Here is a 57,671-nt window from a genome sequence, read left to right as displayed (position 1 = left end):
GCAGTTCCCGCGGCACGCCGGGGGTGAAGAAGAAGCGCGCCTTGCCGATGTCCATCGCGAAGCCGCAGGCGGTGCCGATCGGGTTGTCGATCATCTCGGCGGTCGCGGGCAGCATCGCCTGCTTCACGTTGTTCGGCGGCATGGTGCGCATGCGGCGGGTAAAGAAGTCCTCCATCCGGCGCAGCCAGTCCTCATGCAGTACCAGCTCCACGCCGGCGGCCTGGGCGGCGATCTCCTGCGACAAATCGTCCACGGTAGGCCCGAGGCCGCCATTGACGATCACCGCGTCGGCGCGGGATGCGGCGAGCTGGAAGGCTGACAGCAGCGTCTCCCGGTCATCGCCGACAGTGGTGCCCCAGATCACCGACAGGCCGACATCCTCCAGCTTCTGCGCCATGTAGGAGAAATTGGTGTTGACGATCTTGCCGGTCAGCACCTCGTCGCCGGTGCAGATGATCTCGATGCGCATCGCGGAATCCTGACGTTTTCCTGGGGAGTGTTCGTGGCGGTTGCCGTCAGTCTAGGCCACGCCATGCCGAAGCGAAAAGGCCCGCCGCCGGGCGCACCGGCGATGTCAATGCAGGATTGCATTGGTTAAGCGCGCGGCAATGGTCTAGCCTGGGCCGGATCAGTCATTGTTCCCGCCGGGTTTCCGCCGGCAGAGGTGACCGCGGTGCGACGTGAATGCCGCTGGCGGAGGACATCGTGCAGAGCGTGAGAATTCCGAATCCGCCCATGGCGCCGACAGCACAGGTCGACATGGCATCCATGCCGCTATGCGTCGATCTGGACGGCACGCTGATCCGCACCGACCTGCTGTTGGAATCCTTCGTCGCCGTCATGGCGGCTCGGCCCTGGCTGCTGCTGCTGGTGCCGCTCTGGCTGCTACGGGGCAAGGCGTTTCTGAAATCCCGGCTGGCGGACCGGTTCGAGCTGCATCCGGCGCTGCTGCCTTACGACCAGCGCGTGCTGGACTACGTCGCCGCGCAGAAGGCGCAGGGTCGCACCGTGGCCCTGGTCACCGCCGCGAACCAGCGTCTGGCACGGCAGGTCGCCGACCATCTGGGCCTGTTCGACATCGTCATGGCCAGTGATGCGCGCCACAACCTCGGGGGCCGCAACAAGGCCGCGGCCCTGGTGGAACGGTTCGGAGCGTTCGAATATATCGGCAACGGCCGCACCGATCTGGCGGTCTGGCGGAACGCGGCGCGGGTCACGGTGGCGAACCCGTCCAGGGGACTGCGTCCCGGAACCCTGCGGCGGCATCTGTCCCGGGCGCCGGACCTGCTGTTCCCCCGGCCCGATCGGGCGTGGAAGGGTCTGGCCAAGGCGCTGCGGCCGCACCAATGGTCGAAGAACCTGCTGGTCTTCGTTCCCATCATCACCGCCAACCAGCTGGGCAACCTGCCGGCGTGGGGGCATGCGGCGCTGGCCTTCGCATCGTTCTGCGCCACCGCCTCGGCGATCTACATCATCAACGACCTGACCGATCTGGCGGCCGACCGGGCGCATCCGCGCAAGCGGCGGCGGCCGTTCGCCAGCGGCGCCATCCCGCTGTCGTTGCCGGTCCTGGCGCTGGGTCCGGTGCTGCTGATCCTGGGCCTGGCCGGTGCCGCAATCAGTGGCGTGGCCCTGGCGCTGGGCCTCTACGCCGCGGCATCACTGACCTACAGCCTCTGGCTTAAGAAACTGCCGCTGGTCGACGTGTTCACCCTGGCCTTCCTGTATGTGTCCCGCATGATCGTTGGCGGCCTGGCGACCGGGTTCGTGCTGTCGCTGTGGCTGCTGGGCTTCTCCGCCTTCCTGTTCCTGGCGCTGGCCATGGTGAAGCGTGTCGCCGAGCTGCAGGCGACCGAGGCCAAGGGCAGCGTGAAGCGCCGCGGCTACCACACCCAGGATGCCCCGATGCTGACGACCATGGGCGTCGCATCCAGCTTCGCCGCATCGGTGCTGCTGACGCTGTACGTGCAAAGCGATGAGGTCGCAGCGCGCTACAGCGCCCCATACGTGCTGTGGCTGCTGGTGCCGCTGATCCTGTTCTGGCAGTTGCGGCTTTGGCTTTCGACCAGCCGCGGCTACATGCATGACGACCCGATCGTCTATTCCGGGCGGGACTGGGTGTCCTGGCTGGTATCGGCCTGCGCTGTCGTGCTGATGGCGGTGGCGGGGCATGTCAGCCCGTTCCATCTCGGCCCCTTGTGGGGCGGCTAGGCCGTGGGAACCTGGCTTCTGGCGTTGGCCAGCATCGGGCTGTCGGCGGTGGCGCAACTGCTGATGAAGATCGGCATGACGGCGGTCCGCTCCGGCGCCGTCTCGGGCGGCGGCAGTCTCCTGGTGGCCGCTTTCCTCAGCCCCCATGTGCTCGCCGGCCTGGCCGCCTATGGCATCAGCGCCATCCTGTGGCTCCTGGTGCTGTCCCGCCTGCCGCTGTCCCTGGCCTATCCGCTGGTCTCCCTGGGCTTCATCGCCGTCGTCATCCTGTCCGCGCTGATCCTGCATGAACCGGTCTCGGCGATTCGGATGGCGGCGGTGGCTCTGATCGTCTGTGGCGTGCTGATCCTCGGGTTGAGCGCCTGATCGATCACGGCTTCCAAGGCGCGATCGCCTGAAGCCGGCGGTGAGAGGGCGTGAGTCACGCCTCTTGAATCAAAGCACTGATAAAGCATGACCGGGTCAACCTGACCCGCTTCAGGGCAACCCTTGGCGTTCATCCTTTATCCACCAACCGCTTCCGCGTTATTCTTCAAACCAGCAGGAAAGAATCCGAGACCCAAGAGGACTCATGGCCCTACGCGCGCCCGTCGCCGATTCCCGCCGCCTCGCCTCCCCGGCGCTGCGTGCCCTCATGAGCCGCCGGTCCGCCGAACTCGGCGGCCTGCTGCTGGGCCTGCTGGGCCTGGCGATCCTGGTCGCCCTGGTGTTCTACGACCCGCGCGATCCGTCACTGAACACCGCCACCACCCGGCGCGTATCCAACCTCGCCGGGCCGGGTGGCGCGGTGATCGCTGATATCCTGTTGCAGGGCTTCGGCCTGGCGGGTGCGCTGCCGGGCATGACCCTGCTGGCCTGGGCCTGGCGCATCGTCTCCGACGGGCGACTGAGCAACTTCGCCCTGCGCCTGGCGATGCTGCTGGCGGCGATGCCGATACTGGCGGCGGTGCTGGGCGCGTTCCCAGCCCCGAAGGCTCACTGGCCCGTGGTGTCCGGCTTGGGCGGCTCGGTCGGCGAGTTGATCGCCCATCACGGCCTGGCGTTGGGCGCGTCGCTGTTCGGCATGATCGGCAGCGTGATGATCTGGCTGATCGGCACGGCACTCGCGCTCGTCCTGGCCCTGCTGGCGCTCGGCCTGTCCGCGTCGGAATGGCGCACCGCCGGCCGTGCCGCGGCGGTCGCCGGCCGCTATTCGGTCTATGGCGGCCGCAGCGCCGCCGGCGTGGTCGCCCGTCGCGCCAGCACCGTCGGCGCGGCCTCCGGCTGGCTGGTCAACCTGGTGAACCGCAATCCCGGCCTGGCGGACGGCGAGGCCGGGGACCAGCCGCCGGCCGGCAGGCCGGAGTCCCGGCTGATCCGTGCCCGGGATCGCCGGCCGGACCAGGACGCGGCGGACAACGACTCCCAGGGTGCCCCCCAGCTCGCCGCGCCGCGGCCGCCGCCGGTGGCCGAGGTGCCGCCGCCGGTTACCCGCGCCGTCCGCCAGCCGCCCATCCCCGCCCGCAAGCCGCAGCAGCAGGCGCTGCCGCTGGAGACCACGGGCTGGCGGTTCCCGCCGATGTCGCTGCTGAAGGAATCACCGGCCAAGGCTGCCGACGGTCCCAGCGAGGAAGCACTGCAGGCAAACGCACGGCTGCTGGAAACCGTGCTGTCGGATTACGGCGTGCAGGGCGAGATCGTGGAGATCCGCCCCGGCCCCGTCGTTACGCTGTATGAGCTGGTGCCAGCCCCCGGCATCCGCAGCGCTCGCGTCATCGGCCTGGCGGACGACGTCGCACGCAGCCTGTCGGTGACGGCGGTGCGCATCGCCACGGTGCCCGGCCGCAACGTCATCGGCATCGAGGTGCCGAACGCCCGGCGGGAAACCGTCTACCTGTCCGAGATCCTGGGCAGCGAGGAGGTCCAGCACCATGGCGGACGCCTGTCGCTGGCCTTGGGCAAGGATATCGGCGGCAAGTCGATCGTTGCCGACCTGTCGCGCATGCCGCACCTGATGATCGCCGGCACCACCGGGTCGGGCAAATCGGTTGGCGTCAACGCGATGATCCTGTCGCTGCTGTATCGGTTGTCACCCGATCAGTGCCGGTTGATCCTGATCGACCCGAAAATGCTGGAGCTGTCCACGTATGAAGGCATCCCGCATCTGATGGCGCCGGTCGTCACCGAACCTGCCAAGGCGGTCACCGCGCTGAAATGGACCGTGCGCGAAATGGAGCGTCGCTACCGCGCGATGTCCCAGCTGGGCGTCCGCAATGTCGGCGGCTACAATGACCGGGTCGAGGAAGCCCGCCGCAAGGGCGAGGTCGTCACGCGCAAGGTTCAGACCGGCTTTGATCCCGACACCGGCCGCCCGACCTTCGAGGAGCAGCCGCTGGCGCTGGAGCCGCTGCCCTTCATCGTCGTCGTGGTCGATGAGATGGCCGACCTGATGATGGTCGCCGGCAAGGAGATCGAGGCCGCCGTGCAGCGCCTGGCGCAGATGGCGCGTGCCGCCGGCATCCATGTGATCATGGCGACCCAGCGCCCGTCGGTCGACGTGATCACCGGCACGATCAAGGCCAACTTCCCCACCCGCATCAGTTTCCAGGTCATTTCGAAGTTCGACAGCCGCACCATCCTGGGCGAACAGGGCGCGGAGCAGCTGCTGGGGATGGGCGACATGCTGTTCATGCAGGGTGGCGGCCGCATCACCCGCGTCCATGGTCCGTTCGTGTCGGACGACGAAGTGGAGAAGGTCGTCGCGTTCCTGCGCGAGCAGGGCGAGCCGTCCTATGTGGAGGATGTGACCGAGCCGCTGGACAAGGACGGCGGCGACACGGAGTCGCTGCTGTCCGGCATCGGTGGCGGCGGCAGCGACGACAAGACGCTGTTCGACCAGGCGGTCGCGGTGATCGCGCGGGAAGGCAAGGCCTCCACGTCCTTCATCCAGAGGCACCTCAACATCGGCTACAACAAGGCCGCCAAGCTGATCGAACAGATGGAGAAGGAAGGCATCATCGGCCCCGCCAACCATGTCGGCAAACGCGAAATCCTGGTGCGCCGCACCAACGACGACATGGATTGCTAGAGCGCGATCGCCTGGAGCCGGCCGTGAGAGGGCATGAATCGCGCTTTTGAATCAAAGAATTGCCAAAGCACGACAGGGTCAACCTGATCCTGTCATGCTTTGGCTTCGCTTGACGGAGCTCGGCCCATGGCCGGCCACGGCGGCTTCGCCTGTCAATGGAGGCCGGGGTTGCCGCGTGACCGGCATCAGCCGGTGCGTGCCGGACGACACGCACCGGTCGCGCCGCATCAGTGACGGTTGGGCGGGTAATAGGCCAGCGGATGACGCGGCATCGGCGGGCACGGCTTCGGTTCATCCGGGGTGCCACAGTTCTCCCGGCTGTTGTCCATGGCCTGCGGCGGCGGGGACGTCATCTCCGCGTTCGGCGGCGGCGTCATTGCCGGGTTGGATGGCATCGCGGGATGGCTCATCGTGGCGTCCGGCACGCTGGTATCGGCCGGCATGGCGGCCTGTGCGGATCCGATCGCGGCAACCCCCATCGGCATCAGCATCGCGACCGCGGAAGCCATCAGCAGACGGCGCATGGTCGTTCTCCTCGACTGTTGGAACCGCGGTCAGACGTGGCGGGGATCATGCCGGGCTTCCACCGATCTCACGGGTATATGTGCGCGCCAGCCCGCGGCGGTCGCGCGATCGTGACGACGCGCCTGACGCGGGCGATCATTTTTGGCCGCAGCCGAGCCGCCGGGCCCGTTGACCCCCATATTGCCCGAAGTGCATCCTGACCGGACGGCAAGCGGCGTATCCGGAACTATGCGGTCGGCTGGCGGTACCTCCTCCGGTGCCCGGCTGTATCGCATGCACGGCGGATACAGCCGCCGCTGTTGTTGCCGGAGCGCCGATTGGACACATTGCCCGCCGACCTGCACGCTCTGCTGATCGACAGCGTCGTCGACTACGCCATCTTCATGCTGGATCGCGAAGGGCGGGTGGCGAGCTGGAATCCGGGCGCTGAACGGATCAAGGGCTATAAGGCACAGGAGATCATCGGCCAGCACTTCTCCCGGTTCTACACCCAGGAGGACTTGCTGGCCGAGATACCGAAGCGCGCGCTGCACCAGGCCGCGACCGAGGGCCGTTTCACCGCCGAGGGATGGCGGCTGCGCAAGGACGGCAGCCGGCTCTGGGCCAGCGTTGTTATCGACCCGATCCTGCGGAACGGCACGGTGATCGGTTTCGCCAAGGTCACCCGCGACCTGACGGAGCGGCGGGAGGCGCAGGAACAGCTGGAACGGTCCCGCCAGCAATTCTTCGAGGCACAGAAGATGGAGGCGGTCGGCCAGTTGACCGGCGGCCTGGCGCATGACTTCAACAATCTGCTGACCGCCATCCTGGGTAGCCTGGAGCTGGCACGGCTCCGCGTTACCCAGGGCCGCGGCGCCGACGCGGAACGCCATTTGGACACCGCCAGGGGCGCCGCCTCACGCGCCGCCGCCCTCACCCAGCGGCTGCTGGCCTTCGCCCGCCGGCAGACATTGGATCCCCGGCCGATCAGCGCCAGCAATCTGGTTGCCGGCATCACCGATCTGATCCGCCGCACCATGGGGCCGAACATCCGGGTGGAAACACAGAGCGCGGAGCAGCTCTGGCCGGCGCTGTGCGACCCGAACCAGCTGGAAAACGCCATCCTGAACCTGTGCATCAATGCGCGCGACGCGATGCCTGGCGGCGGCCGCCTGACGATCGAACTGGCCAACGAAACCTTGAACGGCAACGCCCCGGACCAGGGCCTGGTGCCCGGGGAATACGTGTCCGTCAGCGTCCTCGACACCGGCCTCGGCATGCCGCCCGAGGTACAGGCTCGGGCGTTCGAGCCGTTCTATACCACGAAGCCCACCGGTCAGGGCACCGGTCTGGGACTGTCGATGGTCTACGGTTTCGCCCGGCAATCCGGCGGCACGGTGCGCATCCTGTCGGAAGCCGGCCAGGGAACCTGCGTGCGGATCTATCTGCCGCGCGCCGTCGGCGCGGTGGTGGAGGACGAGAGGCCGGTGGAAGCCCAGGTGCCGATCCCGGCCGCCAGCGGCCAGACCGTGCTGGTGGTGGACGACGAGCCGGCGGTGCGCCTGCTGATCACCGAAGTGCTGAACGATCTGGGCTATACCGCGATCGAGGCCGCCGACGGGGCGGGCGGCCTCAAGGTCCTGCAATCCAATGTGCGGATCGACCTGCTGATCACCGATCTGGGCCTGCCGGGCGACCTGAACGGCCGGCAGATGGCGCAGGCCGGGCGTACCAGCCGCCCGAACCTGAAAGTGCTGCTGATCACCGGCTTCGCCGTCGATCAGACGACCAGCGGCCTGCCCAGGCAGGGCACGCTCGTATTGACGAAGCCGTTCTCCGTCGACGACCTGAGCGGCAGCATCCGCCTACTCATGCAGGACTGACGGCATCGTCCGAGGCCATTGCGTCGCGCACCGCGGAGCTTTGACCGGCTGCCGCGTGGCGTGCAGTCTGGCGCGGCATTGTCCGCATTGGGGGAACGGCCATGAAATTCGGTCTGCGCTACTGCAACACGGGGCGCTTCGTCGACGCGGCCCGGGCCGTCGACCTGGTACAGGCTGCCGAGGAAGCCGGCTTCGAGTCCGCCTGGACGGTGGAGCACACGGTCATTCCGGCGGGCTATCAGTCGCAATATCCCTATTCGCCCAGCGGCAAGCTGCCCGGCGGGGATGGCAATTTCGACCTGCCCGACCCGCTGATCTGGATGGCCTATGTCGCGGCCCGCACCACGCGCATCAAGCTAGCCACCGGAGTCATCATCCTTCCGCAACATAATCCGGTGATCACCGCCAAGCAGGTGGCGACGCTGGACGCGATGTCCGGCGGCCGGGTGCTGCTGGGCGTCGGCGTGGGCTGGCTGAAGGAGGAATTCGACGCCGTCGGCTCCCCGTTCGAGGAGCGCGGCGCCCGCACCGACGAATATATCCGCGTCATGCGGGAATTGTGGACGGCGGACCGGCCGAGCTTCAACGGAAAATTCTTCCGCTTCAAGGACGCGTTCATGCGGCCCAAGCCGGCAAACGGCAGCGTGCCGATCATCATTGGCGGCCATTCCACCTTCGCGGCGAAACGCGCCGGGCGGCTGGGCGACGGGTTCTTCCCCGCGCGCGGCGCCTCGGCGGAGCTGATCCAGCTGGTGCGCGACACCGCCAAGGCGCATGGCCGCGACCCGGCCGCGGTGGAAATCACCACCAGCCTGCCGAAGGACCTGGATGAATTGCCGAGGCTGGAGGCCGCCGGAGTGGATCGCGTGCTGGTGCCGGTCAGCTTCACGCCGGAATTCGATACGGTGGTGCGCGGCCCGGAGGATTGCGCCCGCTGGCGCGACGTGATCGCGCGCCACGCCTGACCCGGGTTCGGTTTCATGATCTCCGGACGCGGCAAGGTCATTGCGCATCTGGGCTATACGACGGAGTCGTTCAAGGCGCCGATGATCTACAATCCCTGGTTCGAAACGAACGGGATCGATGCCGCCGTCGTGCCGCTGGGTGTCACCGCCGCGGATTTTGCCGCGTTGTTTCCGGCGCTGTTCCGGATCACCACCTTGCACGGCGCGCTGATCACCATGCCGCATAAGGTGGCCGTCACGGCACTGGTCGACGAACTGACGACCAACGCGCGTATCGCCGGGTCCTGCAATGCGGTGCTGAAACGACCGGACGGATCGCTGCTTGGCGACATGTTCGACGGCGACGGGTTTGTGCGCGGCGCCATCCGCAAGGGCTGCGTCGTGCGCGGTGCCGCCGCCCTGGTGGTGGGATCGGGCGGGGTGGGGTCCGCGATCGCCGCCTCCCTGGCCGCCGCCGGCCTGCGCGCAATCGGCCTGTTCGACGTGAACGCCGCATCGGCCGAGGCGTTGGCGGCGCGATTGCGCGGGCACTATCCCTCGCTGCGGGTCGGCACCGGATCCGCCGATCCAGCCGGCTGGGACATCGTGGTGAACGCGACGCCGCTGGGAATGCGGGCGGACGATCCCTTGCCGCTGAACCCGGATCGGATCGGACCAGGAACCTTTGTCGGGGAAGTGGTGATGAAGGAGGAGTTCACCCCCCTGCTCCGCGCCGCTCGGGCCAAAGGCTGCCGGGTCCAGGTCGGGACCGACATGCTGTTCGAAATGATTCCGGCCTATCTGGAATTCTTCGGCTTCGGGTCGGCGACGCCCGACCAGTTGCGGGCGGTCGCGCGTATCACCTACTGATCGTCAGGCAGCACGCGCCAGGCGCCGCCACCAAGCCTGTCGACTCTACGATCTGTACAGTGATCCGTCAGGACAGCGCCTTGTCGATCGCCGGGGCAATGGCCTCGGGTGTCCTTGTCGGCGGGAACCGTGCCAGCACGGACCCGTCGCGTCCGATCAGGAACTTGGTGAAATTCCACTTGATGGCCCTGGTCAGCAGGCCGCGCTTTCGTGCCTTCAGGAAACGGTACAACGGGTGCGCGCCAGGACCGTTGACCTCGATCCTGGCGAACAATGGAAAGTCGATCCCGAACGAGTTGTCACAAAATGCCCTGATATCCGCGTCACTGCCCGGCTCCTGATGGCCGAACTGATCGCAGGGAAAGCCGAGCACGCTGAAACCTCGGCCGCCGAACCGGTCTTGTAACGCCTGCAACCCCTTGTATTGCGGCGTGAACCCGCAGCGTGAGGCGGTGTTGACGATCAGCAGCACCTGGCCGCGGTAATCGGCCAGCGATTGCTGGGTGCCGTCGTTGCGCCGGGCGGTAAAATCGTAAACGGACATGGCCCTTTCTGTCCCGCCGCGGTCTCCGGCGCAACGTGCGGCCGCAGCATGACCGGATCGGATCGGGCCGTTTCCCCATGACCGGGCATGCCGACCGGGCATGCCGACCGGCTTCTTGCCGGTGTGACCATGCCGGGTGGTCACACCGGTCGGGACCACCTTACCAGGTCAGCACGGTGGCGAGCGTGAAGCCCTGCCCCCGAGCGTCACGGGTCAGGCCGGCGGTATTCGCGCCGGTACCGGCGCCCAGGCTGTTGGTCGCGAAGTTGAACCCGCCCTGATGCCGAGTGATGTACTGGTACTCGGCGACCAGCGACAGGCCTGGCGCCACGCGATACGAACCGCCGACGGACAGGCCGAATTCGTGGCGCTGGGTCAGGCCGGTCAACTGGGCGGCGCCTTGGGTATCCGCCATGGCGACCTGGACGCCTGCGGCCACCGGACCGTTCGCATAGGTCAGGCCGGTGATGACCGCGTTGGTCGAGACGCCGCCGGTCGGACGCATCTGCAATGAACCGTTGACCGCGCCGCCGATGTAGTCGGCCGCCAGGGTGAGGTTCATCGCGGTGATCGCCGCCCCGGCCTTGTAGAAGCTCAGGTTGTCATACGCCATGTATTGCGCGCTGCCGCTGGTGGCGCGTACCGCGGCGGGTGACAGATATGCCGTGGTCGTCAGCGACTCCTTCCCCGCGGTCTCATAGAAGCCATAGGCCTTGACATCCACCGCACCGAAAGTCTGCTGGTACCGGATGCCGACGCCGACCTGGTTGTACCAGCGCGTCGCATCGTTGCCGGACGTCACGCCGATGCAGGTCGGGCCGGCCTGGGTGCAGCCGACGCCCGCACCGGTCATCTGGAACGTATTGCCCATGTTCGGCGCATATTGGACGCCGACATCAAAGCCATAGAACTGCGGCGACAGATAGACGATCTTGGTGTTGTCGTATTCCGCGGCGGTGCCGGTGAGCCAGACATAGGTCATCTGGGCGCCCGTCGGCGTCGCCCCTTCATAGCCCGAGCTGCCGGACAAGCCACTCAGGCCGCTGTCCCAGCAGTTGGAGGAGAAGATACAGTTGTCGAACAGGCCCAGCACGCCATCCGCCTGGCCAAGCCGCAACAGGCCGGCCTGATCCGTCGCCAGATAGGTGAAGGCACGGCGCACGTACAGGGTCTGCTGGCTGTCGTTGCCACCCGGACTGTTGGCGGCACCGCCGGTCGCGGAGGATGGCCAGGCGCGGTCGGCGGACCCGTAGTTCTGCCGGATCTCGGCGGAGGCGCCATACCGCAGGCCATTCGACGACACACCGTCGAAGCCCGGATACAGACGCAGATAAGAGGAGATGCCCAGCGGATTCACCTTGTAGCCGGTATAGGCGCCGGCGCTGTTCACGCTCGTATCCATATTTGTCCACATACCGGTCAGGTCGACCTCGACACGGCCGTTCAGGCGGATGACGACGGTACCCGGCGTGGGCGTGGCCACGGTGTTCGGCGCGATGATCGTGCTGTTCTGGCCAGCGGCCTTGCTGCCGGACGGGGTGTTGGCGATACCCCAGGCGTTGTTGTTGTTGTTGAGGGCCGGCCCGGCTCCGAACCTGCCGATGAACTGACCCTGCATCGGGTTCGGCGACGGGATCACACCCGGATCGTTTTGGGCCCAGGCGGAGCCGGCGCTGAGAACAGCAACGCCGGCCAGAAGCAGATATCGCACGATCTTCGTCCTCTTGTGCATGTCCGGCCGTCGCCGCCGCCGGTGATTTCCACCAGGCGGCGACGGCGGCCGATTGAGTCCTATAAGCCCTACGCGTGACACCACGACGCGGCAATACAATCTATCCGCTATGATCGATTATACACAACGCTGTGCTTCGCAGGACACGCCGGAGTCTATACGAAGCAGTGCCAGGCGCCAGAACCACGCAGTGACCGATCCATGACGATTGTCATTCGGAATGAATGGCTCTCCGGTGCCTGGCGCCGACTCGAATAGAGCCCGCTGCCAACAAGCCTTATCGTCGCGACCGAAGGCAGACACGGCCTGTCGACTGCGACGGCTCCTGCCCGCGCGACTTCGGCGGTTTTCGCACGGATCCCGCACCGTTCATGACCGTCGTCAACTCGTTATGATCGACATCAAAAGACAACGCGCCGCACCGGTCCGGCACCCCTGCGCGCTCGCGTCACACAACCGTCGCTTCCCGCAGCCACAATCGCGTACCATCCTGCATGCGCTCGGAACGGCGGAGAAGCTGAGGGAGAGATGGTACAGGACCAGGAGCGGATCGCTGCGCTGCATGCCGAACTTCTCGCCTTGCGCGACACCGCGTTGACCGGGGGCGCGGAGATTCGTGCCGCATGGCCGAAACCCGCGGATACCCAACGGTTTGCCGCGAGTGCCATCAACCTGTCCCAGTATCTCGCGCTGCGCCAGCGCGACCTGCGGCCGTTGCAGCGGCGGCTGATGACGCTCGGCCTGTCCTCCCTCGGGAGGCTGGAAAGCCGGGTGATGCCGGTGTTGGACGCGGTGCTGGCCAGCCTGGCGACGATGGCCGGCGGACCAGCCTTGCCGTATCCGGCCGAAGCCGATTTCTTTGCCGGAGAAGCCGAGCTGGCGGCCCGTTCGGCCGCGGTGGTGGGACCGCTGTCGCCGCCGCGCGCCACCGCCCTGCTGGTCACCTGCCCGTCGGAGGCCGCGGACGACCCGGGCATGATCCACGGCCTGGCATCAGCAGGGGTGGAAGCACTGCGGATCAACTGCGCCCATGACGACGCCGAGGCCTGGGGCCGCATGATCGCGCATGCCCGCTCGGCCGAGGCGGCGACCGGCCGCAAGCTGGCCATCCTGATGGATCTGGCCGGACCCAAGGTCCGCACCGGGGAAACCCGGTGCCCGGAAGGCACCAGCCGTCTGCTGCCGGGATACCGGTTTGCGCTGGTGCGGCCGGGCGGCCTGGCCGACCTGCCGCCCGATGCCCCCGCCTTCGCCGCCGAATGCCTGCTGCCGGAAGCGATCGACGCGTTGCAGCCCGGCCATCGCGTCTTCATCGATGACGCCAAGGCCGGCGGCACCGTCGTGCGGTGCGCGCCCTGGGGGGTGGTGGCGGAAATCGATCGCGGCCGCGAACGCGGCGTGAAACTGAAACGGAAAAAGGGATTGAGCTTCCCCGACACCGACCTGCTGGTCTTCCCGTTGACCGACAAGGACCTGCGGGACCTCGATTTCGTAGCCGCCCATGCCGACGGCATCAGCTACTCCTTTGTCCAATCTGCCGAGGACGTCGCGCTGCTGCAGGAAGAGCTCGCCCGGCGGCGGCCGGATACCTGGCAGGCGCTGTCGCTGGTGCTGAAGATCGAGACCTCGCGTGGGCTGCGCAACCTGCCGCCCATGGTCGTGCAGGCGGCATCGCGCCAGCCGACCGCGATCATGATCGCCCGCGGCGACCTCGCTGCCGAGATCGGCTTCGCCCGCACCGCCGAGATCCAGGAGGAAATCCTGTGGATCGCCGAGGCCGCGCGGGTGCCAGTGATCTGGGCGACCCAGGTGCTGGAAAGCCTGATCCGCAAGAACATCAAGGCCCGCGGTGAGATGACGGACGCCGCCATGGCCGCCCGCACCGAATGCGTGATGCTGAACAAGGGTCCGCATGTGCTGGAGGCGGTACGCCAGCTCGACCGCCTGCTGTCGCGCATGGCGGAGCACCAATACAAGAAGACGCCCCGGCTGCGCCGGTTGGCGACGTGGTAGGGGCGACGTGGCAGGGGCGCGACGTGGCTGGGCGTCCGGCGCGACGTGAATGACGCCCAGGGGACGGACGCGGGGAACCGACACCGGAGAACGGGCGCCGGGAATGGCGCACGGGAGCTTGGGCGGCGGGCTCGCCCGGCAGGGATCCAGCCGACCCCGTCCGGACTTCGAGCGACCCGACCAGCCCCGGGTGACACGGTCAGCCCCGGCGATCCGACCAGTCCTGGCGAGCCGATCAGCCCTCGAACGGGTCGCGTACCATGATGGTATCGTCGCGCTCCGGGCTGGTGGACAGCAGGGTGATCGGCGCCTCCACCAATTCCTCGATGCGGCGGACATATTTCACCGCCTGCGCCGGCAGGTCGGCCCAGGAGCGAGCGCCGTGGGAGGAGCCGGACCAACCCTCCATCACCTCGTATTCGGGAACCGCCGCGGCCTGGGCGGCGGGGGCCGCCGGCAAGTGACGATGCAGCAGGCCATTGATCCGGTAGCCGGTGCAGATCTTCAGCTCCGGCAGCCCGTCCAGGATGTCCAGCTTGGTCAGCGCGATACCCTGGATGCCGGCGACCTTCACCGCCTGGCGCACCAGCGCCGCGTCGAACCAGCCGCAGCGGCGGCGGCGGCCGGTCACCACGCCAAACTCATGCCCGCGGTCACCCAGCAATTGCCCTGTCGCGTCATGCAGTTCCGTCGGGAACGGGCCGGAGCCGACGCGGGTGGTGTACGCCTTGGCGATCCCCAATACGAAGCCGACGGTTCCCGGCCCGACGCCGGCGCCCGAGGCCGCCGTCGCCGCCACCGTGTTGGAGGAGGTGACGAACGGGTAGGTGCCGTGATCGACGTCCAGCATCACCGCCTGCGCGCCCTCGAACAGGATTCGCTTACCATGGCGGCGCAGCTCGTCCAGCCGCTCCCACACCGGTTCGGCGAAGGGCAGAATCCGCGGCGCCAGCGTCAGCAGCCCGTCCAGCAGCGCCTGCTTCTCGAACGGCGGCTTGCCGTAGCCCTTCAGCAGCGTGTTGTGGTGAAGCAGCAGCTCATCCAGCTTGTGCGACAGGGTTTCCGGCTCCGCCAGATCGGCGACACGGATGGCACGGCGGGCCACCTTGTCCTCATAGGCGGGGCCGATGCCGCGGCCGGTGGTGCCGATCTTGCCGTCGCCGCGGGCTTCCTCCCGCGCCTTGTCGATGGCCGGGTGCAGCGGCAGGATCAGCACCGCGTTCTCGGCGATGCGCAACCTCTCCGGCGTGACCGTCAGACCCTGGGCCTGAACGCGGGCGATCTCGGCCAGCAGCGCCTCGGGGTCCACCACCACACCATTGCCGATGACACCCAGCTTGCCGCGCACCAGGCCGGACGGCAGCAGCGACAGCTTGTAGGTCTCATTGCCGACGACCAGCGTATGCCCCGCATTGTGGCCACCCTGGAACCGTACGACCACGTCGGCGCGGCTCGCCAGCCAGTCAACGACCTTACCCTTGCCCTCGTCGCCCCATTGGGCGCCGATCACGGCGACATTCGCCATCTGTCCTGTATCCCTATCGGGGCCATGACCGCCATGGGGCGGATCCCTGGCACCTTGCTGCCGGTTGCTGGTTCAACACGCAAACGCGCCCGCCCTGACCGTTCGAGGGGGCGCACCCACCGGCCGGCAGACGCGATTGCCGCAGGGCTGTAGCACGATTGACACCGGCTGGCCCACCCATCCGATCGCATTTCTGCGGTTTATACCCGGTAACCCGGGCCAGGCCCTATGCCCCCACGGCCTGGATCGTCGCGCCGCGCAGGAGGTGCGAGCAGTGCAGCCGCCGCGCCTCGGCCGGGTCATCCGCGACCGACGCCAGGCCGGCAACCGTTGCATAGCCCTCGGCCCGCAGTTTCGCCGCGGCGAGCGGGTCGCTGCCGAACGGCACAAAGACGCGCGGGCGCGGCTGGCGCGGTTCGGCGACGCGCAGAATGGCATCGGGATACAGGGTCAGACCGGTCGCGGGTTCGGCGTCGCCGCAGATATAGCGGCCGCCGCGCCCCAGCTCCTCATGCCGGCCGGGCGCATAGACGGTGACGGAGACACCGGTCTCATACCGGAAGCCACGGAATTCCACCGGGTCCACAGTCAACCGCAAATCGGGCGCCCTGGCGCGGATCGCGGCGACGGTCAGCGCCACGCGCTCCGCCAGGATCCCTGCCGTGTTCGGGAGCGTCACCGCCGCGAGCGCCGCCAGCGCGCGATCGGCCGGGCCGGCAGCCATCAGCAGGTCGGTCAGCGCCGGGGCCAGCACACCGCCATGCCGAGCGACGGCGGCAGCGTCCTTGCGGTCCAGCGCGCGGGCCAGCAGGATGCGGTCATGGCCGTCCATCCCGGCATCGTCCAACAGTGAGGGCACCAGCATCGGCAGGGTCAGGTCGAAACTCACGCGCGTCAGCCCGACCGCGGCGACGGCCTCGGCGGCGACCAGCACCGTCTCGGCATCCGCTTCAGGGCTGTCATGGCCGATCAACTCGATGCCGGCCTGGCTGACCTGGCGGTCGGGCGCCAGCTGGTTGCCACGCACGCGCAGGCACTGGCCGGCATAGGACAGGCGCAGCGGGCGCGGCGCGCCGGCCAGCCGGGTGGTGGCGATGCGGGCAACCTGCGGGGTGGTGTCGGCACGCAGCCCCATCATGCGCTGGCTGTCGGGGTCCATCAGGCGAAACGTCTGCTCCGCCACGGCGGCGCCGGACCCGGCGAGCAAGCTGTCCTCGAACTCCAGCAGCGGCGGCTTGACGCGCTGATAGCCGAAGGAGGCGAAGACCGCCATCAGCGTCTCGACGGACGCCGCCTCGGTCTCGGCGTCCGGCGGCAGCAGGTCACGCAGGCCGGCCGGCAGCAGGGCCGGGTTCGGGGGCAGGTCTTCGGTCATGACGCGGCGTCTGCTATCAGCCGGCGCGGCGGATGGAAAGGTGCCGTTTCATCGAGAGGCCTTTCGCGGCTATTGTCGGGCGTTGGAAGAACCGGAACCGGGCAAACGGGACTTCCAATCGAACAAGGAAACGGGATGCCCAATGCTGATTGTCTTCGGCGGCTTGCCTGGCACCGGCAAGACAACGATAGCGAGACTGCTGGCGGAACGACATGCCGCCACCTACCTCCGGATCGACGTGATCGAACAGGCATTGCGGGCCGCAAATGGGCGCGCCGGCGATGTCGGGCCGGCCGGCTACGTCATTGCCAACGCCCTGGCCGCGTCAAACCTGTCGATCGGTCGGCGTGTTATTGCGGACTGCGTCAATCCGGTTCACGAAAGTCGGTCAGGCTGGCGCGCAACAGCGGCCCGTGCAGGCAAGCCGCTGATCGAAATCGAAGTCGTATGTTCCGACGCGAGCGAGCATCGCCGCCGTGTGGAACAGCGATGTTCAGACATAGCAGGCCTGGTTCTTCCAACATGGCGGGACGTGGTGACACGCGGCTACGCGCCATGGCAGGAGCCGCACATCATTGTCGACACCGCTCGTCTGACACCGGCCGAGGCTATTGCGGTCATTGAGCGCGAGAGCGGCCTGTAAAGCCTCAACGCGGCCGCCATTGGCGTCCATCCGGGCACACTCCCAAGCCTTTGTAGCGGTGGCTGATTCGTGCAGCAGCGGCGTCAGCGCGGCTCCGACGCGACAACCGGCCTCCTCTTCCGCGTCTTCCGCCACTCTTCGAACCGTTGCAGCACCGTGAAGAAAGACGGCACGAACAGTACCGCCAGGCAGGTCGAGGCGATCATGCCGCTGAACACGGTGATGCCCAGCGACCGCCGCGCATTGGCGCCGGCGCCGGTGGCGACCACCAGGGGCAAGACGCCCAGGATGAAGGCGAAGGATGTCATCAGGATCGGCCGGAACCGGGTGCGGGAGGCCTCCATCGCCGCCTGCAGGATCGGCATGCCGTCGATCAGCCGCTTCTCCCGAGCGACCTCCACGATCAGGATGCCGTTCTTGGCGGACAGGGCGATCAGCAGCATCAGGCCGATCTGGGTATACAGGTTGTTCGCCGCCCCCAGGGCGGTCAGCGCGATCACCGGTCCCAGCAGCGCCAGCGGCACCGCCGCCAGCACCGCCAGCGGCAGAATCCAGCTTTCGTACTGGCCGGCCAGGCACAGATAGACCAGCAACACCGACAGCCCGAACACGTAGTAGAGCTGGTTGCCGGTGACCTGCTCCTGGTACGACATCGCCGTCCACTCAAAGGACACGTCGGGCGGCAGCACCCGCCTGGCGATCTGCTCCATCGCCGCCATCGCCTGGCCTGAGCTGATCCCGCGCCCCGGGGAACCGACGATCGTCGCCGAGGGGTACAGGTTGTACAGCGTGATCAGCGGCGGCGCGACGGCCGGACCCAGATGCGCCACCGCGCTGATCGGCACCATGTTGCCGTCCTGGCTGCGGACATACAGGTTCAGCAGATCATCCGGATGCAGGCGGAACTGCGACTCCGCCTGGACATACACCTGCAGCGACAGGCCGAACTTGTTGAACTGGTTCACGTATGTGGAGCCGACATAATCCGTCAGCGTCTTGAACACATCGCCCACCGACACCCGCAATGTCTCCGCCCGGTCGCGATCCACCGACAGGGTCACATGCGGGGCGTCGGTGCGGAAGGTCGTCACCACGTTCTGCAATTGCTTGTCCGCGGCCGCTTCCTTGACGATCCGCTGCGCCAGGTCGTTCAGCTTCTGGAAGTTGAAGTCGCCGCCCAGCATTTCCAGCTGCATCTGGAAGCCGCCCGAATTGCCGATGCCCTGGACGGCCGGCGGCGGCAGCACATAGACCTGGCCCTCGGTCAGGCCCTGCAGCTTGGCGGTCAATGCGCGGTAGATACCGGCCAGGTCCTGGTCCTTGGCCTTCAGCCGCTCATCGAACGGCTTCAGCATCACCCAGGCGGTGCCGGCATTCGCCAGATCGGCGCTGTTATCCAGCACCGACATGCCGGACAGCGCGATCACCTGCTGCACGCCCGGCACCTGCTGCGCGATCTGCCGCACCTGGTCCAGCGCGGCGGCGGTACGGCCCAACGCCGCGCCTTCGGGAAGCTGCACGGCGGCGATCAGATAGCCCTGGTCGTCGATCGGGATGAACGAGGTGGGAATGCGAGTCAGCTGCCAGATACCGACGCCGGAGAGGCACAGCGCCAAAATCACCATCAACCCACTGCGCTTCACCATGCGGCCGATGAAGCCGACATAGCCGCGCTCGACCGGATCATAAGCGGCGTTGAAGCCGCGATAGAAGAAATTGCGCTTCTCCGGCGGCACCGGCGTGCGCAGCCACATCGCGCACTGCGTCGGCTTCAGGGTCGCGGCGTTCACCGCGCTGATCAGCGCAGTGACGGCGATCACCAGGGCGAACTGGGCGAACATGTTGCCGGTCAGGCCCGGGACGAACGCGGCCGGCAGGAACACCGACATCAGCACCAGGGTGATACCCACCACCGGCCCGAACAACTCATCCATCGCCTTGATGGCGGCGTCGCGGCCGGACATTCCCTGCTCGATATACTTGCTGACGCCCTCCACGATGACGATCGCGTCGTCCACCACGATGCCGATCGCCAGCACGATGCCGAACAGGGTGGAGAGGTTCACGGTGAACCCCATCGCCGCCATGCCCGCGAAGGCGCCGATGATCGTCACCGGCACCGTTGTCGCCGGCACCAGCGTCGCCCGGAAATTCTGCAGGAACACCAGGATGACGATCAGCACCAGGATGCCGGCCTGGTACAGCGTCTTGTAGACCTCGTTGATCGAGTCGCGCACGAAGGTGGTGGTATCATAGGGGATGGAGAAGCTCAGTCCCTCGGGGAAACGTTTCGACAACTTCTCCATCGTCTGCTGGACCGCCCGTCCCACCTGCAACGAGTTCGATTCCGGCGTCTGGTAGATGGCGATGCCGGCGGCGGGACGGCCGTCCAGCCGGAAATCCTGCGCATAGGTCTGCGATCCCAACTCGACGCGCGCGACGTCGCGCAGATAGACCAGCCGCCCGCCCTGGGCGGTCTGGTCCTTCAGGACGATGCTGCCGAACTGCTCCGGCTCATTCAGTCGCGACTGGATGTCGATCGTGTACTGGAACTGCGTGTCCTTCGGCGCCGGCGGCATGCCGACCTGGCCGGCGGCAACGTTCTGACTCTGCTCCCGGATCGCATTCACCACGTCGCCGGGTTGCAGGCCGAAGGAATACAGCTTCTGCGGATCCAGCCAGACCCGCATCGAATAGGTGCCGGTGCCGAAGACCTTCACATTGCCCACCCCCGGCAGGCGCGACAGCACGTCCGTCAGGTTGATGGTGGCGTAGTTGCTCATGAACAGGCTGTCGAACTTGTTGTCCGGCGAATACAGCGTGACGATCTGCAGGATCGCCGTATTCTTCTTCTGGACGCTGACACCCTGCGCCTGCACCGGTTCCGGCAACTGGGCAAGCGCGAGCTGGACGCGGTTCTGCACCAGCACCTGGGCGATGTTCGGATCGGTGCCGATCTGGAACGTGACCGTCAGGCTGTAGGTACCGTCCGCCGCCGAGGTCGACTCCATGTACAGCATGCCGTCGACACCATTCACCTGCTGCTCGATCGGCAAGGCGATGGTGTTCATCACCGTCTGCGCGCTGGCGCCGGGATAGCTGGCCGTCACCTGCACGGTCGGCGGCACCACGTTCGGATATTCCGCGATCGGCAGCCGGTACAGGCACACCGCGCCAATCAGCACCAGCACGATCGCCAGGACATTGGCCAGGACCGGCCGCTCGATGAAGAATTTCGAGATCATGCCCGGCGCCCTAGCCGCCGCCGGACATCTGCGGCGTCACCGTCATGCCGGGCGAGACCCGCCACAGATCCCCGGTCACCACCTTGTCCGTCGCGGCAAGCCCCCCGGTGATCACCCGCTCCGACCCGATCAGCTGGCCCAGTTGCACATAGCGCTGCTGGACGACGTTGTTCTGGTCGACCACCAGCAGGTAGCGGCCACCCTGATCCTCCTGCAGCGCCCGGTCGGGCACCAGCAGCGCGCTGCTGATCGTCTTGCCCATCGGCAGACGGATATTGACGAACAGGCCGGGCAGCATCGTGCGGTTGGGGTTCGCCAGAATCCCGCGCACCATCAGGGTGCCGGTCTGCGGATCGATGTCGGGCGAGACGTATTGCAGGGTGCCGTGGTAGGGGAAGCCGGTATCGCCCTGCAGCGCCGCGTCCACCGGCACGCGGTGCAGTTCCTCCAGCGTCAGCCGCCGCTGCCGCAGATTGTCGCGGATCTGGATCGCCTGCTGCGTGCTGAGATTGGCCACCACATAGATCGGATCGAGCTGGGAGATCTGCGCCAGCGTCGTCGGCTGTCCGGTCCCCCCGACGACATTGCCCACATCGACAAGGTGCCGCCCCATCTGCCCGTCGAACGGCGCGCGCACTTCGGTATAGGACAGATTGAGCTGGGCGATATCCACCTGCGCCTGGGCCGCCAGAATATTGGCCTGGGCGGCCGCCATCTCGAAATTCCAGTGATCGACGTCGACCTGCGTCGCGGCGTCCTTCTTCAGCAGGGCCGCGTACCGCATGACCTCGGTCTTCGCATGCTTCAGGGAAGCCTGCTGCAACTGAAGCTGCGCCTGCGCCTGCTGAAGCTGTGCCTTGTACTGATCCTGCTGGATGGTGAACAGCAGATCGCCCTTGCGCACGATCGCACCATCCTGGAAGTGAATTTGTTCCAGAAAGCCATTGACGCGGGCGATCAGGTTCACCTGCGCCACGGCGGCGGCGTTGCCGGTGATCGTCAGCGTGTCGCTGACCGTCTGCTGTTTCGGCAGCACCACCGGAACGCCGGGCGGCGCCTGGCTCTGTGCCACGGCCTGCGCCTGCGCCGGAACGGAAACGGGCGGTGCGCCGGCCAGACTGGCCACGGCGACGAACAGGGTGCGGGCGAAAAACGTCCTCATGCTCACCACTCCGGCGCTCGGATATCGGGTCCCTGGTCCGCCGGACCCGGTAGTCCAGGCGTTGGCAATCCGGATGCGGCGGAACCCGGCGTCCCCGCCGGCGGCAGCAGGGAGCCCCAGTTGGTCCGGTCGCGCATCTGATCCCGCGTGGCGTCGTTCACGAATTCATTCCCCTCGCGGATCTGCCAGCCACCGCCCATCGCCCGGTACAGCGACACCAGGCTGGATGACAGATTGCCCGATGCCGTGGCCAGGGCGTTCTGCGCCTGATACAGGTTCTGTTCCGCCGTCAGCACGGTGGTGAAATCGCGCGTGCCCAGGCGGTATTGTTCGATGGCGATCCGCAACGCGGCAGTCGCCGCGGCCACGCTTCGCCGCAGCAGCTCCACCTGCTGGCGCCCCTGCAAGAAGCCGCTGAGGCTGCTCTCCACCTCTTTCTGCGCTTTCAGCACGGTGTTCTGATAGTCGATCAGCAAGCCCTGCAGCTTGGCATCCTGCACCCGGACATTGTTGGTGATCTGCCCGTAATTCAGGATCGGCCAGGAGAATGACGGCCCGAAGGAGAACTGGATGCCGTGGGAGCTGAACACCTCGTTCAGACGGTTGTGGCCGGTGGAGCCGGCGATGGTGCCGAAGGCGCCGCCCAGCACGAAGGCAGGGAACAGATCGGCCTTTGCCATGCCGATCTGCGCGCTTTGCGCCGCGGCCGCCAGCTCCGCCTGGCGGATATCCGGCCGCCGGCGCAGCAGATCGGCCGGAATACCCACCGCGACATCGCGCGGCGGCACCGGAATGGTCGGCGGTCCGGCCAGCAGCGGATCGAGCGATTGCGGCGTCATGCCCAGCAGCACGCGCAGCGCATCCTCCCCCTGCTGCAACTGGGCGGCCAGCTGCGGAATGCTCGCCTCGGTCTGCGCCAGCACGTTCTCGGCCTGGTAGACATCCAGGCCGGTCGCCGTGCCGCCGTGGAAACGATCCCGTGCGATGCGCAGCGCCGCCTTCTGCTTCACGACGTTGTCCCGCGCGATGGCGATCTGCGCCTGCAGGGTACGGATGCCGATATAGGCGGTGGCGACATCGCCCACTAAGGTTACCAGCACATCGTCATATGTGGCGATCGACGCCAGATAGGCGGCATCCGCCGATTCCACCCCACGGCGGAACTTGCCCCAGAAATCCAGTTCCCAATCGATCTGGGTACCGAGGGACGCTCGCCAGTAGTTGCCAAGCTGGTGGGTGGGATTGGACGTGGGATCGGCCGCGCTGGCCTGGTTGTACCCGACATTGGCGCCGATCTGCTGCGTCTGCGGATAGAATTCGCCGATCGCGACGCCCAGTTCGGCGCGTGCCTGCAGCACCCGTGTGCCGGCTGACAGCAGGGTCAGGTTCTGGTGGTAGGCGATATCGATCAGCCGATCCAGCGTCGGGTCGCGGAACGCGGTCCACCACCGCTCATAATCCTGATGGTCGGTCTTCACCGACGGATCGCCGGCCTGCATCCACTGTTCCGCGACCGGGGCGTTCGGCGCGGTGAAGTCCGGCCCGACCTTGCAGGCCGCCAACGGCAGCATCGCTGCGAGGATCAGAGGCCAAGCTGTGCCGGCGGCGGATCGGCGGGGCGGAAGCCCGACACGCGCGGCGGACTGGGAGACGCGGCCCACCCGCAATGAACTCATGTCAGGGCTGCACCAAGCCGCACGACGCCAACCGGTGCCGAACCGATGCCGCCACCCACACCGGCCGTACCGGCCATCTGTTCGGACGTTTCTCTTTTCGCATCCACCGTCTCAGAATCCGGCCGTCTCAGAATCCGGCGCATTGTGACATTACCCCACGGCCGCAACGAGATAGCAGGTCATGTCGGTCCGGTCACTGACCGAATTGTTTCACTCGACGCGGTGGGATTCCAGTGTTGCACTGATGCCCTGGAAGATCAGCCCCATGCCGGTCGCGGCAACGAAAAGCCGGCGATCGGGTCACCGCGTCTATGCCGCGGGACCGATACGGCCGACGATCGACGGGGCGGCCGGCAGCACCGGCCACGTGGCCGCCATGGTCGCCAGCCACAGCTTCACCCCAACGCTCCGGATGAACAACCTGCGTCGCTTCTACAGCTAGCGGTGGCCGTAACGGTGCGGCCGGCGACGCCCCGGCCGTCACGCCCTCAGAACAGCGACAATTGCCGTTCGGTCCGCGCCGGCGTTTCGCCCGGCACGGCGAACAGATCCCGCGACAGCTCCCGCCGATGCTCATCCAGGCCGAACTGCCGGGCAACCCTGGCGAAGCGGCGAGACAGCAGGTCGGCGTAGACGCCCTGACCCGCGAAACGATGGTGGAACCGGGAATCGTTCAGCCTGCCGGCCCGGGTCTCCCGGATCAGGTTCAGTACATGCCGCGCCCGGTCCGGAAAATGCTCCTGCAACCAGGCCTCGAACATCTGCCGCAGTTCCAGCGGCAGGCGCAGCAGGACATAGCCCGCATGCGTGGCGCCGGCCCTGGCCGCGACCTCGACGATCTTTTCCATCTCCGCATCGTTCAGCGCCGGGATCATCGGCGCCGCCAGCATGCCGGTCGGCACGCCCGCCCGGGTGAGCTGCTCGATCGCCTGCAGCCGCCGCGACGGTGTTGCCGCCCGCGGCTCCATCACCCTGGCGAGGCGGTTGTCCAGGGTGGTGATCGAGACATGCACCCGTACCAGGTTCCGCCGCGCCATCGCGGCCAGGATGTCGAGGTCCCGCAGCACGCCGGCGGACTTGGTGACGATGCCGACCGGGTGGTTGAAACGGTCCAGCACCTCCAGCACCGACCGGGTCAGGCGCAAGGTGCGCTCCACCGGTTGATACGGGTCGGTATTGGAGCCCAGCGCCATGGTCTGCGGCACATAGCCGGGCTTGCGCAACTCCTTCTCCAGCAGGTCCGCCACCTCGGGCTTGAAGACCAGCTTCGTCTCGAAATCCAGGCCGGGCGAGTAACCCAGATAGGCATGCGTCGGCCGCGCATAGCAGTAGATACAGCCGTGCTCGCACCCGCGATACGGGTTCACCGCCCGATCAAAGCCGATATCGGGGGAGGTATTCCAGCTGATGACCGATTTCGTGCTGTCGCGGATCAGCGTGGTGTCCAGCCGGGGCAGGTCCCCGACCTCCTGCGTCAGCGTGGCCCAGCCGTCGTCGAAATCCGAACGCACCTTCGAGTCGAAGCGGACGCCCGGGTTGGTGACGGCGCCGCGGCCGGCGTGGCGCAGCGACGGCATCCGGATATCCGGCGGCGCATCCGGCTCGCCGGCCTGCTCGAGGGCCGCCAGTGCGTCCAGATCCCGCTCCGAGGGGTCGACGGCGTCGGTTCGGCTCCGCATAGCGTTCTCCCTGCGTTCGCATGCGAGTCATCGCATGGCGGGCTCGCCCGGTCAAGAACATATAGGGAACTTCATTGAACGCTTGACATTGGCCCCGGCGCATCCTTTCTACGCCCCCTGTCGCGCGCGAACCCATGCAGGATCAGCGCCGGCCCGCTGCAGGGGTGTAGCTCAATTGGCTAGAGCGCCGGTCTCCAAAACCGGAGGCTGGGGGTTCGAGACCCTCCACCCCTGCCATCACCGGGCCGTCCTCCGGCTGCCGCATGTGGGCCCGGGCCGGCGACCAGCATAAGGATCTGATGGAAAGTGGCGTTCCAACCGCTGAAGTTCGCTCGTGAGGTTCGCACCGAGATGGCCCGGGTCACCTGGCCAACCCGGAAGGAGACGCTCGTCACGACCGGCCTCGTCTTCGCCATGGCCAGTGCCGCCGCGGTGTTTTTCTTCGTGATCGACCAGATCATCGGTCTGGGCGTGCGGGTGCTGTTCCAGGTGGGTATCTAAGGGGGTCGGGGACCGATATGGCCAAGAACTGGTACGTCGTGCACGTCTATTCGGGGTTCGAGAAGAAGATCGCCCAGCAGATCAAGGAGCAGGCGGCGCAGAAGGGCCTGGCCGAGCAGTTCGAGGAAGTGCTGGTGCCGTCCGAGAACGTCGTCGAGGTCAAGCGCGGCCGAAAGATCAGCAGCGAACAGAAGTTCTTCCCCGGCTACGTGCTGGTGAAGATGGACCTGACCGACGACGCCTGGCACCTGGTGAAGAACACGCCGAAGGTCACCGGCTTCCTGGGCAGCAAGACCCGCCCCACGCCGATCAGCCAGGCCGAGGCGGACCGCATCCTGAAGCAGAGCCAGGAAGGCGTGGACCGTCCGCGCCCCGCGGTGATGTACGAGATCGGCGAGCAGGTTCGTGTCGCCGACGGCCCGTTCACCAGCTTCAACGGCACGGTCGAGGAAGTGGACGAGGAAAAGGGCCGCGTGAAGGTCAGCGTGTCGATCTTCGGCCGCTCCACCCCGGTCGAGCTGGAATACGCGCAGGTCGAGAAGCTGTAGGACGGGGCCCGAGCACAGGGCCCGATCCGGCTGGGCTGGCGGAACCACCCTTCTGCGATGGAACCGCCCCCGCGCCTACGCCGGTTCCGTCATCGGCGTGTTGGCCGTCGGTGCACCCTCGGGGTCCAGGCGGTAGCCGCCGCCCTCGGTCACCAGCAGCCGCGCATTCGCCGGATCCGGCTCGATCTTCTGCCGCAGCCGGTAGATATGCGTCTCCAGCGTATGGGTGGTGACGGCGGCGTTGTAACCCCACACCTCATTCAGCAGCACCTGCCGCGCCACCGGCCTGCTGCCCGCTCGGTACAGGAACTTCAGGATCGCCGCCTCCTTCTCCGTCAGGCGGATGCGGCGGTTCTTCACCGGCTCATGCAGCAGCTTGGCCGCCGGACGAAACGTATAGGGCCCGATGGTGAACACCGCGTCCTCGCTGTTCTCGAAGATGCGCAGCTGGGCGCGCAGCCTAGCCAGCAGGACCGTCAGCTTGAAGGGCTTGGCGATGTAGTCGTTGGCCCCCGAATCCAGCCCGCGCACCACGTCGGTATCGGCATCGGATCCTGTCAGCATGATGACCGGCATGCGATGCCCCTGCTTGCGCAGCCGCGCGCATAGATCCCGCCCGTCGCCGTCGGGCAGCGACACGTCCAGGATGATGGCATCGAACCGGGCATCCTTGTCGGCCATCTTGGCTTCGGCATCCGCGATGGAGGCGGCCTGACTCGCAACGAATTCGCCGTCGACCGCCAACTGGTCGACCAAGGTCTCACGCAGGTCGTCGTCATCATCCACAATCAGAACCGGGCGTTCTGCGGACATCAGTCAAGTTCCTCTCGCCAAAGTCGGTTGCGCCTGATTGGTTTCGGCGGCAAGCCATTTTTGCCCAGGCTGCTTTGCCACGAGGCGCCGCCTGGCGGGCTCCCCTGGCCGTATTCAACGTCGTTACGCAAGCCGCGTTCGCATCCTGTTACCCCGCGCAATGCGGCGCGCCACATCACGATTTTATCAGCACAGGCCGGTGCCTGCCGCCGCAATCCCCATATGGGGAGCCCTGACATGACAGTCACGCCGTGTTGAGGCATTTTCCCTCTGGCCCCAAAGCATGACAGAAATAGGGCTGATTCGTTCCAAAACGTAGAGAAACCCTATATTGGGATTTCCCGGTGGAATGACCGCGCGGGCGTCGAGCCGGAGCCGTGGGATCAACACCGGCCCTGGCCGGGGAGTGCCCTGGCGGCCACGGGTTGGATAAGCCCACGGGTTGGGCAGGCAAGGAGATGACACGGGTGACCGGGACTGCTGATGCCGCGCGGGACATGTCCGCCACGACCGATTCCGGCGTGCGGCATGCACTGCGCCTGGTGCACCGCGCCGCCTCGGAGCTGCGCCGCGGTGTGCCGGTGGTGCTGGCCGGACCGACGCCGTTGGTCCTTCTGGGTGCCGAGGTCGCCAGCCCGGACGCGGTGCGGGAACTGGGCTCGTTGACGCCGGTCCCGCCGGTCCTGCTGCTGGCCCCCGCGCGCGCCGCCGCCATCCTGCGCGCGCCGATGCAGCACGATTCGGAGGTGGCGGCCATCGCTCTACCGCCCGCCATCCTGGTCTCGGGAGCCTATCAGGCGCTGCCCGATCCCACCGTTCCCCCGCGGCCTGGCACGCCGCCGCTGCAGGCAGCCGCCGTGCCGCCGGGCGCCGACGCCGCTTTCCGCCTGGCGAAGATCGCCCAGCTGCTGCCCGCGGTGCTGGCCGCGCCGCTGTCCCCGGCGGCTTTCCAGGTAGGGCTGGCGGCGCACGACCTTGTGGTGGTGCCCGCCGCCGACGTGCTCGCCTATCCGGCCCAGGAAGCCGCCGGTCTGCGGCTGGTCACCTCGGCCGACGTGCCGCTGACGGACGCACCCGACAGCCGCGTGGTCGCCTTCCGCGCCGATGGCTCCGCGATCGAGCATCTCGCGATCGTGATCGGCCGGCCGGAACACTTGCCGGACGACGCGCCGGCCCCGCTGGTCCGCATCCATTCCGAATGCTTCACCGGCGACCTGCTGGGCAGCATGCGCTGCGACTGCGGGCCGCAGTTGCGCGGCGCGATCAGCCGCATCGCCCAGGACGGCGCCGGCGTTGTGCTGTATCTGGGCCAGGAAGGCCGCGGCATCGGCCTGGTGAACAAGCTGCGCGCCTATCGGCTGCAGGATCGCGGCCTGGATACGATGGACGCCAACCGAGTCCTGGGCTGGGGCGCGGATGAGCGCAGCTTCATGATCGGCGGCACCATGCTGCGGATGATGGGCATCAAGCGCGTCCGGCTGCTGACCAACAATCCGGACAAGATCGCCGGCCTGACCGCCTGCGGGATCGAGGTGGTCGGCCGGGAGGCCCACCGCATCGCGCCGAACGGCGTCAATGACGACTACCTCGCCACCAAGGCCGCGCGGTTTGGCCATATGCTGGACTGAGCCGATGCAACTGATGCGACGCGACTGACGACGCAACGGGGCCGATGCCCCAGGGAACTGATGCCCCAGGGAACTAATTCCCCGCGGGACTGATGCTCACGGGACCGATGCAGGCGGGCCGTCAGCCGCTTTCGCCATTCCGCCTGGACCACGCCCCCACGGGCAGGGTAGACGCCTCGTCCCCCTCCCATTCCACTGTTCAAGGTTTTCATCATGACCCCATCCGATATCGAGCGATTGCAGACCTATCTGCGCCGGCTGTTCGGGTCGGAGCGCATCCGCATCGTGCCACCGCCGCGCCGCGGCCTGTCGATCGAGCTGGCGATCGAGGACGAGACGATCGGCACCGTCCATAAGGACGTGGAGGACGGCGAAACCTCCTACTCGATCCACATCACGGTGCTGGAGGAAGATCTGCCCGCGCCCCGCCCGTCTCCGGCTCCCGGCCGCGTCCGGCCGATTCGCTAGGGCAGCCGCCGTGGCGCCGCAACCTGGCCTGGAGGCGATGCTGCGCCTGGCCCCGGTGATTCCGGTCCTCAGCATCGAGGACAGGGCACAGGCGGTGCCGCTGGCCAAGGCGCTGGTCGCGGGCGGACTGCGCGTGCTGGAGGTGACTTTGCGCACCGAAGCCGGGCTGGAGGCGATTCGCGCGATCACCGCCGAGGTGGCGGACGCGGTGGTGGGCGTCGGCACGGTGCTGGCGCCGGACCAATATGAGGCCGCCACGCGGGCCGGGGCCCGCTTCGCTGTCTCCCCCGGCGCCTCGTCCCGGCTGCTGGACGCCGCCAGGAATCCGCACGTGCCGCTGCTACCGGGCATCGCCACGCCGTCCGAGGCGATGGCGCTGCTGGACCGCGGCTATCGTTTCGGCAAATTCTTTCCTGCGGAGCCGTGCGGCGGCGTGGCCTGGCTGGCGGCCGTGGCGGCGCCGCTGCCCGGTCTGAGCTTCTGCCCGACCGGCGGAATCAACCTGGAATCGGCCCCCCGTTATCTGGCGCTGCCGAATGTCATCTGCGTCGGCGGGTCCTGGATGGTCGGAAGGGCCGCGGTGGAGGCAGGGGATTGGGCGGCGATCACAACGGCCGCAACGGCGGCGGCGCGGCTGCGGCAGGTCTGAATGCCGCTGCCCGGCAGATGAGCGCAATTTCACCCTGCACAGCCGGGGTGAAATTGCTTTAGACCGCGCGCATGTCCCTGCTCGTTTTGTCCGGCGTCGTCATCCGCATGGGCGGCCGTACCCTGCTGAACGGCGCCGACCTGACCATCGAGGCCGGACGGCGCATCGGCCTGGTCGGCCGCAACGGCGCCGGCAAGTCCACCCTGCTGCGCGCCATCGCCGGCGACCTGCCGGTGGATGGCGGTGACATTCGCCTGTCCAGCCGCGCGCGCATTGCCACGGTGCGGCAGGAGGCGCCGGAAGGCCCGCAATCCTTGCTGGACACCGTGCTGCAAGGCGATCCGGAGCGCCTGGCCCTGCTGGCCGAAGCGGAAGACGCCGCCACCGACCCGCACCGCCTGGGCGAAGTGCACGAGCGGCTGCGCGCCATCGGCGCCGACAGCGCGCCCGCCCGCGCGGCCACCATCCTCGCCGGCCTGGGTTTCGATGAAGCGGCGCAGGCTCGGCCGGTGTCCGAATATTCCGGCGGCTGGCGCATGCGCGTGGCCCTGGCGACCGCGCTGTTCGCCAACCCCGACCTGCTGCTGCTGGACGAGCCGACCAACCATCTGGACCTGGAAGCGACGCTGTGGCTGGAAAACTGGCTGGCCCGGTTTCCCGGCGCCGCGCTGGTGGTCTCCCACGATCGCGGGCTGCTGGACCGGGCGGTGGAGGCGATCGCTCACCTGGACAAGGGCAGGATCAGCCTGACGCCCGGCGGCTTCGATGAATTCGTCCGCATCCGCACCGAGCGCGTCATGCAGCAAGCCCGCGCCGCCGAACGCGTGGCGGCGGAGCGGGCGCATATCCAGTCCTTCATCGACCGGTTCCGCTACAAGGCGTCCAAGGCCCGCCAGGCGCAGGCGCGCATCAAGGCGCTGGAACGCCTGCCGCAGATCGAGACGGTGATCGAGGACGCGCCCACCCGCTTCGCCTTCCCCGAACCGCCTCGCCTGGCACCGCCGATCCTGGCGCTGGACCGGGTGACGGTCGGCTATGGCGGGGCGCCGGTGCTGCGGTCGATCTCCCTCAGCGTCGACACCGATGACCGGATCGCCCTGCTGGGCGCCAACGGCAACGGCAAGTCGACCCTGGCAAAGCTGCTGGCGGACCGGCTGGTCCCCATGAGCGGCGAGATGCGGCGTGCTCCGCGCCTGAAGGTCGGCTATTTCGCCCAGCACCAGACCGAGGAACTGGTGCTGTCGGAAAACCCGGTCGATCACATGGCCCGCGCCCTGCCCAAGGCGAACCAGACGCAGCTGCGCTCCCAACTGGCGCGGTTCGGTCTGGATGCCGACCGTGCGGAGACGCCGGTGGCGAACCTGTCAGGCGGGGAGAAGGCGCGGTTGCTGCTGGCGCTGGCGACCCGTGACGCGCCGCAGCTGCTGATCCTGGACGAGCCGACCAACCACCTGGATATCGATGCCCGCGACGCGCTGGTGAAGGCGTTGGCCGATTTCCAGGGCGCGGTACTGCTGATCACCCATGACCCGCATCTGGTGGAGCTGGTGGCGGACCGGCTGTGGCTGGTCGCCGACGGCACTGTCCGGCCATTCGACGGCGACTTGGACGATTACCGCACCTTGCTGGCCGACCGCGCCCGCCCCGCGCCGAAGGCCGATGGCGGGACGCGTCGCGATTCACGGCGCGAACGGGCGGAAATCCGCGCCTCGGTCGCGCCGCTGCGCAAGCAGGCCAAGGACGCGGAAGCAAAACTGGCAGAGCTGGCGGAGGAACGGCGCCGCCTCGAAGTCAAGCTGGCTGACCCCAAGCTCTATGAATCGCCCGGCAGCGCCACGGACATCACCGCCGCCAACGCCCGGCTATCGGCGATCCAGAAGGAGTGCGCCGCCGTGGAAGCCGACTGGCTAGCCGCGGAGGAAGCGCTGGAAGAAGCCCTTGGCCAGGCGGCGGTCTGACCAGGAGATCTGATCCAGAACCGTTGCGCAAAATATGAACGCGACTCTGCCGGTCGCGGCGCGCTTGTCACCGGATCATCACCAGGATTGATTGCCACCGCGCATGCCGTGAATGACGGCATGCGTGCATGCCTCTTGTTATTTGCCGCTGTGGAGATGATTACTGACTTGTAATACGCACCGCCTGCGGGCGACTTCCGCGGGATACATCTGCTCCGACGAAGGATGGTCTTCTGATGCGGGGACCCATGGTTCGGATAATTTTTGCGTCGACCATCATTCGAAAGAGACATATCTGAAATGTCTCCACCCGCTTGATACGGGTTTCCGCCTGTCGGTCTGCCGATAGTGTAGCCATGAGTTACAGACGCGACCAAGCCGTGTTATGGTCATTGCGTTCCGGCTTCCTCGATTCGACGGCACTGGTGCATGCGTTCTGACTGCATTTCAGTCTATCCTTTGGCATGCGGTTGTATTGCGTGTGTGAAGGCCAATGACGGTGCCGGACTCGCCGCGGGTTCCGCAGTCAAGCCCAGTGGATTTCTTGTCATCCATCCCGCGTCGGTTGCTTCGGTCAGGACTGGGTTCCCGACCTGGACCGCGCGGGATTCGTCGACTATTGGGCTCCCCGGCCGTCGGCATCGAGGTTGATGAATGAGAGTTTCTCTCATCAGCGGCGGCTGTTTGTCCGGTGTGGCGACTGGAAAAACCTGTTTCTCTCGCTTGCTATTTCATTCAACTGGCCGTAGAGAGACCGTAAGACTTGTGCGAATCGGTGCTTCCATCACCGAATTTCCACCCGCGCCTGTCACTGCAAGCGGCTACTGTGGAATTGCCTGCACCCGCAGGATACAAGATACGAAAGACGTCACTGCGTGCTGATGGTTCTTGCCAGTTTTCTCGGCCCATTCAGATGCGAACACCCACGCCACGCCCATCCGTGACGCATGAACCCGCTGGGGATTGCCTTGTCCGATAACGCGAAATTTCGTCCTGATCCGCTCGCCGGCCTCGGCCCAGGCTCCCTGAAGGAGCCAACACCTGGCACCGGCGGCACGGAACCGCCGCAGGCAGCCGCGGAGGAAGCTGAATCGGCGATGCGGCGGGCCCTGGGCCTGCTTGGAGATGGCACGCGGCCACGCGGCGATGGTGAGCGGATCGAACGGGCCGAGATGCCACCCCCTCGCACGACCGATCGGTTCGGCAATGGCGGGTTGCATCGCCGCCGCTTCGTGCAGGACGGGGACGTTCCGGTAACGGTTCTGCGCCGCGACAACGGCCATGATACGCCGTCGCACCGTGCCGCGCCGGCGGCCCCGGGACCCGCGCCCACCAGCAGCCGCCTGCAACGCGTCGAAGCCGCCCTGGCGGCGGAGACGGCGGCGCGCACGCTGGCGGACCGTGCATTGGCGGAAGCGCAGGCCAGCGTCCGCGATCTGCAGACCAAGATCGGCCATGCCGAGCTGGCAAAGAATGAAGCGGTGGAGGCCCTGCGACGAGAACGCGAGGCGATTGCCGGCCAGCAGAATGCCCTGGCATCCGTCAAGGCGGCGTTGGCGGAGGCCCTGCAACGTGCTGAGGATGCGGAGCGGCATGCCGCGGAGTTTGAGGATCTCGTCGCCGAAGAGCGTCAGCTCAGACGCGATGCCGAGAAGGCACTGAAGACCGCCGAGGCGGCCAGACAGGCAGCCGAACGACTGGTGGAAAAACAGTCGGAAGGCGCCGATACCATCGTCGCGCGGCCGGGCCGGCGCACCACCGCCACCTCCGCAACAACATCCAGGAAGCGCGGCCGCCCCCCGAGCCCCCGCCAGCCGGAGCTGCCGGAATTCGAACCGGAACCCGAACCGGTGAAATGGTGGCTGACACCGGCCAAGCCGGCGCCCCGCCGCCGCGGCTGAGTGGAGGCCGGCAGGAAAAAGCCCGGCCTGGCCGATCCCCTGCCATGACGATCGTCTTGACGGACGTCAAGCCGGGCCATGGCTGAACCGGCCGTGCCGCCGGGCCCCGGTATCGCCCGGGTATCGGTGGCGGTCAGCCCTGATCCGCATCCCCGAACGTCACCAGCACCTGCCCCTCCTGCACCATCTCTCCGGCGGCGCAAGCGATCGTGGCGATGATCGTGTCGGCGGGCGCGGCGAGGCGGAAGACGGTCTTCATCGCCTCCAGCACCACCAGCACCTGGCCGCGCGTGGCGGCATCGCCGGGAGCGGCCAGCACCTGCGTCACCATGCCGGGGATCGGTGCCACCAGGCGGTCGCCGGCGTCCTCCTCCTCGTCCCCCGCGTGCAGCGGGTCCGGCAGGGTAAAGCGCCAGGTCATGCCGCCATCCCGCAGCGTGACGATATGCTGGTGCATGACGCCCGACACGGTGCGCCAGTCGCCGTCCAGGCACACCCGAAGCCGCACCGGATCAAGTGGTTCGGCATGCGCCAGGATAGTGCCGATGCGCCACGCCGGCCCGTCACGGACGACCTGCACCGGATAGACCGCATCGCCATCGTGGAAATCCATCACCCGCGCCGGGGTCATGTTCACCCACCATTGGTCCCGCGCATCCCACGGATCGGCTGCCGGCGCGGTCTGCTCCGCGGCGAGCACGGTCAGTGCCGCCATCGCCAGCACGTCGGGTGGTGGCTTCCCCTGCGCCGCCAGCAGGGTGTCGCCCTCGCGCGCGATGAAGCCGGTATCGATGCCACCGGCGGCGAAGGCTGGATGGGCGATGATCCGGTCCAGCAGGTCCAGGTTGACCGTCACGCCAGCAACAATCGTGTCCGCCATGGTCAGGCGCAGCCGCCGCAACGCCGCTTCCCGCGTCGGGCCGTGGCAGATCAGCTTGGCCAGCATCGCGTCATAGTGAACCGACACCGTGTCGCCGGTGCGAAACCCTGTATCCACCCGCACGCCGTTGCCCTGAGGCGGCGTTTGGAACAGGGCCAGAGTCCCGATCGAGGGTGCGAAATCCCGGGACGGGTCCTCGGCATAGAGCCGAGCCTCGATGGCGTGACCACTGATGAAGATGTCGGATTGCGCGGCGGGCAGCGGTTCCCCCGCGGCGACCAGCAACTGCCACTCCACCAGGTCGAATCCGGTGATCATTTCAGTGACCGGATGCTCCACCTGCAGGCGGGTATTCATCTCCAGGAAGTAGAATCCATCGTCATCAGCAACGAACTCGACCGTGCCGGCGCCGACATACCCCACCGCCTTGGCGGCGGCGACAGCGGCAGCGCCCATGCGGGCCCGTTGTGCATCGGACAGGCCGGGCGCCGGCGCCTCCTCGATCACCTTCTGGTGGCGGCGCTGGGCGGAACAGTCCCGCTCGAACAGATGCAATGCGTTGCCGTGCGTATCGGCGAAGACCTGCACCTCGATATGGCGCGGCCGTTGCAGATAGCGCTCGATCAGCACACGGTCATCGCCGAAGGCCGAGGCCGCTTCCTGGCGCGCCGACTCCAGCGCAGCGGAGAACGCGGTAGCGGCGGTGACCACGCGCATGCCCCGGCCGCCGCCGCCGGACACGGCCTTGATGACAACCGGAAAGCCGATGCGGGCAGCCTGGTCGGCGAGGAAGTCCGCCTCCTGCCGGTCGCCGTGATAGCCCGGCAGCAGCGGCACGTCGGATTGCGCCATCAACGCCTTGGCGGCGGCTTTCGAGCCCATCGCACGCATTGCCACGGCCGGTGGCCCGACGAAGATGATCCCGGCCTGGGCGCAAGCCTCGGCGAAGGCCGGGTTTTCCGACAGGAAGCCGTAGCCGGGGTGGATCGCCTCCGCCCCGGCCCGCTTTGCCGTGTCGATGATGCGGGCGATGTTCAGATAGCTGTCCCGCGCGGGGGTCGGCCCGATCGGGTACGCTCTGTCAGCGGACTGCACGTGCAGCGCATTGGCATCGGCCTCGGAAAACACCGCGATCGTTTCGATCCCCATGCGGTGCGCGGTGCGGGCGATGCGGCAGGCGATCTCCCCCCGGTTGGCGATCAGCAATGAACGGAACATCGCGGTCACATCCGGAACACGCCGAAGCGCGTTTCCTCCAGGGGTTGGTTCAGGGCGGCAGACAGCGCGAGACCCAGCACACGGCGGCTGTCGGCGGGATCGATGATGCCGTCATCCCACAGCCGCGCGCTGGCGTAGTAAGGGTGACCCTGGGTCTCATACTGGGCCCTGATCGGCGCCTTGAACGTCTCTTCCTCGTCCCTGCTCCATTTCTCGGAGCCGGCTCGGACGGTCGCCAGCACGCCGGCCGCCTGTTCGCCACCCATCACCGAGATGCGGGCGTTCGGCCACATGAACAGGAAACGCGGGTCATAGGCACGGCCACACATACCATAATTGCCGGCGCCATAGCTGCCGCCGATGATCATCGTCAGCTTCGGCACGGATGTGGTGGACACGGCGGTGACCAGCTTGGCGCCGTCCTTGGCGATACCGCCGGATTCGTATTTGCGGCCGACCATGAAGCCGGTGATGTTCTGCAGGAAGATCAGCGGAATATTCCGAAAACTGCACAATTCAATGAAATGTGCGCCCTTCAGCGACGACTCCGAGAACAGGATGCCGTTATTGGCAACAATCCCGACCGGATAGCCGTACAGATGGGCGAAGCCGCAGACCAATGTCGTGCCGTAGAGTCTTTTGAACTCTTCGAAGTTGCTGCCATCCACGATGCGCGCGATCACTTCCCGCACATCGTAGGGGGCGCGCAGATCGGCCGGCACCACGCCATGCAGTTCCGCCGGATCATAATGCGGCGGCTCCGGATGCCGCCGGTCCAGGGCGACCGACCGGGTCCGGTTCAGCCCGGCGACGATGCGCCGGCAGATCGACAGCGCGTGGTGGTCGTTGCGTGCATAATGATCGACCACGCCCGAGGTGCGGGCATGCACATCGGCCCCACCAAGGTCCTCGGCCGACACGATCTCGCCGGTCGCCGCCTGCACCAGCGGCGGGCCGCCCAGGAAGATCGTGCCCTGCTTGCGGACGATGATGCTTTCGTCGCTCATCGCCGGGACGTAGGCCCCGCCGGCGGTGCAGCTTCCCATCACCACGGCGATCTGCGGGATGCCACGCGCGGACATGTTCGCCTGGTTGAAGAAGATGCGTCCGAAATGCTCCCGGTCCGGGAAGATCTCGTCCTGCATCGGCAGGAAGGCCCCCCCGGAATCGACCAGGTACAAGCAAGGCAGATTGTTCTTCAGGGCGATTTCCTGCGCGCGCAGATGTTTCTTGACCGTGACGGGGAAGTAGGTGCCACCCTTCACTGTCGCGTCATTGGCGACGATGACGCATTCCCGCCCCTCCACCCGGCCGATGCCGGTGATGATGCCGGCGGCCGGGACATCCCCGCCATAGAGCCCGTGCGCGGCAAGCTGGGAGAGTTCCAGGAATGGGGAGCCGGGGTCGATCAGGGCCGCCACCCGCTCGCGCGCCAGCAGCTTGCCGCGGGCGATGTGACGCTCCCGCGCCGCGGCGCCGCCGCCCTGGGCGATGGCGGAGACCTTGGCGCGCAGATCATCCACCAGTGCGCGCATGGCGGCCGCGTTGGCGGCGAACTCCGGGGAACGCGGGGTCAGGTCCGATCGCAGCAGCATCCGATGTCCGTCTTGCGGTGGGGTGGCCGGACGAATGGTCTAGCGTCGCTTCGATGGTGGGGGAAGAGGAGAGCACCGCCTGCCCGGCCTGCGCCGAGACGGGTTTCCGCCATGCAGGCTCCCGTCCTCCGGCCGGCGTGGACCGCCGGTAGCGGTCAGCTCAGCGTCATCCCGGCGTAGCCGGCGGCGGCCACCTCTTCACATTTCTGCCGATATTGCGGCGCGCCGCCCTGATACTGCAGGACACGCCGGATGTTGCGGCCCTCGACATTGGTGTTGATGCCGGTCAGCCACGAATCGACCTGGGTATAGAGCATCCCCGAAGCCAGCTCCTCCACATGCCTCGACCAATCCGCCTCGGCGTCCGCCGTCGGTTCGATGCGGGTGATGCCGTGGCCATGGGCATAGCCCAGCAGGTCGCCGACCCATTCGACATTCTGTTCGATGCAGCGGGGGATGTTGCAGCGGGTGGAGGCGTTGTGCGGCCCGACGATGGTCAGCATGTTGGGGAAGCCGGCGGACATCAGGCCCAGATAGGTCTTCGGCCCGTCCGCCCAGTGATCGGCCAGCCTGATCCCGCCGACGCCGCGGAAATCGATCCGGTCGAACGCGCCGGTGATGGCGTCGAAGCCGGTGGCGTAGATGATCATATCCAGCGGATAGTCCGCATCGCTGGTCTTGATGCCGGTTTCGGTGATCCGCTCGATCGGGGTTTCCCTCGTGTCGACCAGCCTGACATGCGGCAGGTTATAGGCCTCGTAATAGCCGGTTTCCTGTGGCACGCGCCGCGTGCCGAAGCCGTGATTCTTCGGGATCAGCTTCTCGGCCACCGCCGGATCCTTCACCCGCTGGCGGATCTTGCCGGCGATGAAGTCGCTGAACAGCGCGTTCGCCTTCGGATCTGTCAGCATGTCACGGAAATTGCCCATCCAGACGCCGAACCCGGGCTCGCCGTAGAGCTTTTCCCAGAATGCCAGACGTTCCTGCTCCGACACCTCGAACGTGCCGCGCGGGTCGGTATCGTGGATATAGCAGCCGGGCGTCCGGCGCAGCAGTTCGAACATCGCCGGGTACCCGGCCTTGATCTTCGCCTGCTCCTCCTCGGTGATCTTGCGGTTGTGCAGCGGCGTGCACCAGTTCGGGGTGCGCTGGAACACGGTCAGGCTGCCGCATAGCGGGGCGATGGTCTGGATCACCTGCACGCCGGTCGCGCCGGTGCCGATCACCGCGACCCGCTTGCCGGTAAAATCGACCGGTCCGTGCGGCCATTTATAGGTGTGGTAGGACTCCCCCTTGAAATCCGCCACGCCCGGGATGTTCGGCATCTGATATGCCGATAGCGGCCCGATCGCGGTCACCAGGAAGCGCGCCGTCGCGGTCTCCCCACCGTCCAGGGTCACGGTCCAGGTGCGCGTGGCATCATCATAGGTAGCGGCGATGACCTTGCTGCTGAAACTGATGTCGCGCCGCAGGTCGAACCGGTCCGCGACATGGTTCAGATACCGCAACGTCTCCGGCTGCGGAGAGAAGTGTTCGGTCCAGTTCCAGTCCCGCAGCAACTCCTCGGAGAAGGAGTAGCCGTAGGTATAGGATTCGGAATCGAACCTGGCACCGGGGTAGCGGTTCCAGTACCAGGTGCCGCCAACGCCGGTGCCGGTTTCAAAGACCCGCACGGACAGGCCGAGCTGGCGGAGGCGGTAGAGCTGGTACAGGCCGGCTATACCGGCACCGATGATGATGGCATCGAAGGTTCCTGTCCCCGCGACCCGCCGATCGGCCGCGACGATGTGCGTGTCCGGCATGTAGTCCCACTCCCTTGTCTGGTCGGGCGGAGTATCGGGAGACTCGATGCCAAGGACAAGGGGAACGGGGAACGCGGACCGGCCGCGCCGGCGCGTGTGCTCGCCACCCGGCGCCGCTTCCGCTAATCAGCACGCCATGCCGAGTGCGCCCTCGCTTACCCCGTCGCTGAGCCTCCGCCGCTTCAGAATGCTCTGGCGGCGCGTCTATCATCGCGGGTGGCTGGACCTGTGGTTTCCGCAATGGCCGATCGCGCTGGCCGTGGGATTTGCGGGCAGCCTGGCGCTGCTGCCCGCGATCAACCGCTACCTGGACGCCTACCTGCATCTACAGTTCGCCGGCCTGATGGACTCGCTGCACCCGCTGGCGGAGGACGTGCCGAAGCTGATCCTGCGCGGCGTGCCGAACGCGGTTATCGGCGTCTTGCAGATCGTCATCGCCATCGGCCTGGTGCTGCGGTCCCGTCTGGCCTGGATCACCGCCCTGGTGATGACCCTGGCGCAGATCGTGACCGCCATAGGCTATGACCAGCAAGCCTTCTATACACCGGAAGTGCTGTATGTGGTGGCGCTGTTCGTTGCCCTTACGGTTTCGGGCAGTACCTTCAATCGCTCCTCGGTCGCCGCCGGCACGCTTTTCGCCTTCGCCTCCACGCTGCTGCTGCTGAGCTACGGCGTTCTCGGCTCGCTCTTCCTCGGCCGGGGCTTCGATCCGCCCATCAACGATCTGCAACAGGCGGTTTATTTTACGATCGTGACAATGAGCACGGTCGGCTACGGTGATATCCTGCCGAAGAGCGACGACACCCGGTTGTTTGTCGTCTCTCTCATCGTGGTGGGAATAACGGTCTTCGTGACATCGCTGTCGGCCCTGATCGGTCCGATTCTGCAAGGCCGCCTTTCCCATATCCTCGAACCCAGGAGGGTGCCGAAGATGCGCCGCGTCGATCACTACATCATCGCCGGGACCGGGCCGCTCGCCCGCAACACGGCACGCGAGCTGGTGCAACGTGGCCTCGGCCTCGTCGTCATCACCGACGACGAGACGGAGCGCGTGGACGGCGCCGAGATGGAGGTCGGCGACGCCACCGACCTGGATGTGCTGCGCAAGGCCGGTGCCGAAAGCGCCCGGGCGGTGCTGGCACTGTCGGAGGACGATGCCGAAAACGCCTTCGTCATCCTCGCCTTGAAGGACCTGGACAGCACGGCCAGGAAGGTCGCGGCGGTGAATGCGCGCAAGAACATGGACCGGGTGCGCCGCGTCCAGCCGGACATGATCATGGCCCCCGCCGTCTTCGGCGGCGAGGTGCTGGCGATGGCATTGACCGAGGAGAAGATCGACGGCGAGAAACTGATGGAGCGCTATCTCGATGTGATGGGCTCGCTGCAAAGCAAGAACTGACCTGGCCCGGCGTGTCACGCCGTCTCCGCAAACAGCTCCCGCCCGATCAGCATCCGCCGGATCTCACTGGTGCCGGCGCCGATCTCGTACAGCTTGGCGTCCCGCAGCAGCCGGCCGGTGGGATAGTCGTTGATGTAACCATTGCCGCCCAGCGCCTGGATCGCCTCCAGCGCCATCCAGGTCGCCTTCTCGGCGGCGTACAGGATGGCGCCCGCCGCGTCCTTGCGCGTCGTCTCCCCGCGGTCGCATGCCTTCGCCACCGCGTAGACATAGGCGCGGCACGCGTTCATCGTCGTGTACATGTCGGCCAGCTTGCCCTGCATCAACTGGAACTCGCCGATCGCCTGGCCGAACTGCCTGCGTTCGTGCACATACGGCACCACTGCATCCATGCAGGCCTGCATGATGCCCAGCGGGCCGGCGGAGAGTACCGCCCGCTCATAATCCAGGCCGCTCATCAGCACGTTCACGCCGCGGCCGGGCTGGCCCAGCACGTTCTCCTCCGGCACCTCGCAGTCCTGGAAGATCAGCTCGCAGGTGTTGGATCCGCGCATCCCCAGCTTGTCCAGCTTCTGCGCGGTGGAGAACCCCTTGAACCCCTTCTCCACCAGGAACGCGGTGATGCCACGCGGCCCGGCGGCCGGATCGGTCTTCGCATAGATCACCAGCACATCGGCGTCCGGCCCGTTGGTGATCCACATCTTGCCGCCGTTCAGGACGTACCGGTCGCCCTTCCTGTCGGCTCTGGTACGCATCGAAACCACGTCGGACCCCGCCCCCGGCTCACTCATCGCCAGCGCCCCCACCCTGGTTCCGTCGACCAGGCCCGGCAGGTAGCGCCGCTTCTGGTCTTCGTTGCCATTCCGGAAAATCTGGTTGACGCAGAGGTTGGAGTGCGCGCCGTAGGACAGCCCGACCGAGGCCGAGGCGCGGGAGATCTCCTCCATCGCCACGACATGTTCCAAGTACCCCATGCCGGCGCCGCCATAGTCCTCGGACACGGTGATCCCCAGCACACCCAGCCCGCCCAGCTTCGGCCACAGATCCATCGGGAAGGCGTTCTCCCGGTCAATGGCGGCGGCGCGCGGCGCGATCTCATCGGCGGCGAACGCTTCCACCGACCCGCGCAGCATGTCGGCCGCCTCCCCCAGGTCGAAGTTCAGGCTGGGCAACCGGTTGGGCAGGCTGGCCATGACGCGTCCTCATCCGTTCGTTCACTCCGTGGCACACTGCCCCAAGCCGAGCGGGGACGCCAAGGACCACGTTCGGTGCGTGCCGTCGGCATTCCACGCATCGCCACGGCCAATCCCTGATCGGCCCTCAGGCCACGTCCTCCACGGCGGGCAACGGCCGTGGCCGGCCGCCCTCATCCACCGCCACCATCACGATCTCGGCAAACGTCACCCGCTGCCGCTCGCCACGGTTCTGTCGCAGCACCCAGGCTTCCACGCCGATGGTCATGGACGTCCGGCCGGTCCGCAGCACCTTGGTGTAGACACACACCACGTCACCGACCTTCACCGGCTGGATGAAGCTCAGATTGGAGACCGCCGCCGTCGCCACGCGCCCATCGGCCCTGGCGCCGGCGGCCACCCCGGCCGCTACATCCATCAGCGACATGATCCAGCCGCCGAAAATGTCGCCGTTCGGATTGGTGTCGGCCGGCATCGCCACCGTCCGCAACGTCAATTCACCTTGCGGCTGTCGAACGTCGGCTGTCATGCGCATCTCCGTCTGCCAGGCATCATTCAGCGGAGCGCCGCAAGCGCGGAGACGGCAAAATGATGCGGTTCCAACGAGGCCTGAACAGACATCCGTGGCCATGGCCGCGAATGTCTGCTTAGAACGGCGGCATCATGACCGATATTCTGCAGCGCCGCGATCACGATGGTATTGCCACCCTGACGCTGAACCGGCCCGCCGCGCGCAACGCGCTGTCGCTCGCGCTGATGGAGGCGCTGGACGCCCAGCTGCTTGCCATCGGGCGGGACACATCCATCCATGTGGTGATCCTGGCCGCGAACGGTCCAGCGTTCTGCGCCGGTCACGACCTGCGGGAAATCCGCGCCACGCCAACCCGCGACGCCTACGAGCAGGTGTTCGCCACCTGCTCCCGCCTGATGCTGCGCATGGTGCGCCTGCCCAAGCCCATCATCGCGCAGGTGCACGGCGTCGCCACCGCGGCCGGCTGCCAACTGGTCGCCACGGCCGATCTGGCGGTCGCTGCCGAATCCGCCCGCTTCGCCACGCCCGGCGTCAATATCGGCCTGTTCTGCTCCACCCCCATGGTCGCGCTGACCAGAGCGGTCAGCCACAAGGCGTCGATGGAAATGCTGCTGACCGGTGAACTGGTGCCCGCTCACCGCGCCCGGGACCTCGGCCTGGTCAACCGCGTCGTCCCGGACACCGAATTGGCGGAGGCAACACTGGCCCTCGCCCGCCAGATCGCGGACAAGAGCCCGCTGACCGTGGCGATCGGCAAGGAAGCCTTCTACCGCCAGGCCGACATGGACATCGAGGCCGCCTATGCCTACGCCGCCGAGGTCATGACCCGGAACATGCTGGCTCACGACGCCGCCGAAGGCATCGACGCCTTCCTGGCAAAACGCGCGCCCGTATGGGCGGGGCGCTAGGAATGTCGGGGCTCCGCCCGGGCCCCGTCAGGGGGGCTGTCCGCCACCCGGTGGACCTTGGGGACTCCCGCGACCAGGGCAGAGCCCTTTGGCCAGGATGCGGGGCCCAGGACCCCAGGACGCGGGCCAGGATACCGGCCGGTGCCCCGACACCCACTTGACCCTCACCCGCAAGATGGCCACGTAACGAAGTGACATGAGAGATCCCTATGACATACTGGGCGTGCAGCGGTCGGCCGATGAGGCGGCCATTCGCACGGCCTATCGGAAGCTGGCCAAGCGGCATCATCCGGACGTCAATCCGGGGAAGCCCGAGGCAGTGGAGAGGTTCAAGGAGATCAGCGCGGCCTACGACCTGTTATCCGACAAGGACAAGCGGGCGCGGTTCGACCGCGGCGAGATCGACGCGGAGGGTCATGAGATGCCACCGCAGCGTCCGTTCTATCGCGATTACCAGGAGGGGCCGGGCGCGGAGCGCTATGGCGCCAGCGGCGGCTTCTCGCAGGAGGATATCGAGTCGTTCTTTGCCCAGGCCTTTGCCCAAGAGGGTCAGGCCCAGGGTCAGGCCCATGGCGGCGGCCGTGGCGGCGCGCGGTTCAAGGCGCGCGGCCGCGACGCGCACTATGGCCTGACCGTCAGCTTCGTCGACGCAGCCAACGGCACGACGCGGCGGCTGGCCATGCCCGACGGCAAGACGCTGGACGTGACGATCCCGCCGGGAACCGAGGATGGGCACATCCTGCGCCTGCGCGGCCAGGGTGGTCCCGGCCTGGGTGGCGGCCCGGCCGGCGACGCGCTGATCGAGGTGGCGGTCGCACCGGACCCGCAGTTCCGGCGGGAGGGGGACGACATCATCGTCGAGCTGCCGGTGACCATCCGGGAAGCCGTTCTGGGCACCTCGGTCGAGGTGCCGACGATCCGCGGCCCGGTGCGCGTGACCATTCCGCCGGGATCGGGCACCGGCACGCGGTTGCGGTTGCGCGGCCGCGGCGTGCGCCAGGGGCATCAATTCGTTGAACTGCAGGTCGTGCTGCCGCCGGGCGAGGAGCCGGCCCTGGCCGAATTCCTGAAGACCTGGACCCCCTCGAAACCCTTCAACCCGCGGGAGGGCAAATAATGCAGATCGCGAATGTGCTGACCTTGTTCCCCGACCTGCGGGAAGCCGAGGTGCTCGCCTGGGTGGAACGCGGCTGGATCTGCCCGGCGCGGGACGGTGAGGCGATCCTGTTCGAGGAGATCGACATCGCCCGCATCCGCCTGGTGCGCGACCTGCGCTACGGCATGGCGGTGGAGGAGGAGACGGTGCCGCTGGTCCTGTCACTGATCGACCAGCTTTACGACCTCCGCCACCGCATGCGTGCCATCGCGCGGGCTGTCGAAACCCAGGACGACCGGGTGCGCACGGCGGTGCTGGACGCGTTGCGCGGGTGAGCCTGTTCCCGGGTTTGCATACCCCCGGGCTGGTCGACCTGCAGGTCAACGGCTATGCCGGCATCGACTTCAACGACGCCACCCTGACCGCGCCCGCGCTGGACCATGCCCTGCGTGCCATGCTCCGGGCCGGGGTGACCACCTGCCTGCCGACCCTGATCACGGCGGACGAGGCGACGCTGGCGGCGCGCCTGGCCGCGCTGGATGCCGCCGTCGCGGCCAGCCGGCTGGGGCCGCTGATGGTGCCCGGCTTTCATCTGGAAGGACCATTCCTCAATCCGGCTCCGGGCTACGCCGGCTGCCATCCGCCCGCCGCGATGGTAGCGCCGGACCCGGCACTGCTCGACCGCGTCGTTGCGGGCCGGCGCCGACCGGTCCTGCTGCTGACCCTGGCGCCGGAGCGGCCGGGCGCGCTGCGGGTGATCGCGGCGGCCTTGGCGCGCGGCACCGTGGTTGCCATGGGCCACACCGCGGCCGATGCCACGGTGACGGAGGTGGCGACGGCCGCCGGGGTTGTGCTGTCCACCCATCTGGGCAACGCCCTGCCGCAGCCCCAGCCGAAATTCCTCAACCCGCTGATGGCGCAGCTGGGGCAGGATTCGCTGTCCGCCAGCTTCATCGCCGATGGTATTCACATCCCGCCCGCGGTGCTGAAGGTGATGCTGCGGGCGAAGACCCCCGCCCGGTCGATCCTGGTGACGGATGCCACATCCGCCGCCGCGGCGCCGCCCGGGCTGTACGGTTTCGCGGGAATGCGGATCGAGCATGCCCCCGATGGCTCCGTCCGCGTGCCCGGCACCGCGACCCTGGCCGGGTCCGCCCTGACGCTGGACCAGGCGGTACGGAACGTCGTGGCGTGGCGCCTGACCTCACGGAACAGCGCGCTGGCCATGGCCTCGGCACATCCGGCTGCCCTGCTGGCACCGGCGTTGCGCCACCACGGCCTCTCCCTGCCGGCATCCGAGGTCATCTGGGATGCCGCCGGGCATGCGGTGCGGGTGCGTCTGGCGGGCGAGGACTTTTCCGCCACCTGCTAACCATGCGTTAACCTTTCCACGCCATATCTGCCGCAGCGAACACCGCTCGGATGTCAGGACCGTTGGACAAAACCGACCACCTTTCTGGCTGATTTCTGCTGGGAAAGGCCCGCCCGACGATGCTGACCGAACCGGAGGTCCAGGCTCTCCCGACGCCGCTGCGCGCCCCCCCGGCCTGCCGCCTGTGCGGCGCGCGCCTGGACCGCACGGTTCTGGATCTGGGGCGCGTGCCGGTCGCCATCGGCACAAGCGCGTTTGGGGCGCAGGACCGGCTGTGCCGGCTGCACGTACAGGTCTGCGAGTCCTGCCTGCTGGTGCAGTTGCCGGCGCCCGCGATCCTGCCGCAAGCGGCGACGCCATTCCCCTCATCCTCCGGCGCCGAGGACCAGGCGCGGCGGCTTGCCCGCGCCTTGACCCAGCGCCTGGGCCTGCATGAGACCTCGCTGGCCATCGAGATCACCGACACCCAACCGGAATTCCTGCCGCATTTCCAGACAATGGGCGTGCCGGTGCTGACCCAGACCAGCGGCTTCAACGCCGCCACCGCGATGGAGCTGGCGGCGCGGGCGGGCCGCGCGGACGTGGTGCTGGCGCGGAACGTGCTGCCCGGCGTCGCGGATCTGTTCGACTTCGCCGCCGGGTTCGCAGCGCTGCTGCGGCCCAAGGGCGTCGTCGTGCTGCAGGTCCCGCATTTGCTGCCGATCATTCAAGGCGTTCAGTTCGACGCGTTCCGGCCCGACCGGCGCTTCTACCTGTCGCTGCGGGTGATCGAGCAGCTGCTGCGGTCCGTCGGCCTGCGCGTTTTCGATGCCGAGAAACTGCCGGATGATGGCGGCTCGCTGCGGGTCTACGCCTGCCATCCGCGCGCGTCGCACACCGCGCGGCCGGCCTTGAAGGCAGTCCGAGCGGCCGAGTCCGCGGCGGGTCTGGATCGGCCGGAGGGTTATGACGGGTTTGCCGCACGCGTCGCCGTCGCCCGCGATGACGTGCGGGATTTCCTGGCCACGCGGCGCGCTGCCGGGCGCCGGGTCGCCGCCTATGGGCTGGCGAACCGCGGCACCGCGCTGCTGAACGCCTGCGGGATCGGCCCGACCCAGGTCGCCTGGGTGGCGGATCCGGACGGGACCGCCAAGGGCCGCTATCTGCCGGGAAGCGGGATTCCCGTGGTCTCGGTCGAGGCATTGACCGAGGATCGTCCCGGCGACCTGCTGATCCTGCCCTGGCCGCGCGCGGCGGAGCTGGCCGCCGGCTTGCAGACGCTGCGCCAGAAAGGAACGCTGTTCTGGATCATGACGCCGGCGATCCGGCGGGTGTAGCGGCGCTTGCCGGCCGCGGCGCCTCTCTGGCAGGGTCATGCCAACAGCCAAGGAACGACTCCCGTGGGTACTCGCGACGGCGCCATCGCACGTGCTCTGGCCGGTTTCGACAGCGGCGCCTTCCGCGACCGCCTGGCGGCGCTGGTGGCGATCCCCAGCACCTCGCAGGATCCGGCCCATGGTGCCGATGTCGGCCGCTACCTGGCGGAGGCGGTGCGACCCTGGCTCCAGCGGATGGGCTTCACCGTGGAGCTGCACACCAACCCCGCCGCAGGTTTTGGTCCGATCCTGCTGGCGGAGCGGCTGGAGGGGCCGGACCGGCCGACCGTGCTGACCTATGGCCATGGCGATACGGTGCGCGGCCTGGACGATCAGTGGCGCGACGGGCTACACCCCTGGGTGCTGACGCAGGAGGCGGATCGCTGGTACGGCCGCGGCACCGCCGACAACAAAGGCCAGCACGCCCTGAACCTGACCGCGCTGGAGGCGGTGCTGGCCGAACGCGGCGACCAGCTGGGCTGCAACATCAAGCTCGTGCTGGAGACGTCCGAGGAACGCGGTTCCGTCGGTCTGCGCGATTTCGTCCGCCAGCACGCCGACCGGCTGATGGCGGATGTGTTGATCGCGAGCGACGGCCCGCGCGTCACCGCCGAGACGCCGACCATCGCAACCGGCACCCGCGGCACCTATCACTTTGATCTGACGGTCAATGTGCGCCCCGGCGGCGTCCATTCCGGGCATTGGGGCGGACTGACGACCGATCCGGCCATCGTGCTGTCACATGCGCTGGGCTGCATCATGGACCGGCACGGCACGATCCTGGTCCGCGACTGGCTGCCCGGCGACGGCGTGCCCGCGTCGGTCCGCGCGGTGCTGGACGGTTGCCCGGTCGGCGGCGGCGAAGCGGCGACGATCGACCCGGAGACGATCGACCCGGCGACGATCGACCCGGACTGGGGCGAGCCCGGCCTGACGCCGGCCGAGAAGATCTACGGCTGGAACAGCTTCATCGTGCTGTCCCTGCTGTCCGGCCGGCCGGAGAATCCGGTCAATGCGGTGGCCCCGAACGCCGTCGCGCACTGCCAGATCCGCTACACGGTGGACACCGACCCGGCGACGTTCGAGTCCGCCCTGCGCCGGCATCTGGACGAGCACGGCTTCCCGGACGTCCGGATCGAAAACGCCGGCATCCGCATGCCGGCCAGCCGCACCGATCCGGCGCATCCCTGGGTCCAATGGGCCGCCGCCAGCCTGGAGCGCTCGATCGGCAAGCGGGTGCAGGTGATCCCGAACTCCTCCGGCGGGCTACCGGGCGACGTGTTCGTGGATTATCTCGGCGTGCCGCTGGTCTGGATTCCGCACAGCTACAATGGATGTGGCCAGCACGGGCCGGACGAGCATCTTCTGATCGGCACCGCCAGGGAGGGGTTGGTAGGTTTTTCAGGTATTTGGTGGGATCTTGGGGAGAGGCCGACGCCATAACGAAGATCGAGGAAAGGCAGCCGTGGCCGGCGTTACCCCACCAAACCATCCACCTTTGCGCCGCGGGTGCCTCAGCGGCTGCTCAGAGACCCCGTGTCGTAGAGATTCGACCCGGCAATGCCATCGAGGATTGACCCGCCTCATGGTTATGATTTGGGTCTTATGATGGAATCAGGGGCACCGCTTTCTCCTTTTCGCTTTTGGATCTTTTGCGCCGAACCGCTTTTGAACCTGAAGCGGCCATTGCCGGTTTCGAGGACGTGGCAATGATGGGGGAGGCGATCGAGGAGCGCTGTTCAGTGCACCGAATTTGTTGCCAGATTGACAGTGAAATCAGATGACGGTGTCGAAGCCGAGGCGATCGGGACGGCCGGTGCGCCGGCAAAAGACGCCGCCGACTGCACAAGAAGATTCGTACTAGTACTGGACAGTCTGGCCGGCCCGTAAAGTGCCTGAATGTTGGTGATGTCATTCTGGTCCAATGTACGGTTGCTCGTTCCCAGCTCGGCGTACATGATCGAATCTGGATCGGCGTTGTCAGCCAGCCCCAACATGTGACCGATCTCATGCAAGGCGAGCTGCTCCAGGTCGACGCCCGACGAGAGATAACTGAGATGGCCGTCTTGACCCAGGACGATGGGGTCATCCGATGGGTCGTCAAACTGGATCACGCTGCTGGTCTGAAGATCGCCACCGCTTTCGTTGGCCAGCGTGCAGCCCATGAGGCCGGTGGTCGTCGAGTTCAGGTCGTAAAAGCCGATATGGATATTCGCTGACGTGCCGCTGGCCGCTTGCTGGAACTGGATATCGGCCACGGACGACCAGATCTGAAAGGCATGTTCAATCGCAGCCTGATACATGGGATCAATCGCTCGGGTGACAGGTGTATCCGCCCCCGCGTTGGCAAAATCCCAGGTCACCGTCGTGCCGCTCCATGTCATGCCTTCATACGGGGATAGGGCAATCGCAGCGGATGGCGTCTCAGACGCCTGGATGGCCTGACCGGCCACCGCCAGGGCGTCTGATGCCGCCCCCGATATGGCGGAAGGCGTGGAAAATTCAGCGATCGAGCTGAGATTCGGTTGCTTGCTCAAGGCGCCCGCGGCAAATCCGTCATCGACGTCAATGCCGTAGGCGATGGAATATAGCGTGTCATCCAGGCCGTAATCATACGACGCCCCGGAATAAATGGTCTGATAATTGTCTCCGGTATCGTCAACCCCGTAGATATTGTCCCCCGTATTGATTCCGTTGTACTGGGCATATAGATTATTTCCGAACACGTCATCTTGGGTTCCGTTGATGTAAATACCATCACCACCGCTGCCATAGATGATATCATTGGTGCCAAAGATATCGACCATCGGGACGTTGCTGCCGATTTTTATCGTTGCATTACTTTCATGGATCGTGATCCCGTTCTCTCCCTCGAACACATTGGTCAGTTCGCCGCTGTTGGTCACTGTGATCTGATCGTTGGATTGCAGATTCAGGGTCCCGGCGGTTCCACTCAGTGTCTCAGAGGTCGCGGCCGCGCTGAAGGCGGTCACGGTATGCGCGCCGTTCGCAATGACCTGGTCGTCATTGCCATTGATGGCGATCTGATCGTCGTGGCCGAGATTGAACGTGTTGTTGCTGCCCGTGATGCCTTCACCGGTCGCCGCGGCGGCGAATGTTACCGTCGCGCTCATCGCGTTGATCGTCTCAGCGTTGCCATTCAAAGACAATTGATCGTCGTGATCGAGGTAGAAGATGTCGTTGCTGCCAGTCACGGTCTCACCGGTTGCCGCGGGCTCGAACGTGACCGTTCCCTGCCAGACATTGACAATGTTCCCGTTGCCGTCGATGGAGGCCTGGTCGTCATTTCCGAAGTTGAACGTGTTATTGCTTCCGGTCACTGTCTCGGATGTATCGGACGCGGCAAACGTAACCGTGGCATTCGCCGCGTTGATGTCTTCACCGTTCCCCGTGATGGATACCTGGTCAGAGGCGCCAAGATAGAGGGTGTTGAGACTTCCGTAGACCGTAAATACGGTGTTGGCCAAGGTGGCGATCTCACCGTTCGACCCGGCGATCGAATAACCGGAGCCACCCAGCAAGCCGACATAGTCCCCGGAACCATCCATATTCACGGTGTCGAAGCCGCCAGCCACATTGAACGCGACGTTCGCGGCTTCGTTCAGTATGTCACCCGTCCCGGTCAAGGATTCACCCTGCACGCCCGCCAGGGTGTTGATGACTTCATTGTAAGCCGTGACCGAGTCACCGCTGACGAGGAAGCCGATCGCGCCGCCCGACCCGTACACGGTCGCGCTGGCACTTACGCCGAGATTAACCGTGTCGCCGCCGACATCGCTATTGACCGTATAGCTGCCGCTGGCAAGAACCACCTGGGATTCGTTCAGATTGATCGTATCGAAGCCCCCCCAGATACCGAGAATATCATTCGTGGATTCATTGATCGTGTCGCCCGTGCCCGTCACGTTGTCGTTCTGGACATTTGCCAGGGTGTTGATCGTCTCGTTGCTGGCGATGACGGAATCCAGACTCACGAGGAAGCCGATCGATCCATTCGAACCATAGACCGTGGCGCTCGCCCCGGTGCTGAGATTGACGGTATCGCCGCCGTCATCGCCATTGACCGTGTAGCCGCCGCCGAAGAGCCCGGCATAGTCCGCGGTCCCATCCATGTTGATCGTGTCTGAACCACCGGAGACATTGACGGAGGTATTGGCGGCCTCATTCAAAGTGTCGCCGGTGCCTGTCAGATTCTCGTTCTGATCACCGGCGATGGTGTTGATCGTTTCGTTGCTGGCAGTAACGGAATCCCCGCTGACGAGGAAGCCGATCGCGCCGCCGGAGCCATTCACGGTCGCGATGGCGCTCGTGCTGAGGTTGACGGTGTCGCCACTCCCATCGCCGTTGACCGTGTAGCCGCCGCCGAAGAGGGTGGCGGTATCCGCCGCCCCGTTCATGTCGATCGTGTCGTTGCCACCGGATACGGCGGCGGATGTCCTGGACGCCTCGTTGATGATGTCCCCGACACCGCTGTCGGTCAGCGCGTCTCCGGCGGCGGTCGTGACCGTCACCGTATTGCCCGACACGATATCGGTCGCGTTGGCGGTTCCCAGGGTGAGCGCGTCTCCGGCCGCCGCATGGATGGTCAGGCTTGTTCCGTCAACCGTATCTGTTGCGTACGCGGTATTGAGGTTCAGGGTGTCGCCGGCAGCGCCGGTCAGGATCAGGCTCGTGCCGGTCACGGTTTCGGTCGCGTTGACCGTCAATTCGGTCAAGGCGCCGCCAGTCCCGAAATTGTCGATGTCCCCGGTGCCGGTCTGGGTGACCGTCGCGTTCGCCGCGCCGGTCATCGTCAGTCCGCTTCCGTAGAGGAGCTCAGCCGTACCATTGAAGGTGATCTTGTCGCCGGATTCTCCATAGGCACTGGCACCATTGCCAAAGATATCGGCATTCGTTGAGGTGCTGGTGGCAATGATGGTGCCGCCAGTGGCATACGCCACGTTGAACCCACTGCCCATGTCGATGGTGCCGCCGGCGCTGGAGCCGACGGTGTCTTGCGTCCCCTGCAGAATGGCTGTGTCGCCCGTCCCGATATTGATCGTGTCCAATGTTCCGGTCGCGGTGATCGTCTCCGATGCCCCATTCTCATTCCCGGTAATGCTGTTGCCCTGCAGGATCGTCGACGTCCCGGAACCAGTCTCGACGAGTTTTCCGCCGTTCAGGAAGTCAGTTGTGTCACCGATTCCAGAGATGGTGATGCTATCGCCAGCAGCGGCGGTGATCGACTCATCGCCACCATTGACAGTTAGATTACTGTTTGACGTCGTGTCCTCAATGAATCCACCCACACTCAACGTATCGGTATCGTTGTTTCCAGCGTTGGTGATGATATCGTCAACGCCACCGTTGATAATGTCGCTGTTGCCGATGGCATCAATTGCGGCAGTGCCGCCAGCGGTGATGTTGTTGTCGCTGCCATCGACCGTCAGCGTGCCGGTCGACGCCACGGTTGCCGCGACGGTGCTGCCGTTCAAGGTGGCCGAGGAATCCAGGCCGGACACTTCGACGGTGCCCCCGGGTCCGACATTGAGCGCGTTAAGTTGGCCGATGGAAATCACTGTGCAACTGCCGATGTCGCCGTTCACAACATCGGCAGTGCCATCGATCAACATCGTGTACTTGCCGGCGCTCCCGTCGACGGTGCCGCCGTTGCCCAGCTCGATCAGAAGGTCATTGCCTGAGCCAGCTTGGAGGGTGGAAGCGCCAAAGCCGATCTCGATGGCGGTCGTTGCGGTGCCGCCTGACAGGAAAGCGCCGTACTCAGACTGCACCACCGCTGTCCCCGCCAACTGGATGGTCTCGGTGTTGGAGGAGGCGTCCGTAACGGTAATAACTGTCTGCGTTGGCGACGTCGATGACAAACCCGTGGTCACCGAGTAGTTCAAATTGTCATTGGTAGCTATGTTTTGATAAAGACCATTCGAGGCGTCGGCGACCTGATAAGAGCCGTCATTGTTTTCGCTTATCGTAAAAAACATGGGCGAGTAGGCAGCGCCATAGTGTCCGACAGCCTCTAGATCCAGCCCCATGATGGTTGCGGCGCCCGCCATACCGTTCACAACGCCTACACTTCCAACCGAGCTTTCTCCAGCCCCCAAGAGGTTCATAAGCGATGTGCTAAAATTCGCGGCTGACAGGTTTGAGAATTGCGGCGCGGTAGTAGACGATACCTCGGCAGATGTCGCTGCGCCAAGAGTGAAGTCCTCACCAAGTACAGTGAAGGGAGTGCCACCCCACGCTGTGATTGGGATGTCGAGATTCCCAAATACGTTGTAGTGATCGGTAGCTACTTGCGATAACGTCGGAACTTGTCCTCCGGACGTACTGATCCCGTTGAAATCTGCCGTCGCAAGCTGCAGCGCAAGATTGGTCTGATAGGAGGTCCCGTTCGATACGGTGGAGTTCCAGGTGGCCGCTCCGACCGCACTCTTAACTTGCTGATTCGCGATCACACCACTGCCCGTGTTGTTAAGCACTTGCAACGCCAACCCCGCGTAGCCGCGCATTAGGGCACCCGTACCGGGATTATACTGTTGAACAGAGTAATAGGTGTTAAGCGCGCTGATGACGCCTTGACTGTTCCCAGCGGCCGCAGCCGCGTTGGCTTGACCTATCGCTGCTTGCATCTGGGTGATTTGCGTTGATGTATAGTAAACACCCGTCGTACTCATTGACAAACTCCTCGGGTTGGCGGGTTTTGCAGGAATTCTGGGCTGGTAAACCTATCGATCAGCTTTCGCACGTTCGAATCGATCGTCAAACCTGTTTTCAGATCGTTGTCGATCCACGTCCGGCTGTACCAGTATTGTACAAGAAGCTTCGAATGCACTAGTTCACGCACAGCGCAACTTGGAAACGGAAAGAAATTGGGGGCATCACTCCGGCTACATTCGAAAAAAAACGCTGGTTTTGAACCTTCCAGTAGGAATATTTCTCCAACGAAAAGGGCTGGATCGTCGAAAACAACAAAACCGGGCGAGGCATGATGATGCCTGACTGCGGTTACCCCGTCATCCACATATCGATGGTACGACTCCGCTTGCGCCAAGCGCATCGCCAAATGGGCATCCCCAGTCAATTCGCTCGGGCCGATCCGGTCGATGCTAATGACGATCGTATCTCCGAGGTGATGTTTCTCGAACTCGGCGGCGTTCTCAGGTGTCTTTGGCTCCAAGCACGGCAGTAGCGCTTTGATGCGGATGTATCCCATCTTTGACTGGAACCCATCCCAGGTATCCAAATAGGAAACTGGTACGTGGAATTCGAGATTACCTATCCGCATTGTTCGTACTTCGGCCGAGCTGGCGGATGGCGTATTGTTCGCCGATAATGGAGTTGCTGATGGATTACTAGTTTGCAGCTTTAGGGAATCGCTCCTATTCTGCGTCGATTGAGCGTTCGCACTTGTTAGAAGAAGTCCTTGTATGACCATGGCGATGCCAAGTTGAGTGAGATTCATCTCTCTCTCTCCCCATCATGCACGTAACGCTGAAGCGGCGACAACAGATACGACATCACACTCCTCCGTCCTGTGGCATCGATCGTGCCGCTGTTGCCAGCGGCGATGTCGTTCGAATTGCCGCTGACCGTGGCGCTGCTGCTATCGGAATTGGCGACTGTCCCGCCAGAACCGATGATGTCGGAGAGCCAGCAGTCGTTGTCGGCAGTCCAGGCGGATCCTCCAAAATCCATCGTGTTGCTATTACCCAGGGTTATGATCAACCCACCCGAGGCAATACTCCCCGAACCACCGTTACCGATCAGGAAAAAGATGTCCTGTCCATTGCCCGTCGCGTTGAGATGCGCCTGATCACCCCCGACGGCGATGTTCAGACCGCCTCCGCTGATAGCGGCGCTATTGGCCGGATTGAATGCGTTCGCGACGTTCGCTAAGCTGGAGAAGTCGAGTGTTTGGCTCGTCCCAGAGGCGTCTGTCGTGGTTATAGTTGTAGTTGGGCTGGTGCCCGGTTTGAGGTCGATCTGGACGTCGGTTCCAAGGACGTTAGAGGTGCCAGCTTGACTGAAGAACTGGGTGGTTGGTCCAGATGCTCCTAACGTCTGACTGGATATTATTGCTACTTCAGTCAAATCGCCAGATGAGTCGATTGACGTTGTATTGACGATCGATGATGTTTGTTGTGATTGCAAGTTTGCATTGGCAAAGCCTAGATTTATATTAGCTTCGTCCTGCTTGGAAAGACCATAATCTCCTTGTGTATCAAGTGAGGATAATCCCGAGAGTTGGTCCAGAAGCGACACAATCTGATTATGTATGCCGCCCCCGAGTTGGGCGGCATCAAGTGGCAGTCCACCTCCCGCGGTGGTGTAGCCAAGATAGTAGGACGCACCATCAATGAATGCTGGAACGTGAGAGGCCGCAGGAACCCCATAAAGAGTGCTCCGTTGCAAGTCCTGTGATCCGCCAAGCATAAACGCGCCGGTCATCATCCCCAGAGCCGTACTAAAACCCGTGGCGCCAGTCGGGTCAGCCAGATAGGACTGGCTGATAGTGGACTGGATCTGACTAGCAAAACTCCCTATTTGGGTCTGTAACGTTGCGGGTACAACAATATAGTTGTTGGGGTTGCTGACAGATCCCGTCTGCTGATTATCCCCCGAGCTGTCACTGTAGGTGGCATATTGCTGCGATCCTCCTGGTATCGGGTCAACCACGTAGGTACCGTTGTTCTTCAAGTACGTGGCCGCAACATAACCTGTTGTAGTACCGTCCGTATCGGCCAGCGCCTTAACATAGAATATTGGGTCAGACATTGCGTTGTCCCTTCATTGTTCGTTCGTAGTTCGTAGTGGATCCCTACATAGGGATTGAAGCCGCATTTTTCGTTTGTTCGAGACGGCATAGGGCCTGTCCTCCAACGGCCGCAGCCTAAGATCGGCACGCGTATCGCGTTGCCAGTAATCGTGAGAGATTAATAGTCGGTTCGGTCCTCATCCTGCCAATTGAAATGTATCACATAGAACGGTCCAGTTAATCGTCGAACATCGAGTTTGATGGCTGCAAGTACTTTCCCGTTTGGAAGCGACTCGGCTGCGACCTTCCACTGCCGTGTTCTGCGCGCGACGGGCCACGCAATCTGGCCGGATGTATCAAGCATTATGTAGTCATAATACTTAAAGAAATATCTGTCCATACGCTTACATATTCCAATAGACTGGACATTGTCGTCGGTAAGGAAAATAATAGGGCTGCATCGCTTGGAAAAATCGCCCGAAAGAAAAGCCATGGTTTGAAACCCGATGTCTTGTACGAAGAAGAACTGGTTACCACCGAACCGAAAAGCGAGAGCCAATAAGAGAGGAAGGCAGCAAATCCCGCCCAATTTCCATTGTCCTCGGAGGAATGAGAAACCGCCGTATAAAGTTATGAAAAGGATGTAAATCCAGAATACGAGAAACAGATACGTTGACAGCACCGTGACATACCAAATCAATGGCACTAACACGATGGCCAGGGACGACGATAAGAGGATTATGATCGCTTTATATTTCATTTGTTACTAGTCTCTCTTCCCGCCGTTTGTCCGTCATCTCTCTCTCCACCCTTCATGCGCGTAGCGCTGTAGCGGCGACAGCAAATACGACATCACACTCCGTCGTCCCGTTTTGATCTCTGCTGTCACCGCCATGCCTGGCGAGAGCGGTTCGACACGACCATCGATCGTCAACGTTGAATGATCAAGCGTGACATGGGCGACGTATCCGCGACCCTCCGATGGCCGCTCATCATCAACCGCACCTTCGTCCCGCTTTCCTTTACCCAGCGGGTGCTCGGCTGTTGATCGCTGACCAATCCCGACTGACTTGACATGCTCAGCCCGCCGCAGAATGCTATCAATCGTTCCTCAATGTAGAATGTGCCCCTTGAAGACCAAGCCAGTCCGAAACGTATCACAAATCCCCTAGCCGCGACAGATCGCGCATATATATTTTCAAAGACCGGTAAGGCCTCTGGAGACTGTCACCGTCGTGATTTTACCGCTTTGCGGGTCTGGGCGCGCAACGACAGCCCATTGGGTGGTAATAAATATGCCAGAAAACTTATAAAGACATGCGACAAACGGTCCAAACCAGTCAGCACCCCGATTGCATTTCGCGCCAGATGATTTGAAAAACGTCTCGAATTCATCCACATTGGAACCAGGCGGAAATAGACGCTCCGCTTCAGCCTGAGCTTCCGGTACCCTTCTGTCATTCGGAAGAGACTCGAAATACCGATAGCTGAAACTCTTTTGACCCGCAGTCATATCCACCTCCAGATAAGATTGGTCTGCTGCTGGATGACCTTGCACCAGCGTTACACATCCACGTAAAAGCAAACACCCCGCCACAATGTATGATTCCATCTGCGTGTTCTCACTTTGTGGTTTGTCCTCCAATGGCCGGTATTACCCAGGGCCACGCGCAACAACCGGCACACGACTTCAAGTTTGGATAAATGATTTCATCTCTCTTTCCCTCCATCATGCACATAACGCCGCAGCGGCGACAACAGATACGACATCACGCTCCTCCGTCCTGTTTTGATCTCCGCCGTCACCGCCATGCCTGGAGAAAGCGGTTCGACACGGCCATCGATCGTCAACGTCGAATGATCAAGCATGACATGCGCGACGTATCCTCGATCCTGCGGTGACCGCTCATCATCAATCACGTCCTCACCCTGCTTTCCTTTACCCGGCGAGACGCTCGGCAGTTGATCATTGACCCGATCCCGGCTGACATCCACCACCCGCCCATGCA

The 57,671-nt window shown here is 65.5% G+C and carries 43 protein-coding genes, 1 tRNA gene and 2 pseudogenes (1 of these 46 running past the window's edge); 24 read left to right on the top strand and 22 right to left on the bottom strand.

Translation table 11 applies throughout. The features are described from left to right. Positions 1-469, bottom strand: partial view of a CinA family nicotinamide mononucleotide deamidase-related protein gene (locus VHC04_RS10880; RefSeq protein ID WP_325680983.1) — the 5' portion only. The gene continues 785 nt to the left of window position 1, outside the view; 469 of the gene's 1,254 nt are visible here — the first part of the coding sequence; it begins with the start codon at positions 467-469; its stop codon lies beyond the left edge, outside the window. Between the two features lie 245 nt (positions 470-714). Between VHC04_RS10880 and VHC04_RS10875 the strand changes: the two genes are divergently transcribed. The 3 genes from VHC04_RS10875 (at position 715) to VHC04_RS10865 (ending at position 5,278) form a co-directional block, all read left to right on the top strand. After that, positions 715-2,211, top strand: coding sequence for a UbiA family prenyltransferase (locus VHC04_RS10875; RefSeq protein ID WP_325680981.1), 1,497 nt, complete (start codon positions 715-717; stop codon positions 2,209-2,211). Positions 2,212-2,214: 3 nt separating this feature from the next. Next, positions 2,215-2,577, top strand: coding sequence for a small multi-drug resistant family protein (locus VHC04_RS10870; protein ID WP_325680979.1), 363 nt, complete (start codon positions 2,215-2,217; stop codon positions 2,575-2,577). A 205-nt stretch (positions 2,578-2,782) separates the two neighbouring features. Beyond that, a complete protein-coding gene (locus tag VHC04_RS10865) occupies positions 2,783-5,278 on the top strand; it encodes an FtsK/SpoIIIE family DNA translocase (RefSeq protein WP_325680977.1) in 2,496 nt (831 codons plus the stop codon). Positions 5,279-5,505: 227 nt separating this feature from the next. Here VHC04_RS10865 and VHC04_RS10860 read toward each other — a convergent pair whose 3' ends face one another. Beyond that, positions 5,506-5,802 (bottom strand): hypothetical protein, encoded by a 297-nt coding sequence (locus tag VHC04_RS10860; RefSeq protein WP_325680975.1) that lies wholly within the window; start codon positions 5,800-5,802, stop codon positions 5,506-5,508. 318 nt (positions 5,803-6,120) lie between these two features. Between VHC04_RS10860 and VHC04_RS10855 the strand changes: the two genes are divergently transcribed. The 3 genes from VHC04_RS10855 (at position 6,121) to VHC04_RS10845 (ending at position 9,479) form a co-directional block, all read left to right on the top strand. Continuing rightward, positions 6,121-7,665: a PAS domain-containing sensor histidine kinase gene (locus VHC04_RS10855; RefSeq protein ID WP_325680973.1), complete on the top strand. Its 1,545-nt coding sequence runs from the start codon at positions 6,121-6,123 to the stop codon at positions 7,663-7,665. A gap of 101 nt (positions 7,666-7,766) precedes the next feature. Beyond that, positions 7,767-8,630, top strand: coding sequence for an LLM class F420-dependent oxidoreductase (locus VHC04_RS10850; protein WP_325680971.1), 864 nt, complete (start codon positions 7,767-7,769; stop codon positions 8,628-8,630). 15 nt (positions 8,631-8,645) lie between these two features. Beyond that, entirely contained in the window at positions 8,646-9,479 is an 834-nt protein-coding gene (locus tag VHC04_RS10845) for a shikimate dehydrogenase family protein (protein ID WP_325680969.1), read from the top strand. Positions 9,480-9,546: 67 nt separating this feature from the next. On the opposite strand, the gene VHC04_RS10840 is transcribed toward VHC04_RS10845, so the two are convergent. Then, positions 9,547-10,023, bottom strand: a complete 477-nt coding sequence (locus VHC04_RS10840; RefSeq protein ID WP_325680967.1) for a glutathione peroxidase — start codon at positions 10,021-10,023, stop codon at positions 9,547-9,549. A 160-nt stretch (positions 10,024-10,183) separates the two neighbouring features. Continuing rightward, positions 10,184-11,734: a hypothetical protein gene (locus tag VHC04_RS10835; protein WP_325680965.1), complete on the bottom strand. Its 1,551-nt coding sequence runs from the start codon at positions 11,732-11,734 to the stop codon at positions 10,184-10,186. A gap of 549 nt (positions 11,735-12,283) precedes the next feature. Between VHC04_RS10835 and VHC04_RS10830 the strand changes: the two genes are divergently transcribed. Continuing rightward, the gene (locus VHC04_RS10830) at positions 12,284-13,768 is read left to right on the top strand and encodes a pyruvate kinase (protein ID WP_325680962.1); all 1,485 of its coding nucleotides are present in this window, start codon (positions 12,284-12,286) and stop codon (positions 13,766-13,768) included. A 235-nt stretch (positions 13,769-14,003) separates the two neighbouring features. On the opposite strand, the gene VHC04_RS10825 is transcribed toward VHC04_RS10830, so the two are convergent. Both VHC04_RS10825 and VHC04_RS10820 read right to left on the bottom strand, forming a co-directional pair. After that, entirely contained in the window at positions 14,004-15,293 is a 1,290-nt protein-coding gene (locus VHC04_RS10825; protein WP_325680960.1) for an adenylosuccinate synthase, read from the bottom strand. 226 nt (positions 15,294-15,519) lie between these two features. After that, positions 15,520-16,668, bottom strand: coding sequence for an ATP phosphoribosyltransferase regulatory subunit (locus VHC04_RS10820; protein ID WP_325680958.1), 1,149 nt, complete (start codon positions 16,666-16,668; stop codon positions 15,520-15,522). Positions 16,669-16,810: 142 nt separating this feature from the next. On the opposite strand from VHC04_RS10820, the gene VHC04_RS10815 reads away from it, so the two are divergent. Further along, positions 16,811-17,311 (top strand): AAA family ATPase, encoded by a 501-nt coding sequence (locus VHC04_RS10815; RefSeq protein WP_325680956.1) that lies wholly within the window; start codon positions 16,811-16,813, stop codon positions 17,309-17,311. A gap of 83 nt (positions 17,312-17,394) precedes the next feature. On the opposite strand, the gene VHC04_RS10810 is transcribed toward VHC04_RS10815, so the two are convergent. From VHC04_RS10810 to VHC04_RS10800, 3 genes are read right to left on the bottom strand one after another with little or no spacing between them, the layout of a single operon-like run. Continuing rightward, a complete protein-coding gene (locus VHC04_RS10810; RefSeq protein WP_325680954.1) occupies positions 17,395-20,556 on the bottom strand; it encodes an efflux RND transporter permease subunit in 3,162 nt (1,053 codons plus the stop codon). 10 nt (positions 20,557-20,566) lie between these two features. Next, positions 20,567-21,718 (bottom strand): efflux RND transporter periplasmic adaptor subunit, encoded by a 1,152-nt coding sequence (locus VHC04_RS10805; RefSeq protein ID WP_325680951.1) that lies wholly within the window; start codon positions 21,716-21,718, stop codon positions 20,567-20,569. A gap of 2 nt (positions 21,719-21,720) precedes the next feature. Beyond that, positions 21,721-23,289, bottom strand: coding sequence for a TolC family protein (locus VHC04_RS10800; RefSeq protein ID WP_325680949.1), 1,569 nt, complete (start codon positions 23,287-23,289; stop codon positions 21,721-21,723). Between the two features lie 286 nt (positions 23,290-23,575). On the opposite strand from VHC04_RS10800, the gene VHC04_RS10795 reads away from it, so the two are divergent. Further along, positions 23,576-23,836, top strand: coding sequence for a hypothetical protein (locus VHC04_RS10795; protein WP_325680947.1), 261 nt, complete (start codon positions 23,576-23,578; stop codon positions 23,834-23,836). A 46-nt stretch (positions 23,837-23,882) separates the two neighbouring features. Here the strand turns inward: VHC04_RS10795 and VHC04_RS10790 are convergent, their stop codons facing one another. After that, positions 23,883-24,971, bottom strand: coding sequence for a PA0069 family radical SAM protein (locus tag VHC04_RS10790; RefSeq protein ID WP_325681345.1), 1,089 nt, complete (start codon positions 24,969-24,971; stop codon positions 23,883-23,885). Between the two features lie 262 nt (positions 24,972-25,233). On the opposite strand from VHC04_RS10790, the gene VHC04_RS10785 reads away from it, so the two are divergent. From VHC04_RS10785 to nusG, 3 genes are all read left to right on the top strand, one after another. Further along, a tRNA-Trp gene (locus VHC04_RS10785) sits at positions 25,234-25,310 on the top strand. Positions 25,311-25,379: 69 nt separating this feature from the next. Continuing rightward, positions 25,380-25,574 carry a preprotein translocase subunit SecE gene (gene secE / locus VHC04_RS10780; RefSeq protein ID WP_325680945.1) on the top strand — a complete coding sequence of 65 codons (195 nt, stop codon included), beginning with the start codon at positions 25,380-25,382 and terminating at the stop codon, positions 25,572-25,574. Positions 25,575-25,591: 17 nt separating this feature from the next. Next, a complete protein-coding gene (gene nusG / locus VHC04_RS10775; RefSeq protein ID WP_325680943.1) occupies positions 25,592-26,122 on the top strand; it encodes a transcription termination/antitermination protein NusG in 531 nt (176 codons plus the stop codon). 75 nt (positions 26,123-26,197) lie between these two features. Here nusG and VHC04_RS10770 read toward each other — a convergent pair whose 3' ends face one another. Then, entirely contained in the window at positions 26,198-26,935 is a 738-nt protein-coding gene (locus tag VHC04_RS10770; RefSeq protein ID WP_325680941.1) for a response regulator transcription factor, read from the bottom strand. A 467-nt stretch (positions 26,936-27,402) separates the two neighbouring features. On the opposite strand from VHC04_RS10770, the gene ribA reads away from it, so the two are divergent. The 5 genes from ribA to VHC04_RS10745 all read left to right on the top strand — a co-directional run bounded on the left by ribA (position 27,403) and on the right by VHC04_RS10745 (position 33,539). Then, positions 27,403-28,563 (top strand): GTP cyclohydrolase II, encoded by a 1,161-nt coding sequence (gene ribA / locus VHC04_RS10765; RefSeq protein WP_325680938.1) that lies wholly within the window; start codon positions 27,403-27,405, stop codon positions 28,561-28,563. Positions 28,564-28,776: 213 nt separating this feature from the next. Beyond that, positions 28,777-29,031 carry a DUF3126 family protein gene (locus VHC04_RS10760; RefSeq protein WP_325680936.1) on the top strand — a complete coding sequence of 85 codons (255 nt, stop codon included), beginning with the start codon at positions 28,777-28,779 and terminating at the stop codon, positions 29,029-29,031. Positions 29,032-29,068: 37 nt separating this feature from the next. Beyond that, on the top strand, positions 29,069-29,680 hold the full coding sequence (gene eda / locus VHC04_RS10755; RefSeq protein ID WP_413789113.1) for a bifunctional 4-hydroxy-2-oxoglutarate aldolase/2-dehydro-3-deoxy-phosphogluconate aldolase: 612 nt from the start codon (positions 29,069-29,071) through the stop codon (positions 29,678-29,680). Between the two features lie 71 nt (positions 29,681-29,751). Further along, positions 29,752-31,638 carry an ABC-F family ATP-binding cassette domain-containing protein gene (locus VHC04_RS10750; RefSeq protein ID WP_325680932.1) on the top strand — a complete coding sequence of 629 codons (1,887 nt, stop codon included), beginning with the start codon at positions 29,752-29,754 and terminating at the stop codon, positions 31,636-31,638. A 1,097-nt stretch (positions 31,639-32,735) separates the two neighbouring features. After that, positions 32,736-33,539: a hypothetical protein gene (locus VHC04_RS10745; protein WP_325680930.1), complete on the top strand. Its 804-nt coding sequence runs from the start codon at positions 32,736-32,738 to the stop codon at positions 33,537-33,539. Positions 33,540-33,672: 133 nt separating this feature from the next. Here VHC04_RS10745 and VHC04_RS10740 read toward each other — a convergent pair whose 3' ends face one another. The 3 genes from VHC04_RS10740 to VHC04_RS10730 form a co-directional block, all read right to left on the bottom strand. Then, a complete protein-coding gene (locus VHC04_RS10740; protein ID WP_325680927.1) occupies positions 33,673-35,637 on the bottom strand; it encodes an acetyl/propionyl/methylcrotonyl-CoA carboxylase subunit alpha in 1,965 nt (654 codons plus the stop codon). Positions 35,638-35,642: 5 nt separating this feature from the next. After that, positions 35,643-37,232, bottom strand: coding sequence for a carboxyl transferase domain-containing protein (locus tag VHC04_RS10735; RefSeq protein WP_325680924.1), 1,590 nt, complete (start codon positions 37,230-37,232; stop codon positions 35,643-35,645). A 155-nt stretch (positions 37,233-37,387) separates the two neighbouring features. Next, positions 37,388-39,034, bottom strand: a complete 1,647-nt coding sequence (locus VHC04_RS10730) for a flavin-containing monooxygenase (RefSeq protein WP_325680922.1) — start codon at positions 39,032-39,034, stop codon at positions 37,388-37,390. Between the two features lie 136 nt (positions 39,035-39,170). Between VHC04_RS10730 and kch the strand changes: the two genes are divergently transcribed. Next, entirely contained in the window at positions 39,171-40,433 is a 1,263-nt protein-coding gene (gene kch / locus VHC04_RS10725) for a voltage-gated potassium channel protein (protein WP_325680920.1), read from the top strand. 14 nt (positions 40,434-40,447) lie between these two features. Here kch and VHC04_RS10720 read toward each other — a convergent pair whose 3' ends face one another. Further along, on the bottom strand, positions 40,448-41,626 hold the full coding sequence (locus tag VHC04_RS10720; protein ID WP_325680918.1) for an isovaleryl-CoA dehydrogenase: 1,179 nt from the start codon (positions 41,624-41,626) through the stop codon (positions 40,448-40,450). Between the two features lie 127 nt (positions 41,627-41,753). Then, positions 41,754-42,155, bottom strand: coding sequence for an acyl-CoA thioesterase (locus tag VHC04_RS10715; protein ID WP_325680916.1), 402 nt, complete (start codon positions 42,153-42,155; stop codon positions 41,754-41,756). A 134-nt stretch (positions 42,156-42,289) separates the two neighbouring features. On the opposite strand from VHC04_RS10715, the gene VHC04_RS10710 reads away from it, so the two are divergent. The 6 genes from VHC04_RS10710 to VHC04_RS10685 all read left to right on the top strand — a co-directional run bounded on the left by VHC04_RS10710 (position 42,290) and on the right by VHC04_RS10685 (position 48,332). Continuing rightward, on the top strand, positions 42,290-43,066 hold the full coding sequence (locus VHC04_RS10710; RefSeq protein ID WP_325680914.1) for an enoyl-CoA hydratase: 777 nt from the start codon (positions 42,290-42,292) through the stop codon (positions 43,064-43,066). A 196-nt stretch (positions 43,067-43,262) separates the two neighbouring features. Then, the gene (locus VHC04_RS10705) at positions 43,263-44,183 is read left to right on the top strand and encodes a DnaJ C-terminal domain-containing protein (RefSeq protein WP_325680912.1); all 921 of its coding nucleotides are present in this window, start codon (positions 43,263-43,265) and stop codon (positions 44,181-44,183) included. Next, the gene (locus VHC04_RS10700; protein WP_325680910.1) at positions 44,183-44,497 is read left to right on the top strand and encodes a hypothetical protein; all 315 of its coding nucleotides are present in this window, start codon (positions 44,183-44,185) and stop codon (positions 44,495-44,497) included. Before VHC04_RS10705 ends, VHC04_RS10700 begins: the two co-directional genes overlap by 1 nt. Next, positions 44,494-45,534: an N-acetylglucosamine-6-phosphate deacetylase gene (locus VHC04_RS10695; RefSeq protein WP_325680908.1), complete on the top strand. Its 1,041-nt coding sequence runs from the start codon at positions 44,494-44,496 to the stop codon at positions 45,532-45,534. The genes VHC04_RS10700 and VHC04_RS10695 overlap by 4 nt, the downstream gene beginning before the upstream one ends. 119 nt (positions 45,535-45,653) lie before the next feature. Further along, positions 45,654-46,850 (top strand): class I SAM-dependent methyltransferase, encoded by a 1,197-nt coding sequence (locus VHC04_RS10690; protein WP_325680906.1) that lies wholly within the window; start codon positions 45,654-45,656, stop codon positions 46,848-46,850. A gap of 63 nt (positions 46,851-46,913) precedes the next feature. After that, on the top strand, positions 46,914-48,332 hold the full coding sequence (locus VHC04_RS10685) for a M20 family metallopeptidase (protein ID WP_325680904.1): 1,419 nt from the start codon (positions 46,914-46,916) through the stop codon (positions 48,330-48,332). A gap of 146 nt (positions 48,333-48,478) precedes the next feature. Here the strand turns inward: VHC04_RS10685 and VHC04_RS10680 are convergent. The 6 genes and pseudogenes from VHC04_RS10680 to VHC04_RS10655 form a co-directional block, all read right to left on the bottom strand. Then, a pseudogene (locus VHC04_RS10680) lies at positions 48,479-48,628 on the bottom strand (ATP-binding protein); the annotation flags it as partial. Further along, on the bottom strand, positions 48,629-53,581 hold the full coding sequence (locus VHC04_RS10675) for a beta strand repeat-containing protein (RefSeq protein ID WP_325680902.1): 4,953 nt from the start codon (positions 53,579-53,581) through the stop codon (positions 48,629-48,631). Continuing rightward, complete coding sequence (locus VHC04_RS10670; protein WP_325680900.1) at positions 53,578-54,369, bottom strand: hypothetical protein; 792 nt, start codon at positions 54,367-54,369, stop codon at positions 53,578-53,580. Before VHC04_RS10670 ends, VHC04_RS10675 begins: the two co-directional genes overlap by 4 nt. Then, entirely contained in the window at positions 54,366-55,682 is a 1,317-nt protein-coding gene (locus VHC04_RS10665) for a hypothetical protein (protein WP_325680898.1), read from the bottom strand. The genes VHC04_RS10670 and VHC04_RS10665 overlap by 4 nt, the downstream gene beginning before the upstream one ends. Positions 55,683-56,860: 1,178 nt before the next feature. After that, positions 56,861-57,274 carry a hypothetical protein gene (locus tag VHC04_RS10660; RefSeq protein ID WP_325680896.1) on the bottom strand — a complete coding sequence of 138 codons (414 nt, stop codon included), beginning with the start codon at positions 57,272-57,274 and terminating at the stop codon, positions 56,861-56,863. A gap of 98 nt (positions 57,275-57,372) precedes the next feature. Beyond that, positions 57,373-57,671 (bottom strand): annotated as a pseudogene (locus VHC04_RS10655) (hypothetical protein); the annotation flags it as partial.

The organism is Rhodopila sp. (assembly GCF_035548095.1).
Classification (GTDB): Bacteria; Pseudomonadota; Alphaproteobacteria; order Acetobacterales; family Acetobacteraceae; genus Rhodopila.
This window is presented reverse-complemented; position numbering and strand designations above follow the sequence as displayed.

Bases quoted from the DNA above. Each gene is read 5' to 3' on its own strand.
- VHC04_RS10865 (WP_325680977.1), top strand. From the start codon at position 2,783: ATGGCCCTACGCGCGCCCGTCGCCGATTCCCGCCGCCTCGCCTCCCCG.
- VHC04_RS10860 (WP_325680975.1), bottom strand. From the start codon at position 5,802: ATGCGCCGTCTGCTGATGGCTTCCGCGGTCGCGATGCTGATGCCGATG.
- VHC04_RS10850 (WP_325680971.1), top strand. From the start codon at position 7,767: ATGAAATTCGGTCTGCGCTACTGCAACACGGGGCGCTTCGTCGACGCG.
- VHC04_RS10845 (WP_325680969.1), top strand. From the start codon at position 8,646: ATGATCTCCGGACGCGGCAAGGTCATTGCGCATCTGGGCTATACGACG.
- VHC04_RS10840 (WP_325680967.1), bottom strand. From the start codon at position 10,023: ATGTCCGTTTACGATTTTACCGCCCGGCGCAACGACGGCACCCAGCAA.
- VHC04_RS10830 (WP_325680962.1), top strand. From the start codon at position 12,284: ATGGTACAGGACCAGGAGCGGATCGCTGCGCTGCATGCCGAACTTCTC.
- VHC04_RS10825 (WP_325680960.1), bottom strand. From the start codon at position 15,293: ATGGCGAATGTCGCCGTGATCGGCGCCCAATGGGGCGACGAGGGCAAG.
- VHC04_RS10820 (WP_325680958.1), bottom strand. From the start codon at position 16,668: ATGACCGAAGACCTGCCCCCGAACCCGGCCCTGCTGCCGGCCGGCCTG.
- VHC04_RS10815 (WP_325680956.1), top strand. From the start codon at position 16,811: ATGCTGATTGTCTTCGGCGGCTTGCCTGGCACCGGCAAGACAACGATA.
- VHC04_RS10810 (WP_325680954.1), bottom strand. From the start codon at position 20,556: ATGATCTCGAAATTCTTCATCGAGCGGCCGGTCCTGGCCAATGTCCTG.
- VHC04_RS10805 (WP_325680951.1), bottom strand. From the start codon at position 21,718: ATGAGGACGTTTTTCGCCCGCACCCTGTTCGTCGCCGTGGCCAGTCTG.
- VHC04_RS10800 (WP_325680949.1), bottom strand. From the start codon at position 23,289: ATGCTGCCGTTGGCGGCCTGCAAGGTCGGGCCGGACTTCACCGCGCCG.
- VHC04_RS10795 (WP_325680947.1), top strand. From the start codon at position 23,576: ATGTCGGTCCGGTCACTGACCGAATTGTTTCACTCGACGCGGTGGGAT.
- VHC04_RS10790 (WP_325681345.1), bottom strand. From the start codon at position 24,971: ATGCCGTCGCTGCGCCACGCCGGCCGCGGCGCCGTCACCAACCCGGGC.
- nusG (WP_325680943.1), top strand. From the start codon at position 25,592: ATGGCCAAGAACTGGTACGTCGTGCACGTCTATTCGGGGTTCGAGAAG.
- VHC04_RS10770 (WP_325680941.1), bottom strand. From the start codon at position 26,935: ATGTCCGCAGAACGCCCGGTTCTGATTGTGGATGATGACGACGACCTG.
- VHC04_RS10760 (WP_325680936.1), top strand. From the start codon at position 28,777: ATGACCCCATCCGATATCGAGCGATTGCAGACCTATCTGCGCCGGCTG.
- eda (WP_413789113.1), top strand. From the start codon at position 29,069: ATGCTGCGCCTGGCCCCGGTGATTCCGGTCCTCAGCATCGAGGACAGG.
- VHC04_RS10750 (WP_325680932.1), top strand. From the start codon at position 29,752: ATGTCCCTGCTCGTTTTGTCCGGCGTCGTCATCCGCATGGGCGGCCGT.
- VHC04_RS10745 (WP_325680930.1), top strand. From the start codon at position 32,736: ATGCGGCGGGCCCTGGGCCTGCTTGGAGATGGCACGCGGCCACGCGGC.
- VHC04_RS10740 (WP_325680927.1), bottom strand. From the start codon at position 35,637: ATGTTCCGTTCATTGCTGATCGCCAACCGGGGGGAGATCGCCTGCCGC.
- VHC04_RS10735 (WP_325680924.1), bottom strand. From the start codon at position 37,232: ATGCTGCTGCGATCGGACCTGACCCCGCGTTCCCCGGAGTTCGCCGCC.
- VHC04_RS10730 (WP_325680922.1), bottom strand. From the start codon at position 39,034: ATGCCGGACACGCACATCGTCGCGGCCGATCGGCGGGTCGCGGGGACA.
- kch (WP_325680920.1), top strand. From the start codon at position 39,171: ATGCCGAGTGCGCCCTCGCTTACCCCGTCGCTGAGCCTCCGCCGCTTC.
- VHC04_RS10720 (WP_325680918.1), bottom strand. From the start codon at position 41,626: ATGGCCAGCCTGCCCAACCGGTTGCCCAGCCTGAACTTCGACCTGGGG.
- VHC04_RS10715 (WP_325680916.1), bottom strand. From the start codon at position 42,155: ATGACAGCCGACGTTCGACAGCCGCAAGGTGAATTGACGTTGCGGACG.
- VHC04_RS10710 (WP_325680914.1), top strand. From the start codon at position 42,290: ATGACCGATATTCTGCAGCGCCGCGATCACGATGGTATTGCCACCCTG.
- VHC04_RS10705 (WP_325680912.1), top strand. From the start codon at position 43,263: ATGAGAGATCCCTATGACATACTGGGCGTGCAGCGGTCGGCCGATGAG.
- VHC04_RS10700 (WP_325680910.1), top strand. From the start codon at position 44,183: ATGCAGATCGCGAATGTGCTGACCTTGTTCCCCGACCTGCGGGAAGCC.
- VHC04_RS10690 (WP_325680906.1), top strand. From the start codon at position 45,654: ATGCTGACCGAACCGGAGGTCCAGGCTCTCCCGACGCCGCTGCGCGCC.
- VHC04_RS10675 (WP_325680902.1), bottom strand. From the start codon at position 53,581: ATGAGTACGACGGGTGTTTACTATACATCAACGCAAATCACCCAGATG.
- VHC04_RS10670 (WP_325680900.1), bottom strand. From the start codon at position 54,369: ATGAATCTCACTCAACTTGGCATCGCCATGGTCATACAAGGACTTCTT.
- VHC04_RS10665 (WP_325680898.1), bottom strand. From the start codon at position 55,682: ATGTCTGACCCAATATTCTATGTTAAGGCGCTGGCCGATACGGACGGT.
- VHC04_RS10660 (WP_325680896.1), bottom strand. From the start codon at position 57,274: ATGGAATCATACATTGTGGCGGGGTGTTTGCTTTTACGTGGATGTGTA.